Consider the following 56,740-nt stretch of genomic DNA (forward strand, 5'->3'; position numbering starts at 1 on the left):
TGTGGTGACGCACGCATATTCCAGAGTGGTCGGTCTTTCAGGTGACCGCTCCATTTCATCGAGAGCCGGTTCGAGTTCCGCCAGGGGCTGTTCAGCGAGATGCTCAAGGATAGCACGGGACTGGACGGCTTTGACCGATGACAACATTTTGCCATCGTGCTGCCTGCGGTTGAGTTCCTGATCCAGTGTCACGTCATCAATCTCACCCATGAGACGTTCGGCAATGGAAGATGACTCAGACAGCGGCCCAATGATTGAAATGGCCTGAGCATCGCCTGCGGCCTGAGCAATCACGCGGCGTGCACGCTGCCAGCTTTCCGCCATCAGAACGGTCAGGGAGCCCTGAAGGGAGGCTGTCAGTGCTTCAATGCGCTGGATGCTGAATTCCGGGCGAAGCGTCGTAATGCGACTTTTCAGGCATGCCCATAACTCAGGTGTCGCCGTCATTGTCACGGCAGTAGCAACACTGCGTGGTTTCTCGCGTAATGCCGGGCCTGCTGACGCTGGAGGAACAGAAGAAAGCGAGCGTGTGGGCAGGATCTGAAAAAATTTTGGGTCTAATGAAGAGTTCATGGTGAAGATTCTTCCAATGATGTATGCCAGCGCGCGCCTCCTGCGAGTTTCACGCTGCGCATGGCAAAACTTGCGCGGTCTATGAGTGACTCAACGCTCTCACCTGTTTCCCAATTTCGCGCGGCAAGACCGACCGAGAAGGTGAGAGTGATGGGTTCCGCAACAAAAATGGCTGCGCCGTGCTGACAGAAGGCTTCCGCCCGTTCAGCAGCGACAAAATGATCAGCGCCATCGAGCCAGAGCCCGAAAATGTCCCCTCCAAGTCGTCCGGCGAGATCTGTTGGACGAATGGCGTCCCGCAGATAGCTGGCAACCTGTTGAAGGGCGCTGTCCCCGGCTTCGAAACCGAAGCGGGCGTTGATGTCTGAAAAGCGGTCCAGACCGATAATCAGTAACGTGCCGGAAAGGCGTTCCCGATCAAGACGCGGCAGCCGCCTGGAGATTTCGGTCAGCAGACCGTTCCGGTTCAGCATGCCTGTAAGCGGGTCAAACCGTGCATTGCGAGCAAGGGCGCGGTTGAGAGCGCTCATCTCAAGGGCGGAGGCGAAGGTCGCCAGCGCCGCGTCGGCCAGATTGGCGTCATCCTGTGACCAGACGCCGACATTGTTTCTCCACAACGCCATGGCGGCAGGCGCATTGTAGCGCACGCGGCTACGGCAGAGGATGACGTCATGTCCCTCTATCTGCCTGATTTCCGGTTCAAAGGAGAGATTGCCATCCGCTGGATGTCGCAGCATCTCCTCAACCATCGTGTCAAATGACGGCGTGGATGTCTGAAGACGATGGACGATTTCGTCATCGGAATCGTCTTCATCACTTTCCGTTTTCCCTTCAGGAGATTCGGAAATCAGAATGCCCCCGACTGCGCCAAGCATGGCGGCCAGCTCATCGAAAGCAGGTGGAATGCCCAGACGGGACAGGGCACGTGAGCGCATCGTGGCTGTGATGCGCCGCACGATTTCACTGTGAAGGCGGGCGACCGCGAGATCGGCGTTGGACCCGACTTCATCGGATACATCGATCCCGAGGCCGCGCACGCCAGCGTGATGTCCATCAGGTGAGAGTAGAGGAGTTGCATAAACCAGCATGCAGCCAAAAGAGCTGTCGGCTCTCTTGATCCAGCAGCGGCGGCTGCGAATGACATTCCGTGTTTTGAAAGGGTTGGGGGCCGGGGTCGAATTCACACAGGGAAGGAGTCTGGTGCCCTCTTCCCCGATCAGTTCCTGATCGTTCCATCCGAGAGCGGGCCCCGCCTCGAAAAAGGTGAAACGGCCTTCGGTGTCCGTTTCAAAGATGAAATCGGCAACCAGTTGCGTCAGGCTTTTCCAGCGGCGACGACTGGCGAGAAGCGCGTCCATCAGTTTGCCATCCTGACCGGGTGGCGACGATTCTGACGCAGGAGAGGAAGGCATGGTGTTCATGCTTCCGCATTTCATCCGGGAATAGTTTCTGTCCCGTTAAGATGTGCTGCGTTGACAGAAGATGCCCTGAACAGCATGGTCCGGCCTTCAGGTAACCTGTGCTGGCCACTGGCAGGGGCGCCTTTCAGCTATTTTGACTGTGGAAGACGATGAGCGAAGAGAAACTCAGATCCCGGATCGAAGCGCTTTGGGAAGCGCGCACCACTGTGTCGCCTGCCACGACCGGCGATGACCGGTCTGCGATCGAGACGGTTCTTGAAGGACTGGACTCCGGTCGTCTCCGCGTCGCCGAGCCCGGTGATGCCGGGTGGACCGTGCACGAATGGCTGAAGAAAGCGGTTCTGCTGTCTTTCCGCCTGTTAGATAATGGGATCATGGAAGGTGGTGCGGCAGGCGCTCCGGCTTATGACAAGGTGCCGCTCAAGTTTGAAGGCTGGGATGCCGCCCGCTTTGCTGAAGCCGGTTTCCGTGCCGTTCCCGGTTGCGTCGTCCGTCGTTCGGCTTTCATCGCGCCGGGCGTGGTTCTGATGCCGAGCTTCCTGAATGTCGGTGCGCGGGTTGATTCCGGCACCATGATCGACACATGGGCTACTGTCGGCAGCTGTGCGCAGATCGGCAAGAACTGCCATATCAGCGGTGGCGCGGGAATCGGTGGCGTGCTGGAGCCCCTTCAGGCCGCTCCAGTCATCATTGAGGACAACTGCTTCATCGGCGCCCGTTCAGAAGTCGCCGAAGGTGTGATCGTCGAGCGTGGCTCCGTCCTGTCGATGGGCGTGTTCCTTGGCGCTTCCACCAAGATCATTGATCGTGCGACGGGCGAGGTTCATATCGGGCGCGTTCCGGCCTACTCCGTGGTCGTTCCGGGTTCGCTGCCTGCGAGCGTGCCTCTTAACGCCAACGGCCAGCCCAACCCGTCCCTGGCCTGCGCCGTGATCGTCAAGCGTGTGGATGAACGGACCCGTTCCAAGACATCCATCAACGACCTGCTGCGCGACTGAGAGTGCTCCATGACGCGTGCGCTTGATGTTACGGCTCTTGCTTCTGACCTGATTCGTCACCCATCCGTCAGTCCGGATCCCGGCGAATCCCAGATCGCTCTGGGTGAAACATTAAGCGTCATGGGGTTTGAGGTCTTTCATCTGCCTTTCGGTGAAGGTGAGGAGCGGACGCCAAATCTCTTCGCCCGACGAGGCAAGAGTGGTCCTCACCTGTGTTTTGCCGGGCATACCGATGTCGTACCGCCGGGCCAGGACGGCTGGCGACATGGACCGTTTGCGGGCTCAGTCGATAAAGGCGTCCTCTATGGTCGGGGTGCGTGTGACATGAAGGGGGGGATCGCCGCCTTTGTCGCCGCTGTCTCTTCCTTTCTTGCTGGCAGGTCTGACCCAAAGGGATCAATCAGTCTCCTGATTACCGGTGATGAGGAAGGTCCGGCCCGCTTCGGTACTGTAAAAGTGCTGGAATGGATGAAGGCCCACAACCAGATTCCGGATTTCTGCGTGGTCGGCGAACCGACCAATCCGACCGTCATGGGCGAAATCATCAAGATTGGCCGACGCGGCAGTATCAACGTCCGTATTACGGTGAAGGGGCGGCAGGGGCATGTCGCTTACCCGCATCGCGCGGATAACCCTGTCCATCGGCTGATTCATATCCTGAATGAACTGACTGAAAAACCGCTGGATCAGGGTTCCGAATGGTTTGAGCCGTCAAGCCTTCAGATGACGAGCATAGACGTGGGTAACGTGGCCACCAACGTGATTCCGGCGGAAGCAAAAGCAGCCCTGAATATCCGCTTTAACGATCTGCATACCGGCACGGCCCTAAAAGAGTGGATCGAAACCGTCTGCCATCGGCATGCGCCCGACTGTGATGTGGCAGCCAGCATCAGTGGTGAGTCATTCCTTACCAGCCCGGGACCGGAGCTGGACGCCCTGAAAGCTTCTGTTCACGATGTGACAGGCCGTGAACCTCGTCTGGATACGGGTGGCGGCACTTCGGATGCGCGCTTTATCGCCCTGTATTGCGCCGTGGCGGAATTTGGTCTCGTTGGCGCGAGCATGCATCAGATTGATGAGCACGTCGCCGTTTCAGATCTCGATACGCTGAAGCGTATTTATGAGCGGCTTTTGGAAAGGACTGTGGCGTGAGTGGCGTGTTCAAAGGCAATACGACGCCTAATCCGAAAGCGATTCTGGAGGGGATGACTCTCCTCGCCAGCGGACGGGCGGAAGGGCTTCAGCGTTTCGGGAACTCCATTGAACATTTCCTCGCCGCCCTGGCGCCCGGACTGGCGATGTGCCTTGTCGGCCTGCTGACAGTGCCCTTGCAGAAAGATCCGGCTCTCGGATTTATTCGCGTTGAACTGTCTTTCTGCACACTTCTGGCGCTTCCCGTCATTTCTCATTTCTTTGCGAAAAAATGGGGCAGGGAAGAGCTGTGGCTGCGTTATGCAACGGCAGGCAGCTGGTGTGAGTGGATAACCGTTCTGGTGTCGGCCATAGCCATGTCTCTCGGGACGATGCTCTTTTCATCAGTTGCCGGAACTCCCGGATTCGCCATGGCGATTGTCATGAGCAGCGATGTCTACGGAATCTGGCTCGGGATATTCGTCGCCAAGATCGGCCTTCGTCTCAGCTGGCCGCGTGCCGCCCTTCTGTACGGAACGACGTTCTGCTTCGCCCTGATATGCTACGGTCTGGCTTCGCTTCTGCCGCCCCACTATAATTTTATCAATGACCTTTTGCAGCCAGTCATTACAGCGCAGACTGCTTCCTCTTCAGCAACCTGAGGCGTGCGCCTTTTGTCAGAAGTGCTGCCGTTTTTGTCAGAACGGTCGATTCATTGAAAAGAGACAGGGCGCGTTGGCGTGAACCCGTGCCCATTTTCGCCCGCAAGGGCTGATCCTGAACAAGTCTGTTCAGGGCTTCAGCAAGAGGCATGACCTTGGCGGCGGCGACAAGCAGACCGGTTTCGCCTTGCACGATCTGCTCCCGTGGTCCCCGGATGTCGGTGGCCACGACGGGAAGACCAGTCATCATGGCTTCGATGATCGACATGGGCAGACCTTCGAAATGGCTGGGCAGCGTGAAGATGTCCGCTGCTGCGAGAACCGCCGGAATGTCCTCCCGATAGCCCAACATGCGCAGCCTGCCATTCAAAACGCCATGCGCGCGCTGAAAATAAGGCTCCAGCGCTTCCCCGTGATCGCTTGATAAGCGTTCCCCGACAATCCAGAGCTCCGCACCCGGAACGCTCTCCATCGCCGCCAGAAGCTCCGGGTAACCTTTGTGTCTGACCAGCCTTGATACAGCGACAATCACCACGCGATCGGGTGGGACACCGAGTGAAGCCCTTATCCGCTTCCGGGCCGATGGATCTGGATGATATATCTGGGGATCGCGGCCATTTCCAACCGGTGTGGCTTCTGAGTGAATGTGGAGCCGTCTGGCGTCCCGTGCTTCTGCCTGCGAAACGGTCAGATAAATATCGGTGATATGTCCGGCCAGCCATTCAAGTGTGAAAGACAGGGCGTGGCGCGCAAGGGAGCCGGGCTGATTGAAAAGATAACCGTGGCAGGTGTAGGCGATACAGGGAACGCCACAAAGTTTCGCCGCAAAACGCGCCAGAAGGCCGCTGATCGGCATATGAGCATGGACCAGATCCGGTTTTTCCTGACGGATCAGCCGGACCAGTGCTGCGAAAGCGCGAGTCTGGGCTTTTAATGAAAAAGACCGGGCCATTGGTACGGGGATAATACGAAAACCTTCGGCGCGCGCCTCTCCAAGGAGAGGCCCCTCGGCGCAACTCCCGATGACATCATGACCTTCGGCTCGCAGTTGCCGCATCAGTGGCAGCAGAAAATGATGCAGCGAAAAATCGACGTTGGTGACCTCAAGGATCTTCACGGTGCTTCCTTGCCTGTGACCGGTCTTCAGGCGTCCAGCCGTGTGAATGCCCACCGGATGGCGTTTGCCAGAACGGGAGGCTCAGGCGACGGAACGGGCAGATCCAAGCCCGAAACGTCATTGCCTCCGCCGTCGCTTGGGGCGGGTTCACTGTCGCCCATCTGTATGGTTTCGCTATCCTGAGCGGGTGGGACAGGATCTTTTTCCTGACCTGTAGCGACGCCTGTTTCAATAGCGTTGGTTAGGGCTGTCTGGTCTTGTCTGTCCTGATCAGTCACTGAACCGGCCATGGATGAAGACAGATCTGCCTGCTTACTTTCCGCCTGTGCGGGATGTGTGACCACCGCATCGTCCGGGGTGTCAGGAAACAGGGATGAATTGGGCGCCGGCTGACTGTCTGAGGCCACAGCAGGGGCTATGGGCATGACCTCTGCGGGTCGGACGACAATCTGCTGGGTTGGTGCAGGATCTTTGAACCCGAAATAAATACTGTCTTCTATTGTAGAGTAGCCATCGCTGCGGAATCTCCAGACCTCATCACCCGCATGCAGCAGAATGTCGGTTTCTTCCAGCTCAACACGCACAGAGGGATGGAGATGAAAACGCAGGGCGAACTCAGGCGGATTTCCGGCCGTATCGAGCCTGTCTTCTCCCCGGAGATCGGAGCCTTCCCCTGAGAGAAAAAGGCGACGCCGGTAAGAGCCGCAACCGACGGGACGATAACAGTCTGACGCCAGTTCGATCATGTGATCGGTCCCGGAAACGGAGTGCTCCCAGGTCACGTCCGGTCTCACATCCACGGAACCATCCCGTCGCCAGAGCACGGGGGGGCAGGCCGGGACCGACAACACGGAATGCGCGGGCGCATCTCTCAGGGCCTCATGCCAGCCGGGGCGTGGACTCGCGCCACAATTGACGACAATCTGTGAACGCCCTGAAGACATCTCCATCGACATGAGGCCGCCGTGCGCCAGCATGTCGAAACCTTTCGGGGGAGGGCCACCCGCATCCACGAACAGAACTGTATTGCCGGATGAGGCTCTGATAAAACGACCGTCCCGCATGGTCCGCGCCATGATGTTTCCTCTCGGCATGGCGCGGGTGATGACCAGATCAATCAGGGCGGGATCGTGAGACCATGTGCCATTGAACAGGGCAAGGCGACCATTGCCATGCCGAAAGGCACGCAGCACCGGAGCCATCCGGTCGAGTGCGGAGGAAAGCGTTGTCGGCATGGGAATACGCGCCGACTGAAGTATCAGCCGCATTTCAGCCAGTTCCCGCAGGACGAGAAGCTGCGCGCCGGGACTGCGGGAAGCATGGCACCCGTCCGGCAGGATCTGCATTTCAAGTTCGGGGTCGATCAGCCGCATGTAGCGGGCCAGAAAAGTCTTCTGTTCCGGAATGGCAACCGCAGTCGCCAGTAGGCCTTTCAGGCCACGCAGTGCGGTCCAGTCATGACGTTCAGTCGGCACGATTGCTGAAAGCGCCCGCGCTTCAAGCACGATCCTCTGAAGAAGCGCGCGACGATAGTCCTCATCAGCGGAGGCTGCGAAAAAATCATATTGCGACAGCCATGCCGCGATCCGGGCTCCGGTCGTCGAGGCATCTTCAAGCGGGGTCATGCCAATGGGCTGGCTCATCCAGTCCGCGACGAGGGATCTGGCCTGGGCACGCGCAGATTCGGAGCCGAGCTCTCTCAGATTCCGCAACCATTCGAAGCTCTGGAACCAGTCCCGAAACGCAGGAGACCAGTTCTCGTCAGCCCAGACGCCTTTCCGGATTGAGACGGTCTCGCCACCGTGAGAAGCCGTGCCCCGTACGATCATCTCACCATTGCCCGCATCACCTGGCCACAGGTCGCGAACGGTCTGCGCCGGAGTGGATGGGATGGACCTCAGGCCACCCAAAGGGCCGAGAAGCGCAAAAGAGAGTCGCGCATCACGCCACCAGCGGCCCAGACCCATACTCAAGCTCCTCCTTCAACCCAGATCACCAGAAACGCACGACGACTGCTTTTAGTTGCTGTTCCGTAGCGCCCTGATGGCGGCGGCATAATCCTCACGTCCGTATACCGCGCTGCCCGCAATCAGAACGTCCGCGCCGGCAGCAATCGCCAGAGGCGCGGTTTCCGGATCGATACCGCCATCGACCGCCAGCCTGATCGATCTGCCGGATGACTGTATCATATCGCGCAGGGTTTTGATTTTCCGGGTCTGGCTATGCAGGAATTTCTGCCCGCCAAACCCCGGATTGACGGACATCACCAGAATGAGGTCCGTCATATCGAGCACTTCCGACAGGGCCTCCGGTGGTGTGGCCGGACAAAGCGAAACACCTGCCTTGATCCCGAGCGCTCTGATGGCCTGTAGGGAGCGGTGCAGATGCGGCCCGGCTTCGGCATGAACCGTAATATGATCGGCTCCCGCGCTGGCGAATGCTTCCAGATAGGGATCGACGGGTTCAATCATGAGATGCACGTCGAACGGCAGCTTCGAATGGGGCCGGAGTGCCTTGATGATCGCCGGGCCGAAAGAAATGTTCGGCACGAAATGACCATCCATCACATCCAGATGAATCCAGTCGGCGCCTGCTTTTTCGATGGCGGCAACCTCTTCTCCCAGTCGGGCGAAGTCAGCGGCCAGAATGCTTGGGGCAATCAGAGGAGAAGAAATACTGGTCATGGTTTTGTTATCGGCAAACATTGTCAGGGGTGCAACAGGTGTTCTGGGGGCTTCTACATAAAAACGGATGAAGCCGGAATTGGGCGTCTTCTTTTTTGCTACGGATAGAGTCGTTTTCTGGTGATCGTTATGAACGGGCAATCAGTCATTAAAATGGCGCGGATGCGTGTGACGCAGCATCTGCCAGATTGATTGTCAGTTGATGAATAAAATTACCAATATTCACGAAGACTGCGTGCATTGGCGCGGCAGGAAATCAGCGGACAGACAGCGTCATTTTCATTTTTGCTCAGGGTTGAGCATTTTTTTGAGGATGCTTTGATAATAAAAAAATTTCACGGCATTATTTTTTGGATCCGAAAAATTTCCACATGGATTTCTGAAAAATGCTTCACCACAAAGATCATTGTCATTTCTCTGTGATTTTATGAATGGATAGCTGAATCAGTTTTTTAGTTATACTCGGCGTCTTGCAGAATAAATAAAATTTTCGAAGGAGATTTGCCTGTCTGTTCGTCACAATCCTGTGTGGCCAACGACGGATGCCCGACTGGTCTAAAGGTAGAAGGAGACATGCCCGGCCTGATTGGCCGGAGGCTGGCTGCCCTCGATTGTCGCTGGCCGATCTGGCTGAATAGGGGAAGGATCAAATGATTCTTCTCGAATGGCGAGGGCGACAGGTTGCCGCCAGCTTTTTAGTGTGGATGCTTCTTTCATGAGCCCGAGCGTCATCGGGTCCTCTGAAGGTGAGGCGTCTACGAGAGCGGTTGCAGACGATAATACAGGTATCCTGTGCCGGTCGGCGGGTGCAAAAGCCTGAAACATCTCGGGAACATCCTCAGTCAGCCCGGACAGGTTCCGGGTGCTGAAAGCCACTCCCGAGGCGGGGCTGCCAGAGGGCGATGTCAGAAGCAGTGCGCCCATGGGAAAACGATCGCTCCCACCATAGCTGGCAAGAATCATCTCCGGAGCATCCGGAAAACGGAAGAACGTCGTCTGATGACGGCCCGTCCATGAATCCGCGGAATGAATCATTCTGGCCGTGTGAGGGGACGGGATGCGGAAGAACCAGCGTTCGAACAGCTCCGTCTGATACCAGAAGAGCTTGCCGGACACCGAAGACGGCTGCCTGTTGGTTACAAAATTCAGGACGGCCTGAAGACCCGGAAGAATGTCGAGCATTTCACGCCACAGGGCGCGTCCTTCCGGCGTGTCGATGTGCTCTATCCGGGCTGCCGCCATTCCTGTGGCTCTCAGCCTTCCTTGATAAAGCGTGCGGCGAAGAAACCATCCATGCCGCCCAGATCCGGCCAGAGGCCGGGATGGGTGCGTACCCATCCTTCAGGAGTCAGCGCCTCGGGAATATCCTGCATTTCTTCGGGCTTGATCGGGTCCGCCTTGAGCCCGAACTGACCGGCGATCTTGCGGGCCTGCTCGGGGCCTTCTTCCTGTTGAAGAGAGCAGACGGCATAAACAAGACGGCCGCCCGGTTTCAGCATCCGTGCCGCTGCGGCGAGCAGGCCTGTCTGGGCTTCGACCAGCGCTGTAAGGTCACGTGGCCGCTTGATCCACAGGGCGTCAGGATGACGCCGTGCCGTGCCGGTTGCGGAACAGGGAGCATCCAGCAGAACGGCGTCGAGAGGCGCATCGGGCTGCCACGCGGCCGCGTCGGCGCACACCGTTTTTACGGTATCGAGTTTCAGGCGTGTGAGGTTTTCCTTCAACCGTTCCATACGGGAGGGGTCACGTTCCAGCGCCGTCACCTGAGCGCCGGTACAGGCCAGTTGTGCGGTTTTACCGCCGGGAGCCGCGCACAGATCAGCGACGCGCTCGCCAGGTTTTGCGGCGAGCAGCCGTGCGGGCAGCGTTGCTGCGGCGTCCTGCACCCAGAAGACGCCTTCTTCAAAACCCGGCAGTTCCGGAACCCGCGTTCCGGCCGGAAACCGGACAGATCCGGTCGGAAGGACAATCCCGTCTTCCATTGGAGGAGCATCGGGTTTCAGCGTCAGGTCAAGAGGCGCTTCCTGCTCCAGACCCCGTGCGATTCTGCGACCAACCCCTGGACCAAGATATTTCCACGAAGACCATAACCAGCCGGGAATGTTCAGCCGTTCCTGATCGAGGCCTGTCAGTAGCGCCTCTCCCTGCGTCGCGATCTTGCGCAAAACGGCGTTGGCCAGTCCCGCAAAAGGCGCGAGTTCGCGGCGGCGCAGCAGGTTGACCGTGGTGCCGACGGCGGCATGGGGAGGCGTCTCAAGGAACAGAAGCTGGCAGGTGCCGATGAGCAGCGCAATACGGACCGGCTCTGGCGGTTGCTTGCGGAGAAAAGGTTCCAGAACCGTGGAAAGTGTTCCCAGATGACGGAGCGTCGCAGCCCCGAGACGGTGGGCTGCCGCGCGATCGCGTGGCTCAGCCTCGCGCGCTTCCTGAGAACGACCAAGTGTCGTTTCCAGCATGCGGCGATTTTCGATCACGCCCCGTACGATGTCGTATGCAATTTCCCGTGTCGGATCCGGCACCACCGGCGATGCTGGAACGCGGGATCGGCCCGTTTTGGAGCGTCCGGTCTTTTTTGATCCGTTACGGGTGCGGGGCGGCGAAGTATTTGACGGAATGTTCATTGTTCCCGGTGTGAATATCGGCAGGCGAGGACATCGCACGTCAGGCTTGCCGGTGCCAGTGGGTTTTTAGCTGTCAGCAAGTTTTTAGCAGTACGTTTTCAGTGAGAACATTTCGTATTTCACATCACATTGGATGTTTGAATGGACATTGCCGGACGGCCCATGGAGACTCATATCGTCGATCCCTCTCCAGCCCGACATACATTATCTCTTTCCACAGGGATCACCATTTTTCTGCCAGCCACCAGTCCTCTGGCGGGCGGCATGGCTTTGAGGATTTATCCTGATGAGCAGCCCCAGTTGCTGGTCCCGAACCCTTTCGGAGCCGGAGTCATGGTGGCGGGAGTGGATGGACGGGATAATCTCGGCTTTGCAATGACGGTGTTTGACCGGGTGCTGCTCCGTCATCTGGTGTCCTTCGAAAAACTTACGCCACAGGATGTCAGGGGGTGTTTTCTTGACCTTGCAGCGAAAGGATTCGCGGGCAGGGAGACACAGAAGCTGGCGCGGATGGCGTTCACTGCGCTCGCAGCCAGACGCAGCGCCATTCAGCAGAAGGTATCTGAACTGCTGGCCGGTATCGCCGTGCATTCAGATCTGCCGGACTATCTGGGGAATATTTTTTCCTATCTCGGCTTTTCTGCTGACTGCATTCGCAGGGGAGGCGGTTATTCCGCCCTCAATGAACGAACACCGCCCCGTCTGGCGATTATCCGGAACGCCCTGAGAGGACTGGCTCCTTCACTTCACTCCCTGGAAGGAAACAACCTGACGACGGGACGTGTGATCACTGTGGCGACAGAGGCCCTGCGACGCATGGAGGCGCTCTATGCGGCGCATGCCGGACTTCTCGCCGAGCCGGACCGCCTCGCTCACATTGGCGTTTCATGTGAAGGAGCGGTCAGGGAAATCGCTACCCTTGATGGCTGGGTACGCTTTGCGCTGCTGCTCGAAGAAATTCCCCGTGCACCGTGCGCCACCCATATGCTCGCGGACCTGGCGTCGCTGGCGCAGATTCTGTCTCACAGCAACCATGCGGCGGCGGCCCGTTCTCCGCTGGCAAATGTGGGCAGACCTTCTCTCGCCTCATGGCCGCCTGAAGTCGATCATTCTCTCTATATTGAAGAACGCAACGAGAGGTTGATGCATATGAGCCTTCTCTACGATATCAAGGAGAACTGAGCATGGCTCTTCCCGTTCTGCCCGATGCCAGACGTGCGAAGCTTTCGCCTGAAGGTCCGGTCGCAACCTCCTTTACGCTGCTGTTTCGCCCACTCTGGTCGATTATCGTGCCGACGACGGAGTGGACCAAGTCAAGCGACCTTTCTGTTAGGTCCATTCCGGATTCATTGCTGGAACCACTGCGTATCTGGATTATGAACTGCTTCCCGCAGCAGAATCTGGTCGAAAAGCTCATTGCGCTGGGTGATGGACTCCATCTGCCAGAGAGAGATCCTCTGGATGAAAAGGAATGGGCCGATCCGTTGTGGCGGGCTTCGGAGATGCTCTGGGAGCGCGCTGCCGATGTTCTGATGCGTCCGATTCCGCCTTCCGTGCTGGATGAGATGTCGCAGGCTTCCGGCATCAGGACCACCAGTATTGAAACTCTCATCCCGGCAATCCAGCTTGTTTTCGATGGGGCCCGACATTTCTTTCAGCCCAGGAAAGCCGTTATACCGGTGATCCCGAGCCGGAAAGCTCTTGCCCAGCTTCTGACCGAGGCGGCAGGGAGGGGGATGACGGCCTGGTATTTCGCTTTGACACTTCTGGTGGCTTCCAGAAACGAAATCGACATCCTTCTGCCGACAGCGCGTGCGGTGGCGCATGTCCAGCCGAAAGCAAAAATGTTGCTGGAGCTTTGTGATCAGGCGATTACGGGCGTGTACGAACTGTTCAATGCCCGTTGTGATCGGATCAGCAGAGAAATCGCTCTGATCAGGCCCGTGGAAAGGTCCGAGAGGCGCGTTCTTCTCTGGCTGGAAGCGAATGAGCAGGCGACGATACATGCACTCATTCGCTTCGCCAGTCGCTGTTCGATTTATGGTATGGCCGCCGCCGAACTGGGAGCGGCCGCCGCAAGGGCTGCAAAAGCCCAGTTCACTCTGCTTGTGCAGGAAGACCTTCTGATTGCGTGGCCAATCACCGCGTGGCCGGACTCACTGATGATATCTTTTGAGCAGGGCAATCGCCGTTTTCGGCAACTGGTAGCTCTTGGGAGCAGTTTTTCCCGCTTTGCAGAGTATCGCAGCGGCATCGATCAGCTTGTGACCCATTATACCGATGATCGGATCACCGGCCTGAGTTTCGCTGAAAAACTGCATGCGGGTGAAACACTTGAGTTATCGTCGGTGCCGTCGCCTTTGCTGACGAATTACCTACAGCTTCTGCCTCCACCTGTGCATGGCGGGGCTTCCATGCGGAAGCTTATGTCTCAAAATGCGCAGTGAAGCTCTCCCTGAGCGCATAGCCGTTTCATCTGGGACATATCGGGTGCCCCGATAAAAGCCGGTTCGCGCGATATGCGGATTATGCAGCAGAGTCCGCCGGGTGCGTCATCGCTCTGAATACGCTACGAGAGGGTCGCCTTTGGCGGCCTGAAGATTTTTCTGTGAGCGACAGACCTGATGCTATTTTCCGGAAATCGATTGCCTGCCCGCTGTCTCCATGCGGTGATGGGGAGCATCGCTGCATTATGGCTCAGTGGATTTTTCCAATGTCAGGTCGCCAGAGCAGATGAAACTCCCGGTGAAAAACCACCTGGGCGGGTAATCTCCCTCAATCTTTGCACAGATCAGCTTCTTCTGCTGCTGGCAGATCCTGCAACCATTATCGGACTGTCTCAACTGGCGTCTGATTGCGCGAATGCTCCTCTATGTGAGCTGGCCCGGCATTATCCGGCATTCCGCATAAACGTGGAGACGATCCTGTCAGTGAAGCCGGATCTGGTTGTAACAGGCACATCGACGATGCCTGTCACGCTGCTGGCGGCACAATCAGTCGGCACACGCCTTGAAATGTTCGCTCCTGCTCATTCGCTTGCAGATATTTCCACCTCCATACGCAGAATGGCGCGACTGCTGGGCGTCCCTGAACGTGGAGAAGCTCTGATAAAGGATTTCAATGACAGGCTGGCCCGTCTGTCATTGCCATTATCGCCGGATGCACCCGAAGCGGTGATTTACGCTGCCAATGGTTTTGTGACGGGAGCCCATTCATTGCCAGACGACGTGCTGCATCATGCTGGCCTGAAAAATTTTTCGACAAGTACAGGAAAAAAACGGACGCATGCGCTGTCACTTGAAAAACTTATTGCTGCAAGGCCCGATCTTTTGATTCTTGATCGTTCGGGGCAAGGGACGTCACAGGCGCAGGCCTTGCTGGATAATCAGGCGCTTGAAAGTGCTTTCCGTGGCACGCATCGCATCAATATTCCTGCCTCTCTATGGCTTTGTGGTTTGCCTCAAACACTCGACGCACTGGAAATACTTTCAAAGGCGCGCCAAATGATGGAAGGGAGCGGGAAATGACGCGACATCCTGATCGTATCCTGCTGATTGCCCTGACTTCAGTTCTGGTCCTGCTGTTTGCTCTGGCGCTTGTGCGTGGTGAAACAGCGTTGCCATTTCTGTCTGCCTTTGAAGATATTCTTGCTGGAAGAGACACGGTGGGCGCTGTGATTCTTGGACAGCTCAGACTGCCGCGCGCACTCCTCGCCGTCATGATAGGCGGTTCGCTGGGACTTTCGGGGGCGGTATTGCAGGGGTATCTGCGTAATCCTCTTGCCGACCCTGGACTGCTCGGTGTTTCCAGTGGAGCGGCTCTGGGGGCGGTTCTTGTATTTTATACTGGTCTGGCGGGAGTTTTCAGTTTTGCGTTGCCGTTTGGAGGGCTGGCCGGAGCCCTGCTGGCGGTTGTGCTGCTGCTCGGGCTGGCGGGGCAGGGAGGTGTTGTCAGCCTGTTACTGGCGGGCACGGCCCTGACGAGTTTTTTCGCCGCCATGACGGCCCTGACGTTGAATTTGGTGCCAAGTCCGTACGCTTCTTTTGAAATCATGCATTGGCTGATGGGATCTCTTGCCGATCGGACCATGCTTCAGGTCTGGCTTTGTCTGCCTGGTGTTTTTCTGGGGTCAGTGCTTATGGCCATGAGTGGGCGGGTGCTGGATGCCCTGACGCTTGGTGATGAAGTGGCCGAGAGTCTTGGTTTTACTTTGCGTGGTGTCTGGGGCGCCCAGAACCGCATTGTGCTTGGTGCGGCGCTTGCGATCGGGTCTGGTGTCGCCGTTGCGGGAGCAATTGGCTTTATCGGTCTTGTCGTACCGCATCTTCTTCGGCCCTTGACGGGACATCGTCCCGGTCGTCTCTTGCTCCCGTCGTTTCTGGGAGGAGCAATCCTTCTTCTGCTGGCAGATCTGTGCGCGCGCTTCATTCCTACTCACACGGAACTGCATGTCGGGGTGTTGACAGCATTGACCGGAGCACCACTGTTTTTCTGGCGTGTCAGTGTTCTGAGGAAGAACGGTTCATGAATACCGTGTCTGAAATACTGCGGGTTGATCATGTGACATTGCGTTACGGGGACGTGATCGTTCTTCGGGATGTTTCACTCTCAATCCGGACTGGGGAAGTATTTGGCCTGATTGGTCCTAATGGAGCCGGCAAGAGTTCATTGCTGCGTGTCATCGCCGGTTTGCAGAGGCCCGAGGAAGGACGTGTACGACTGGAGGGGGATAATCTTGCTGAAAAGGCAGCGTTGTGGAGAGCGCATAGAATAGCTTTTCTGCCGCAAGAGGCGGAGACACTTCCTCTCATGGCCGTGCGGGACCTTGTCTCTCTGGGTCGCCTTCCTTTTGGAAAAGGTCGGTCCGATGAAGATCGTATGGCGGTAGAAGAAGCATTGAAGCAGACCCGGACACTGGAATTTGCGGATCGGCCTGTTACTGCCTTGTCGGGAGGGGAGCGTGCGCGCGTTCTTCTCTCGCGTGCATTGGCTGTGCGGGCGCCTGTTTTACTTGCGGATGAGCCGATTGCAGCCCTGGATCCTGCTCACGCATTATCAGTCATGAATCTGTTCCTCGATCTGTCGCGCAGAGGCGTCGCTGTTGTCGTGGTGCTCCACGATCTCGCTCTTGCTTCCCGGTTCTGCGATCGCGTGGCTCTGGTGAAAAATGGGGAGCTTGTTGCCATCGGGACACCCGGGGAGGTGCTGACAGATAATATGGTGTCTGAAGCATATGGGGTGACTGTCAAACGTATCGAAAGCGCAATAATCCCATGGGAGTTAACTTAAGGTCAGGCTTAGTGTTATCAATTTTTTAACGGTGTCATTTTTGTATATTCTGTATTCTGCATACACGTTAAGAGTTTATTGACTTTTGTTACTTTTTGATGCTTTTGTCCCCTTCGAGCGCTCAAGACGTCTTACATGCTTGGAGAAAAAAATTCGTGAACTGAATGTGGCCGAAACGGCTGAAGTATCTGGTGGTTGCTGTCTTCTGTTAGGTGGCCTCATATTGGGTGCTTTGTCCGGTTTTGGCAGCTCATGCGGCGGCGGCAGCTTTAGTTGGGGCAGCAACTGTGGTGGCTTTAGCTGGGGTGGTAACTGGGGCGGCAACTGTGGTGGCGGCAGTTATGTGCCTGCTCCCCCTAAAGGCTGCGGTGGTCCCGGCTATGTACCTGCTCCTTCCAACAACTGCGGTTACTCAACAGCTGGCTGGGGCGGTAATGGCGGTTGGATCGGTGGATCCTTCAGCAGCGTTCTGAACAACATCATTCATAGCTGCTAAAATCTGTCGTCTGGCTGATAGTCAGAAAACATGCCTGTTTTCTGAGGAATGTGTTGGTTGATAGAGAAGTCGCCCGGTGTTAACCGGGCGATTTTTTTGTGCCAACAAGAATAAAAGTTATTCGGTTGGAATACGTAAATAATCAGGCAAAGGTGTCGAGACCGCCATCACTGGACGCCGTTGAACTGCGAGGCGAACCTTCGGTCGTTTGGGAAACAACATTGCCACTTGAATCAGTCAGTGTAACAGTGATGGTTCCATCACTGTTGACGGTCTCTGACGTGGTGTCCGTAGAAGATGTGGATGAAGTTGAAGAACTCGAACTGGCGCCAGATGTATCGGACGAAGAGGAGGTATTAAACAGGCTTGCAATTGAGGAGCCGCCAATGGAAGAAATTGAAGACGACATGGATTGAACTCCCTGTGTGGAAACAATTTCATCTTCGGACAGAATTAATTAACTGAAGGTGAAGTTGTATGTAACGAAGAGAAACACAATGAGGGAGTTAGGTATAATTGTTTTTATTATGAATATATATAATTTTATATTAATAATGAATTTTATATACCTTGAGGGGTTTTGTATTTAAAATTCGGTGTATTGGGATTTTATATTGGAATGAACAGACTCTGATCTGCCTGTTCATATAAATGAAAAATAACTGTGAATCGAAAAACAGGCTGCTCTTGCGGTGCTGGACGTAAATCAAAAACATACCGAGACAGTTGATGCCGGCAGCAGGGCAGCGCAAATGATTGCGACCGGTATCTGTCTGTTCATTGTTCAGTATCCACCAGGAAGTTTCCAGTATTTTCTGGAAATTTCCTGATTGATGGCCTGTCAGAAAAACGCGTAACGCTTTCTTTTATGCAGTCTGAAGCTGTTTCTGAACAAGCGTGATCAGAGTGGGCACAATGGATGTGTCAGCAAGTGAGGACAGATCACCAAGATTGTCAGTCTCATTGGAGGCAATCTTGCGCAGCAGGCGACGAACGATTTTGCCCGAACGTGTCTTGGGAAGTTCAGAAACAAGGTAAACGCGCTCGGGAGTGGCGTAGCGGCCCACGCGCTCGCTGATCACCTTGCTCAAATGCGCTTCAGAAGGCAGCGTTCTGGTGCTGCGCGCCACGACAAACACGACAATGCCCTGACCCTTCAGATCGTGATTGATGCCGACTGCCGCAGCCTCCGCAACAGAATGATCAGTCGCTACAGCATCTTCAATCTCCGCCGTGCCAATCCGGTGCCCTGACACGTTGATCACATCATCCATGCGACCTGTGATCATGAGATTGCCGTCAGCATCCCGCCGCGCGCCATCACCTGAAAAATACCGACCTTTGCTGAAAGTGAAATAGGTTTCCCGAAACCGCTTGTGGTCTCCCCATATGGATCGGGTCTGACCCGGCCAGGATTCATCGAAGCACAGGCATCCTTCCGCCTCCCTGTTCTCGATGATTTCGCCTTTATCGTTGGTCAGAGAGGGAAAAATCCCCGGGATACCGGTTGTCGCCCAGCCGGGTTTCAGTTGCTGCGCGCCGGCGATGGCGCTCAGCATCGGACCGGCCGTTTCCGTCTGCCACCACATGTCGATGACCGGGCATTTCTTTTGCCCGATCACCTCATAATACCACAGCCACGCATCGGGGCTGATCGGTTCACCCGCCGAACCCAGTCGACGCAGTGACGCGAGGGAATACTGGCGGGGGAGGTCGTCACCGTCACGCATCAGCGCCCGGATGGCGGTGGGAGCGGTGAAGAAACTCGACACATTGAAACGGTCGATGATGTCCCACCAGCGGCCCGCCTGCGGCCATCCCATCAGCCCTTCAAAGAGCAGCGTCGTGGTGCCATTGGCCAATGGTCCATACACCACAAAAGTATGGCCCGTGATCCACGCAACATCAGCCGTACACCAGTGCGTTGTGCCCCGTTCTGCCGGGAAAGTGACGTCTACAGTATAGGCCGCCCAGAGGAGGTAACCGCCCGTCGTATGCACGATCGCCTTGGGCTTGCCCGTGCTGCCAGAAGTATAAAGCAGGAAGAACACATCTTCCGCGTTCATGATTTCAGGCTCGCAGGCGTCAGACTGTCCGGATACGAGTTCTGCGTAACTATGGTCGCGTCCAGGCGTCATGGGGGCGCTGGTGTCGCTGACATTCACGACGATAACGTTTTTTACGCTGCCAATCGAGCCGCTATGCTTGAGTGCGGCGTCAATGACCGACTTGTGCGCAATGGTTTTCGCGCCACGTTTTGCGGCATCGCAGGTAATGACCGCTACAGCCCCACTGTCGATCAGACGTTCACCAATCCCTTCAGGTGAGAACCCACCGAACAGCACGACATGCACCGCACCAATCCTGGCGCAGGCAAGCATGCACGCGACCACCTCGACAGTCATGGGCAGGTGAATCGCCACGCGGTCGCCGCGTTTCACACCCAGACTTTTCAGGGCATTGGCGACACGACAGACTTCGGCATGCAGTTCCCGGAATGTAAGCTGGCGCGACACTCCCGGATCATTGCCCTGCCAGATCAGGGCGGTCTGGTCTCCGCGTTCCTTCAGATGGCGATCCAGACAGTTGACCGAGACGTTGAGTTTGCCGTCCTCATACCACCGGATGGAAACATCATCCTCGAACGTCGAACGATTGCCGACGGTCGGAAATTTTGCCCAGTCGAGGCGTTTTGCCTGTTCCAGCCAGAAGGTTTCAGGATCGGTCTGCACCTGTTCACGCATCGCCCTGATCTGCAAGGCCTTGTCCGGATCAACGCTTTCGATATTCCAAATGGCGAGATCGGTCTGGGGTGTGGACACCTGTCTTCTCCTGAATGGAAACGGGCGATGCAAGATCATCGCCCGGATAGTATGACCTTGAATGTGAAGCGTTCAGATAAAGAAAGTTCAGGCCGCTATGGTTGGTAGAACAGTTTCCACAATGCTGCGGTCCAGCGCTTCATAGTCGTGATAGCGCAGTGTCCTGTAAAGCTCTTCCCGCGTCTGCATGCGGGGAAGCATGGCTTCCGTGCTGCCATCACGGGCAATGGTGGCATACAGGTCAGCCTGCGCCTTGTTGGCGGCACGCAGCGAACTGACCGGCCAGATGATCATGCTGTAGCCCATCTCCTCGAATTCTTTCGCCGTGTAGAACGGTGTGCGCCCGAATTCTGTCATGTTGGCCAGCAGTTTCACGCCCGGCATACGCTTCGCAAATTCGCGGAACATCTCGGCGTTTGTCAGCGCCTCCGGAAAAATCGCGTCTGCGCCAGCCTCGATATACTTCTTCGCGCGGGCGACAGCGCCATCGATGCCTTCACTGGCGGCGGCGTCCGTCCGGGCCACAATGACCAGATCACGACGCGCCCGATGGGCGGCGCTGACTTTCATGGCCATCTCGTCCGCGCTGGCGAGTTTCTTGTCATTCAGATGACCGCACTTTTTGGGGAGAAGCTGATCCTCCAGATGCAGCGCCCCTGCACCGGACTCCTCGAATGCGCGAACCATGTTCATCACGTTGAGGGTTTCGCCATATCCGGTGTCGCCATCAACAAGAAGCGGAAGAGCCGAGGATCGGACGATCTGCCGGATGAAGAACTCCACCTGATCTATGGTGATGATCCCCAGATCCGGGAGCCCCATGCTGGCCGTCATGGCCGCACCGGAAAGATAGAGCGCCTGAAATCCCGCATCCTTCGCCTGAAGTGCGGCCTGACCGTTATGAGCGCCCGGCAGTTGCAGGATGCCGGGCGCATCAAGGAGTTTGCGAAACCGTTTTCCGGCTGATTCCGAAGGGGCTTCCCCGCCGACCAGATAGGTCATGCTGCTTTCTCCTGCACGCTACGATTATGGATATGAACGAAAGCCCTGTCTTCCGGTCCGACATACTCGGCGGACGGGCGAATGATCTTGCCGTTTTCGCGCTGCTCGATCACATGAGCGCTCCATCCGGCAGAGCGGGCGATGACGAAGATGGGCGTGAACATTGCGGTCGGAATACGCATCATGTTGTAGGAAACGGCGCTGAACCAGTCGAGGTTGGGGAACATCTTCTTGGTGTGCGCCATAACGGATTCAAGCCGTTCCGCCACGTTGTAGAGACGCATCGAACCGTTCTTGCGGGATAGCGCATAGGCTGTGCGCTTGATAATCTCGTTGCGTGGATCGGCAATTGTGTAAACCGGATGGCCGAAACCAATCACCACCTCACGATTATCGACACGCCTGCGGATGTCAGCTTCCGCTTCGTCCGGCGTCTGGTAACGCTGCTGGATTTCGAGCGCCACTTCGTTCGCGCCGCCATGTTTCGGACCACGCAGGGCGCCGATGCCGCCACACAGGGCGGAATACATGTCCGAACCCGTGCCCGCGATCACGCGGCAGGTGAAAGTTGACGCATTGAACTCATGTTCCGCGTAGAGAATGAGCGAGACATGCATGGCCTTCACCCACTCTTCCGGCGGCGTCCTGCCGTGCAGGAGGTGGAGGAAATGGCCGCCCACGGTATCGTCGTCCGTCTCGACCTCGACCCGGCGTCCGTTGGTGGCATAGTGATACCAGTAGAGCAGGATCGAGCCGAGAGAAGCAACGCAGCGATCCGCAATTTCCCGTGCTCCGACGGGGTTCTGGTCGCGGCGCTCGGGCAGCACGCAGCCGAGCGCGGACAGACCTGTCCGCATCACATCCATCGGATGCGTGGCGGCGGGAACCTGCTCCAGAACGCGCTTCACCTGTTCGGGAAGACCACGCATGGAGCGCAGGCTTTCCTTGTATTCGGCCAGTTCCGAAGGATCGGGGAGGTGGCCGTGAATGAGCAGGTGCGCGACTTCCTCATATTCGCAGTTCTCAGCCAGATCCTTGATGTCGTAGCCGCGATAGTGCAGGTCGTTGCCGCTATGGCCGACCGTGCACAGAGCGGTTGTCCCCGCAGTGACGCCTGACAGCGCAACCGACTTTTTCGGGCGTTTTTCATGAGAGGTTTGCGTCATGTCCTGCGTCTCCTCTTTCCTGTTCTGTCGTCTGCTACGGACGGCTTTCTGAAACAGAAGCCGTCCACCTGTGCGTTACTGACCAAACCCGAAAATGCCGACTTTCGGATTTTTCCTGATTTCACCAGAAGGAAGCGTAATTTCCAGTTCGTAAAGCTCCTTGGCCGACAGATCAGGAAGCCGCTGGGCGACTTCAAGGAAGCGATCTGCCTCCTGTGACGTGATGATACCGTCTGTCAGAGTACGGAATTTTCTGATGTAGTCCGGACGTGTCCATGGTGTGGCGCCAAGCGGATGCGCGTTGGCGACCGCCAGTTCATCTGAGATGACCGAACCATCATTCATCGTGATGGTGATCCGACCACCGAAAGCCTTTACGTTCGGATCGATGGAGTGGTAGCGCTCCGTCCATTCCGGACGCTCGATCGTGTGAATCTTCTGCCACAACCGCACAGTATCGGCACGGTTGGCGCGTTCCGGTGCGTAGGAACGGACGTGGTGCCATGAACCATCCTGAAGCGCGACCGCGACGATATACATGATCGAATGATCGAGTGTTTCGCGCGAGGCTTTCGGATCGAACTTCTGCGGATCGTTTGAGCCCGTGCCGATCACATAATGCGTGTGATGACTGGTCTCGATCAGAACATCCTTTACATCGTCCCAGTTCTTCACCTGTTTGCCCAGCTTGAAAGCGAGGTCGATCAGAGCCTGACTCTGATACTCGGCTGAATGTTCTTTCGTGTAGCTGTCGAGGATCGCCCGCTTGGCTTCACCCTGTTCCGGAAGACGCACGACGTAGTGCGCATCTTTTCCATCCAGCATCCAGGCGATCACGCCGTCCTCACCTTCATAGATCGGGCTTGGCGAAGTCTCACCCAGCATGGCGCGATCGACAGCCTCAACGGCCATTTTCCCCGCATGGGACGGCGCATAGGCTTTCCATGAGGAAATCTCACCCTTGCGGCTCTGGCGTGTGGCGGTCGTCACATGCAGCGCGTGCTGGACGGACTGATAGATCGTCTCGGTCGGCAGGCCGAGCAGGGTGCCGATACCGGATGCCACTGATGGGCCGACATGCGCCACATGGTCGATCTTGTGCTTGTGCAGGCAGATGCCACGCACGAGGTCGATCTGGATCTCGTAACCCGTGGCGATGCCGCGGATCAGGTCTTTGCCCGAGCGCTGGCACTGCTGCGCCACGGCGAGGATGCCGGGGATATTGTCGCCCGGATGCGAGTATTCAGCGGCCAGAAATGTATCGTGGAAGTCGAGTTCGCGCACGGCGGTTCCGTTGGCCCATGCCGCCCATTCCGCATGAACCCGGACATCTGGTCCACAGCCGAACACGGTCGCGCCGCCCGGGCGCTGATGCGCCAGAGCCTCGGCCCGTGCGCTCATGACAGAGTGACGGTTGACCGACGCGATGGCGACCGACGCGTTATCAATCACGCGGTTGATGATCATCTCGGTGACAGGGGCTTCAATCTCTACCGGGTCGGCCGCCACTTCGGCGATATGCCAGGCGAGCTGCTGCTCGCGGGGCAGGCGGTCTTTCTCGGGATGAACCGTGATGTCGTAGGTTTGCATGTCAGCCTCATTCACCAAAACTGACGTGAGTATGGCTTAAGCGTGAATTTCAGCTATGGTGAACGAAGCGAATTGAAGCGATAAAAAGAAGCTGTTTTTGCAAAGGATGCGAAGATGACGAAACGTGTCAGTAAAGTCTTCGCGGGACCACGCATACGGGAATTGCGTGGCAGAATCAGGAAAACACAGCAGGATCTGGCTAAGGATCTTGGCCTCTCTCCCAGCTATCTCAATCAGATCGAAAATGACCAGCGGCCGATTCCGTCTCCCTTGATGTTAAAGCTTTGCAATCTGTTCGATGTATCACCCGGCTATTTTGGCGACAGCGATGAAATCCGCCAGATCCAGGCTTTGAGAGAAATCCTCGGAGACCCGCTTTTCAAATCAGCTTCCCTGCGACCGGCGGAACTTCAGGCTGCCGTGAGGGCGGCGTCCGGGCTGGCGGACCGGTTCGTTACGCTTTATCGGGCTTACCGGACTGTTGTTCGGGAACGTAATGGTGCTGAAATTCCGCAGCAGGCCATGCCTCTTTCAGGAACGGGTCTTTCCGCCCCGCATGTCGATACGTCCGGCGTGCCTGTCGTGTCAGAGCCGGTTACAACGGTTTCCCCCTATGAAGCCGTGGGTGACTGGGTGCAGCGTGAGCGGAACTATTTCGATGAAATAGATCGCGCAGCGGAAGAGCTTTACGAAACACTTGATTTTTCGGAGGGTCTTCTGGCAGCCAATCTTGAGCGCTATCTGCGCGATCACCACGGTGTCAAAACCCTGACCGACAGCACTCTGGACAGTCGCTCGGTCATCTGGCGCTTCGACAAGCGGGGGCGGCGTCTTCTCATGGCGGACGGCGTGCCTTCGGAAAGCAGCGTGTTCTGTATGGCGCAGGTCGTTGGGCGTCTGGGATACGGGCGTCTGCTTGATCGCGCGGTAAAACGATCGGGTCTGGCCTCTGCCGATGCCCGTGATCTGGCGCATGTGGGGATGAGCAATTATTTCGCGGGAGCCCTGTTGCTGCCCTACACACGCTTCCGGCAGTCCGCCCGCATGAAATCACATGATCTCGACCAGCTTCAGCGGCAGTTCGGAGTGAGTTTCGAACAGGTCTGTCATCGTCTTTCGACCCTCCAGCGCCCGGCTCATGAAGGGCTGCCGTTTTATTTTATCAAAACCGATATCGCCGGTAATATTCTCAAGAGTTACAGTGCGACGCGCTTCAGTCTTCCACGCTTTGGTGGTTTGTGTTCGCTGTGGAATGTCTTTCGCGCCTTTGCGACGCCGGGGGAGTTGCAGGTGCAGGTCTCGCGCACCACGGATGACGCGGTCTTCCTGAATGTCGCCCGCACGGTCGGTCATGCGGGCACTTCCTATTTTGATCGTCCCAGACGGGTGGCAATCGTACTGGGATGCTCGATTTCCCATGCTTCCGAACTGGTATATGCCGCCGGACTTGATCTTTCGGATGAGCGCACGATCATTCCCATCGGGCCGGGATGTCGGGCCTGTATTCGTACGGATTGCCGGCATCGCGCCATTCCTGCGGCAGGTTTTCAGATCGACGCGGGCGGAGAGGAGCGGGGGGTGGTACCCTATCACATGCTGCCGCACAGCACCGAGTGAAGTGGAGGAATGGTCAGGGCTTTTGTGCGCTGAATCCGGGAAAGTGTTGATTGCCGGAAAAGACCAATGTGTTCGTCAGAAAATCTCCGGTCAGCGTCCGGTCCGGTGGGCAGAGCGCCGCTTTTTTATCAGGATACGCACAGCGCCCCGATTGGCCTCGTGCGTATGGGTGACAGCCAGAACCATCCGCCCAAGATCATCCCGACCGAGCCAGAACGGCAGTTCGCGTCGCAGCACTCCTCCCTCAGGGCCGGAGCCAAGTCCGGTTACGATTTCAACGCATCTGACGCCCTCGCTGTAGGCGGAACGCAGGAATTCGTGCAGCCGCATGAAAGCAGCCTGCGCTGTCATGCCATGCAGATCGAGTTTTCGTTCGACCGGAGTATGGCCTTTCGAGAGACGTTTCCAGCTTCCGGTATCAAGCCCCGCCTGCCGGGCGCCGATCTGCGCCGGAGGATTGGCCGGTTTCTTCCTGGCCGCCTTACCGCGCAGATGGTTTGCGACAGCGATTTCTCCTGCTGTCATGAAGGCGGCCGAACGAATGTGACTCTGAATGAAGGGGCTGGAAGCAGGTGATGCGACAGATTCCGGAACGGCGTTGTCAATCACCGTGGGGCCTTCTGCGTTGCGGCGTGCCGGGAGGGCCTTGTCCGGTGCGGTGGGACGAGAGGTGGCGGGAAGTCCGGATGAGCGTTCATTGAGGGCAAGCGGCTGCACGCTACGGACGAAGGACGTCCATAGTGCGTGCTCTTCTTCGCTTATACTCCGTTTCCGGCGCACCGGTTGCTCCTGACATTGCGGATCACTGTCTGCCCAAGCATCACCTGTGCGAACAGCAACTGCAAGCCGGAAGCGAGGCAAAGAGCATTATATTGATTATATTAAATCTTTTCATGATTTTAGACAGCGCCGTAAAAATATCATCACACTGAAGCAAACTGCCCCTTATACTGATCCACGCAATGTGCGATGCCTCGGGTATCGAACGGAGCAACGAAAGGGCTGCCCCATGAGTGAAGACGATATCAACCTTGATGATGAAGTCGTTGTCGGCTTTCTGATCCAGCGTGAAGCCGAGAACGGAGATCTCTCCTTCTGGAATCCCGAGACAAAATGGACCGACGATCCCAACGAAGCCATGCTTTATGAAGATGAAGATCTGGCTGAAGACACGGCTGACAAGCTTCAGGCTGAAGACGAGAGTGTGGAAATCACCGTTGCCGTTGTCATCGAAGATGACGAGGAAGACGACGAGGACGAAGACGAAGCCTGAGTTTTCGATCTTCCACGGGACGGGGCTGGCTTTGCTGCCCCCTCATCCGGTTTGAGTGCTGCCTGTTATTCTCTGGTCATATGACTTTTGCCGGTATCCGATTGATGTTTCGTAATGGATTTCCTGAAACATACTTCGACGAACTGCCCAGCTTCCCGGCAAGCCGCATATAAACGGCAATCCGGCTCTCCAGTCTGTGGCATGCCCTCTCTGAGGCCCGCTTCGCGGAACCATAATGCTATCTGTTCGGCTGGGAATCTCAGGCCATGAAGTTCGCGAAGGTCTGTGAGCCATATATTCCCTTATGGTTGCAGGATCTGTTCGAGAGCATGGAGATCACTCGAAGACACGATCGCTCGTCATAACGGCCCTGGCGTCGGCCACGGCAAGGTGATGAAGAAGAACAATGTAAAGCGTTTCCCCTTTTACACGCTCAATCGATCTGTAAACCCTTCTGCCTTCTGCCGAGGTGCCGGTTCCACCGGCACAAAAATGCCTTCAGAAAGCAAAACTCTCTGAAGGCATTCATCAGGCTGTTACTGTCAGTGGATGTCAGTAGCCGCGTGGCCCGCTACCCATTCCACCGCCACCCGGTCCACCCCGGTTGCCGCCACCGCCGTTGGAACGATGGCTTCCGGATGGTGGGCTGAAGCAAGCCGAGAGTGAGACGATCACGGTGAGCGCGAGACAGAGAAGAACAATCCGTCACATAGGAAGGCTCCTGAGCAATGGAAACGTCACGGACCAGCGGGAAATGGTCGCAGGCCCTTCGGTCTGGTTTGTTCAAGAGCATCACAAGAGGGCGAGGCAGTCTGTCATCCTGTGTCAGCCCGAATGGATTACTAAAGCACAATATCGCCCTGAAAATGGACGATATTGCGACAGCCACTATTTCCTATGAAAAAGCCGGCCAGATTTTACATTAACATCAGGGTGAGGCTTTGACCTGCTCCAGTGGCACGCCTTTGTATTTTCCGGTCAGGGTTTTCAGGAAGGCTGTGATGTCCGCCACATCCTGCTCGGAAATTTTCGCGTCAGGAGTCTGGTAGTAAGCCATCTTGCGGACAGCATCTTCCAGCGTCTTCACGCTCCCATCATGGAACCACGGTCCGGTCAGAGCAACGTTACGCAGGGTCGGCACCAGAAATCGTGATTTGTCCAGTCCATCGTGAGTGACATCTTCCCGACCGCTATCGGCAGCGGTGAAGGCGCCGCCTCTGTCGGCAAAGTAGTTGTGCTCAAGCCCCATGACTTCCATAGCGCCGCCACCCATGTCGGCCCCACTATGGCATCCAGAGCAGCCGATGCTCTTGAAGAGGGCATAACCATGCTTTTCCTGATCCGTCAGTGCGGTTTCATCGCCCTTCAGATACAGATCGAACTTGCTGTCTGGTGTGATGAGGGTTTTCTCATACTCCGCAATCGCATCGGTGATGGTGTCCTTGTCGATCGGCTTGTCCGGATAGATTGCCGCGAACTGCGCGCCGTATTCCGGATCACTGGCCAGTTTGGCAGCCACTTCTTTCCAGTCATGAGAACCCATCTCAACAGGATTCATGACCGGGCCTGCAGCCTGTTCAGCCAGTGTCGCGGCGCGTCCGTTCCAGAACTGCACGATATTATAGACAGAGTTGTAGACAGTCGGAACGTTGATCGGACCTTTCTGCCCACCGATACCCGTCGCGGTTACCAGATTGTCCACACCCCCCTTGTCCAGACCATGGCAGCTTGCGCAGTTCAGCGTGTTGTCGCCTGACAGACGTTTGTCGAAAAACAGCTTCTCGCCCAGAGCGACTTTCTCGGCGTTCACCGGCCAGCTTTCCGGAATGGGCTGGACTGGCTCGGACGCGAACTTTGCCGCCACACCGCTTCCCGCGTAATGCGTCCGGCGTTCCGCATCGATCCACGTGAGAACGGCCTTGCGCTGGTCTTCGTTCAGATGCGCGTGCCAGTGAAGCAGCAGATACAGTGACGGCGGCATGCGGTTCTGCGTGATGACTTCTTCTATGGGGGACAGTTGTTCCTCGGTGGGAGCGTCACCCTTCTGGAAGGCGCTGATCACCGGTTCCAGACGGAAATGGCGAAGGCCCTGCTCCAGATCATGCTGCATCAGCATGCTGGCGACGGGAAGCTTGGAATAGAAGGGAAGATCAGCCCCTTCTGTGTGACAGTAATCACAGCGGGCTTCACGCAGCACGTCAAAGGCGGCTTTTGCTACCGGATCTTTCAGCGTCGGCGAATCCGCCGAGAGGGTTGGCCCTCCCTGATGATCGAAATGCTGGATGTAGGCGACTGTCCCTCCGTAGGCCGCCAGCCCGGCACCGATCAATCCTGCGACGATACGTTTCACAACTCTCTCCAAAATTAAATGTCTGTAACGAGTATGTGCAGGATACGATTGCACACTGTCAAAACGATTATATTCGTTTAAATCATCGTGAAAATCGATCAATGATCGAGATCAATCTTCTAACTGATCTTTCAGTCTCTGGCGGGCGATGGCCACATAGGCAGGATCAACCTCGATTCCGATGCCGTGCGCCTGAAGGCGGGCTGCGGCCAGAAGCGTCGTTCCCGTACCCATGAATGGGTCGAGGACGACGGGAGCAGGCTGGCCGTGCAGCCGGATGCACAACTCAGGCAGTGCGACTGGAAAAGTGCCCGGATGGTTGAATTTCTGCTGTCTGTCACGCACCGTTTCATAAGGCACGAACCAGGTATCGCCACGGCAGCGTCGATCCTGTGCGTGACCACGGCGAGCAATATTGCTCTTGTCCTTGAACGGCACGCCGGCATCCAGACGCTTCAGGGGTACATCGCCCTTCAGTGTCAGATGAAACAGATGTTCATGGTTGCGATTGAGGTAGCGCCCGCTGTTGACCGGCTTGAAATGGCCAAACGATGTTTCGCCCACAGCAATCGATTTTACCCATGAAATATGATTCTGGAGCACGAACAGGTCACGCAGGCGCACGGCCAGCTCGAAGGGCAGCCATGGTTCAGAGGAAGTGCCCGCGATATTCAGGAAAAACGATCCTTCAGGATTCATGACCCGGCGCACGGCGCTCGCCACGTCCATCATCCAGTCCAGATAATCGGCCTCGCTACGGCGGTCCTTATAAGAAAGGTATCCAAGGCCGATGTTATACGGCGGAGACGTGATGACGACGTCAACCGTCCCGGCCTTCATGCGCTTCAGAACGCGAAGGCAGTCTCCCTGAACAATCTGTTGCTGACCAATGCGGTACCGGCGGGTACGGGGAGGTGGAGACGGCTTTTCAGGCTCTGTCCTTCCGTCAGCCGCGCCTTCAGTTTTGCGGTTCACGCACTCCGGGCCGCCGCCAGCCGCCAGCTCGATCCTGCGACACCGAGCAGTTTTTCGAATGTCCAGAGATCAGAAAATTCGGTGACGGCATCCGTTCCGGTCACAGGCTTTGCATCCCGGTCCACAGCAAAGCTGACCTGATCGGAAACAACTCTCACATCTATGGATGCGGCTGTTCCGGCGGGGCCATCATTCAGCCGGACGTCTTCAATCGCCAGGCTGTCGATTCCACGGATTTCACTTTTCTGGGTTTCCCCCGCCTGCTCGCGCGCGGTGATGGCAGCCTCAAAGGCGACATAGGCGTCGGGCGTCAGACGCTCTTTGAGCACATTACGGTTTCCTGCCGCGTAAGCCTCGACCACCTGACGAAAAGCGCCTTCGACCCCTGCCATGAACTGCTGGGGAACAAAACCTGCTTCTTTCTGGGCGACCTGACCAAGCAAGGCGCCGACGCGGGTGGAGGGGCCTGGAATGTCAAGCCGCGTTTCGGGAGCGGGCTCCGCCTTTCCGTCAATCACCGGACCTGCGGGAGGCTGCTGGGCGGGAAGGGGCGCCTGAGTGACCTGAAAGCCGGCTTTCTTGCCGAGAACACTGCGCAGGCGCAGGGCAAGAAAAGCAGCAATCAGCGCGAAAATCACAATATCGACCGGAAAATGGCCGAGAGAGCCGTCCATCAGCAATGTCACCCAACATGGATGCCGGGACGGTTGTCGTCCGGCAAAAGGAAATCAGTTTCATAGAATAAGACCCGCTCCTTCGCCATGCAATGACCCGGCTCATATTTGCTTGGCTAACAGGACATTTACATCCTGATGAAAGATTGCCTTTTCCACCCTGTCTGGCATTGCGGACAGGCCCGCGTTGACCCTATCTGAGAGCTATGATTGTTCTTCGCCATTGTCAGTCCGAGTTCAACCGGCTCTTCACCGCAACGCGAAAAGACCCCGGTATTGCAGACCCGCCTCTCTCCGAACTGGGGCGGAAACAGGCGGATGACCTTGTTCAGGCTCTGGTGGGCGAAGGAATCAGACACATCATTGTCTCTCCTTATACAAGAGCCCTTCAGACCGCCGCGCCGATTGCCCGCGCGTTGAACATAACCCCGACCATCAATCCCCTGATCCGGGAGCGGGCTGCTTTTTCCTGTGACATCGGCAGCCCTCCGGCGGCGCTGGCGCTACGCTGGGCGGAGCTTGATTTCTCGGGACTTGATGAGATGTGGTGGAGCCCCGCCATCGAGTCTCCTGAGGCCGTGGAGGAAAGAGCCGAAGTGTTCCGGGCCGAGATGGCCGCTTCGCCAGTCTGGCGTGACACGCTGGTTGTGTCGCACTGGGCTTTTTTGTTGGCCTTTACTCGTAGCAGCGTAGAAAACGGTTCCTGGTTCAGGCTTGATCCCACAGTGCCCCCCGCCACTCTTTGAGGGGAGATGGTTGGCGAACAAGGTTCGCCATGCTACCGCCGAGCACTACACAAGGGCGAATTTCGTCCGACTATGAAGGAAAAAGGACTCTCATGTCTGATACCGTTAATCAGGGCGTTCCGCCGGCTCTCCCTCTCGCCGTCAACCTTCAGTACACGAAGGATCTTTCCTTCGAAGTGCCGCATGGCCCTGAAATCTTCACGGCGCTGACAGCGGCTCCCCAGATTGCCGTCAATATCGATGTACAGGCGAACCGCCTGCAGAACGATCAGCCACATTTTGAAGTCGCCCTGACGATCAAGGCTGAAGCTGACGAGGCTCCGGCTTCCGAGGGCGGTCCTGTCGGACGCAAGGTGTTCATTGCCGAGCTGACCTATGCGGCTGTCGTGACGCTGAACAACCCGCCGGCTGAACTCGTCGAGCCTCTGCTTCTGGTTGAAGTGCCTCGTCTGATCTTCCCGTTCGCACGTAACATCCTTGGTGATATCACGCGTGACGGCGGATTCCCGCCGGTCATCCTGCAGCCGATGGATTTCGTGGCTCTGTGGCAGGCCCGTCGCGCCGAAGCATCCCAGACAGTCGGCCACGCCTGATTTGCCTGTCCGCAGGGAACGGAAAGTCCTTCCAATCGTTCCCTGCGGCAGATGTTTGACATGACAGAGTAAAGAAAGCAGATCGCCATGGCCGTCCTTTCATCCCGCAATCGTTTTCGGACTGTCCGTGTGGGTCTGACGGCGACGGTGCTGATGGTTTCTGTCTTCAGCCTGTCGGGCTGCACTGACCATCCTTCTGGAACGGCAGGCGTGCATGCAGGCCGTATCCCTCCCCAGACCTTTCCACCGGGCACTGTCACGGAGACGCCTCCGCCTGAAGGACAGATACTGGTGAATGATCCTTCCGCAGCAGCGAATACGCCGCTGTGTGGAACGTCGGCACGGGAAGCGAACGCCATGGGGCAGGCGGTTTATCCGCAGCCGCTGACCAACGGCGGTGTCTGCACACAGAATGCCTGTTTTGACCCCATGACCCAGACCTATATCGCATCGGACGGCAGCAGACGGGTTTGCCGCTGAGAAGTCTGTTTTTTGCAGGGACAGGCTGGTTTCTCCGCTGTTCCTGATATCTGAGAGTTGGTGAGGCCACACAGTTCTCGGCGCGGAAAATACCTGTACAGCGCCATCCCCTCTTCTGAAATTGATGGTTAGTTCAGAAGAGTGCCTGATGATGCCTCGTTTCTTTTCGAAATTTGTCCGGTGAGTGGGCGGCATATCTGAATCCGGGGTATGACCGCATCAGCGGGCTTTGACCGGAACTTCATAAAAAAGACTCAGTTCTTTTGGCCTCTGCTGATTTCAATCAGAGACAGGGAAGGACAGAAGCGTGATCCGTCCGCTGACCCCATGATATAAAGCGGCCTTTTCAATGGCGGATAAGGATGTAGTTCACTGTTACATCCAGATCGAAATGATCACCTGTAATGCCGGGCGGTATGGGTGGAAGCTGGGCGCTTCGGAACATGCCTGTTGTCGCTGCATCAAGGAGATAGGAGCCAGACTGGTTCGTCAGACGCACGAAACGCACTCTGCCTGACCGGTCAAGCACAACGTGGACGGAGGACGGACCTTCCTCGCCGTTCTGGGCGGCTTCTTCGGGATAATACATATGACGCCTGATCCAGCGATCGACTTCTTCACTGTAATCATCGCTCACGCCGCGCACGGTGCTGCGGGTGGCAAATGGCGTGTTCAGATTGCCGTTCTGCACAAGCGGTCCGAGAGAGAGGTCGATCGGGCCACCTGATCCGCCTGTCCGGCCATGATGGCGGGGGCGGGGCGGCGCTGATGACTGGTCCAGAGACAGATCGGTCAGGGAGTCGAAAGGTGAAGGCGCGCGCTGATGGGTCGGCGTCTGTCGAGCGGTCTGCTTGCGGGGGGGGGACTGTTTCGTTGTCTGGCGACTGGCCTTTCCGGCCTTGTTGGAGGCCGGATTGATCGGGGCGGCTGCATTGGTCGGCCTGGGATAGTTTTCATCCGAAGGTGCTTCAGGAATAGGCGGAGCCGCAGGAGTTTCCGGCGTGGGGTGATCCGTGCCTTCCGCTGCTTCAGCCTGCTCTGGCTGTGCATCACTGCTTTGCGAGGATTTCGTTGCGGAACTGCCGCCAGCCTGCTGATCCGAGTGTTCGCCTTTCATTCCGCTTTCTGCGGGGGGCGTGACGAACATCATGTCCACAGCGCCTGTTTCAGACGCCTGAGGATTGCCGCGCGGAGAGTGGTGCAGCGACATATAGATGGCGAAAGCCAGCAGAAGTGCGTGCAGGAGAACGGAAAAAACAAGAATGAACAGCAGGCCGGGGTCAGCAAAGACCTGTCTGGGCGCCAGCGGGGTCCGCACCGATTTAAGGTTACGATAGGCTCCTGTTTTTGCGATGAATGCAGGACGCAGCCCGATGCGACCAGTCGCAGCAGCTTCATCGTCAACAGCGGGGCGTTTTGTAGTGGATGTACCCCGCTGTTTCCCGGTGCCGACGAGCAAGGGCTCTTTCTTCGTTCCGGGCGTAGCTGAAGGCCGTGGCGACGCCGTCATGGAGGGGAATATGTCTCCGGAAGAAGAAAACAGAAACGCTTGTATTCAGGACTGTTACCTCACATTGCCATCAGGAGGGAAGCCTGACTACCCCTCTCCGGCTTATCAAAATGTCACGTCTTTTGTCGGCTGAATCTGCGTTCTTTACACTCCGTGACAATATGCGTCCCCTGGCGTCCGGATGAAACCGGAATGACTGTGCGGCGTTTGAAGGACAGGCTCTTTTCAAAGGAAAAGGGTAAACGCGGAAAAGGAGCACATCATGGGTGAGTTCAAAGACAAGCTGCAGGGTGTCGCCGATAAAGTGGCAGGCAGCATCAAGGAAAGCATAGGCAAGGCGACAGACAATGCCGATCTGGAAGCCGAAGGGAAGGTGCAGCAGCTCAAAGGCAAAGGTGAAGAGATCAAGGGCAAAGTCAAAGGCGCCCTCAACGATCTCTGATTGATCTGTCAGGCCATGGCCCGTCTTCAGTGCGCCTTCGTGTGAAGGTGGGTCATGAAGCTCTTTTTCAGGAAAGGCGGCTGCGGTGTCTGAAGCTGACAGCTTCGGCAATATGATGCTTGCCAATGAGCCTTGAAGTATCAAAATCAGCGATTGTACGCGAGACACGCAGAAGCCGGGTAAAGCCCCGGGCTGACAGACGCAGTTTTCTGGCCGCATCCGTCAGCAGCGTTCTGGCGTCATTTTCAAGCTCGAACTGATCTGGGTTGGCTTCAGCATTGCGGACGCTCTGTCCCCGTTCATGCTGGAAGCTTCGGGCGGCAGCTACCCGGGCCTTTACTGCCGCCGTATTTTCACCGTCTGGCGCCGTCATCATGTCAACGGGCGAAAGCGGCTGCATGCTGACCCATAGGTCCACGCGGTCGAGCAACGGGCCGGAAAGACGGTTGAGGTAGTCCTCACCGCACAGGGGCGCTTTGCGACATTCCCGGCTGGCATCGCCGAGATAACCGCACTTGCAGGGATTCATGGCGGCGACAAGCTGGAAGCGGGCCGGATAGGTGATGTGGGCAGCCGCACGGGCAATCGTTGTCTGGCCGGTTTCAAGAGGCTGACGCAGGGACTCAAGAGCCTGCCTTGAAAACTCCGGAAGCTCGTCCAGAAAAAGAACTCCGCGATGGGCAAGGCTGATTTCACCCGGTTTCGCCTTGGCGCCTCCTCCAATCAAGGCCGGTTGACTGGCGGAGTGGTGAGGGTCACGGAAAGGCGGTCGGCGAACCGGTCCTCCATCATCGCTGACAATACCGGCGGCACTGTAAATACGGGTCACGTCCAGAGACTCTGAGGGCGTGAGATCCGGTAGCAGGCCGGGCAGGCGGGCTGCCAGCATGGACTTCCCGGAACCCGGTGCTCCCGACATAAGAATTGAATGTCCACCAGCCGCCGCGATTTCCAGCGCCCGTCTTGCGACCTCCATTCCCTTTACATCCGCCATATCGGGAAACGTGCGAGTGGTTTCATGCCCTGCGGCGAAGACCGGAGGAGACAGGATCTGCTCGCCGCGAAAATGATTGACCAGTCCGACAAGATCGGGTGCGGCGAGGATTTCGGGGTTTCCCCCAAAGAGAGCTTCGTTTCCCTGAACCGCCGGACAGATCAGGCCCAGTTCCATTTCTGTCGCACCGAGCGAGGCTGAGATGACATTCGGGACGCGGTTGATGCGGCCATCGAGTGAAAGTTCTCCCAGCGCCGCATAACGCCCGAGTTCCTCTATCGGGATGATTTCCATCGCCGCCAGTACCGCCAGGGCGATGGGCAGATCAAAATGCGAGCCTTCCTTGAGAAGGTCGGCAGGCACGAGATTGACGAGGATACGTTTGGGAGGAAGAGCCAGCCCCATGGAAGTCATGGCGGCGCGGACACGTTCTCGCGCTTCGCCGACGGCCTTGTCAGGCAATCCTACAATCAGAAAGGCGGGAAGGCCGTTCGCGATCTGGACTTCCACCCAGACCGGAATGGCCGTTATCCCTGAAAAAGCAAAAGCACGGACTCGCGTGTTGATCATCTGCTTTTTCGTGACATTTCCTGTCGCAGGGCGTCAGGAGCCCTGATAGAGCAGGCGGGCGCGCACGGTGCCTTTCAGGTCACGCAACAGGGACAGCAGATGCATGTCCTTTTCGTCGCTTCCTCCGGTCTCCGCATCGACCACGACGTATCCGATCTCGCCGTCTGTCTGCAGATACTGGGCCGTGACATTGCAGCCTTCGTTGGAGAAGATGTCGTTGATCTTCGACATCACACCGGGAAGGTTGTGGTGCACATGCATGAAACGCGTGCCGCGCGGGCTCTGCGGCAGTTGTACGCTCGGGAAGTTCACAGCGCCAAGGGTGGAGCCGATATCCGAGTATTCGACCAGCTTACGGGCGACTTCCACGCCGATACGCTCCTGCGCCTCCACTGTCGAACCGCCGATATGTGGGGAGAGAATGACATTCTCAAGCCCACGCAGCGGAGAGACGAACTCATCACCGGCCACTTTCGGCTCGACCGGGAACACGTCGATGGCGGCGCCCAGGAGATGGCCGGATTTCAGGGCTTCGGCCGCCGCATCAAGATCGACCACGTTGCCGCGTGCGTTGTTGATGAGGAAGGAGCCGGCCTTCATCTGACGGATCTGCTCGGGGCCGATCATGTTCTTCGTGCCGGGCAACTGAGGAACGTGAAGGCTGACGACATCACTTTCGGACAGAAGCGTCTCAAGCGTGTCGCAGGCCGTGGCGTTGCCGTGCGGCAGCTTGTCGACGACGTCGAAATAGAGGACGCGCATGCCGAAGGCTTCGGCCAGAACCGAAAGCTGGGAGCCGATCGAACCATAGCCGACAATACCGAGCGTCTTGCCGCGGACTTCCCAGCTATTGGTGGCCGACTTGTCCCATTTACCGTCGTGGCAGCCAATGGAACGCGGGAAAATGCGGCGCATCAGCATCACGATCTCACCCATCACCAGTTCGGCAACGGAGCGCGTATTGCTGTAGGGCGCGTTGAAAACGGGAATTGCGAGTTCACGGGCAGCGTCGAGATCTACCTGATTCGTCCCGATGCAGAAACAGCCGATGGCGAAAAGACGGTCGGCAGATTCGAGAACTTCGCGGGTCAGTTGCGTGCGGGAGCGGATACCCACCACATGCACACCCTCAAGGGCTTCTTTCAGGGCGTGGCCTTCAAGGGCGCCCTTGTGCCGGGTGACGCTCTCATAGCCACTGGCTTTCAGGAGTGCGACAGCACTGTCGTGCACGCCCTCAAGAAGCAGGATGCGGATTTTGTCCTTCGGGAGGGACAGATGAGGAGTCATTCAGTTCGCTCGTGCTGTTAAAGCGGCCCCGGCCAGATTGGCATTGCCCGGAGCAGCTTGATTTGTGCCTGCGGGATCATGGGAAATCCTCACGGACAAAGCATCCAGACGAAGTTGCCGGGGAAGGCAACCTAACGGGTGCGCCCTCATAGCACGTTTCCCACGAAGCGGAAATTAACCTGCACGGGGCGTCCCGAAGGTGTGTGAAAACGAGTGTTGTTCAGGAACGAAGGCAGGCAACTGCGGCTTCGTGAAGCGCCCTGTTGCCGGTGGCGAGGACGGTGCGGTCCCCGTCGTGACGCAATGTCTGGCCATTCCAGTCGGTCATGACGCCACCGGCGCCTTCCACGACGGGAACCAGAGCGCTCCAGTCCCATGGCTTCATGTCGCACTCCGCGATGACATCGATATGCCCGCCAGCCAGCAGACCATAAGCGTAGCAGTCGCCTCCCCAGCTGACCCGCTTGGCGGCGGCTTTCAGCCTGCTCCATACCGGACGGGGCGCGTCTTCCAGCATTTCAGGCGAGGTGCAGGAGAGATCGGCGTCGCCCAGACTGCTGCATGGACGGGTCGTGGCAGGCGTAAAAACGGACTGTTCACCGAATCCGGAGCGAAACAGTGTCGGGCGACCTTCTACACCGATCCAGCGCTCGCCGGTGACGGGCTGGTCGATGATGCCGATGATCGGCTTGTCCTCGAAGGAAAGGGAAATCAGCGTGCCGAACGTCGGGCGTCCCGTGATGAAGGCGCGGGTGCCATCGATGGGATCGAGCGTCCACTGATAGGCGCTGGTACCCTCTTGCAGACCAAACTCCTCTCCCAGAATCGCGTGGTCAGGATGCAACTCCGCAAGCTGGGCGCGCATGACCCGTTCCGCCATCCTGTCGGCGATGGTGACCGGGCTTTCATCGCTTTTGTCGGAGGCGGCGAGACGGGAGCGGAAGAAGGGGCGGATGACGGTCCCGGCCACGTCTGCGAGCGCGTGAGCCGTCCGGAGAAACTGGTCGAGATCGTGGGGCATGGGTGGATTCCGTTCTGGTTGAGGGATGTTTTTCTGTCAGTGCAGGGTTTTGAGCCACGCGATGATATTGGCGCGTTCGGCGACGTCAGGCAGGCCGCGAAATGACATGCGGGTGCCGGGACTGAAGGCGGCCGGATTTCGCAGCCAGGCGTTCAGTCGGGCGTCGTCCCACTGACCATCAAGAGAGGTGAGACCGGTGGAGTAGGCGTAGCCCGGCTGTCTGCCGATGGGGCGGCCATACACGCCGAACAGGGAAGGCCCGGCGGAGTCCTGCGCGGACGGCGTGAAGCTGTGACAGCGGGAGCAGGTGGCATTGGCCAGAGTGGCGCCGTTTTCGACATTACCTGTGGGAAGCGGTGCGGCAGGGTCGTTTTCCGCTGTAACAATAAGGGGTCGAGCGGGGAGACGGTCCGGGATCACCATTGACCCTGTGAGCCACGACGCCCCCATCATCACCGCGACGACAAGGATGACAAAAGCCCCACGATTGGCTGCCGCGAAGTTCATTGGTGGCGGAGCGTCCCTGTATGCCGCTCCGAAGCTGCCGGAAAAAACACTGCCGGACAGGCGTTTCGGGGCGCAGTTGCGTCAATCGACTGTCTTTCCTAGAGTGCGCTCCGCTTCATGTGAAGCCATCGGCTGAATACACGCCGTTTTCTCCCACTCTTCAGGTTTCCATACGCTGCAATGATCAGCCCGATCGTCATCATTCCCGCCCGCATGGCGTCCTCACGTCTGCCGGGTAAACCGATGGCCGACATTGCGGGACGCCCCATGATTCTTCATGTGCTCGAACGCGCTCGGATGGCAGCGGTCGGGCGTGTGGTCGTAGCGGCTGCCGAGCAGGAAATCGTCGATGTGGTGAGGCAGGCTGGCGCTGAGGCGGTTCTGACCGATCCTGATCTGGCGTCCGGTTCTGACCGTGTTCACGCAGCCCTGCGTGAGGTCGATCCGACCGGCGAGCATGATGTCATCGTCAATCTTCAGGGAGATCTGCCGGGACTGGACCCGATGACGCTTCAGGCGGCTCTGCTTCCGTTGCAGGATACGGCGACGGACATCGGCACGCTGGTCGCGCCGATAACAGAAGAGCGTGAAGCGCAGGCTGAGTCGGTGGTCAAGGTGGCCTGCGCGTTTGTCTCTGACGACGTGCAGAGCACACGGGCGCTGTATTTTTCCCGGTCCTGCATTCCGTGGGGCGCAGGGGCGTTGTGGCATCATATCGGGGTCTATGCGTGGCGTCGTCAGGCGCTTGAGCGTTTTGTCGCTCTGCCGGAGTCTCCGCTGGAAAAGAGAGAGCGTCTGGAGCAGTTGCGGGCCTTGGAAAACGGCATGATTATCGGGTGTTCGCGCGTGGAGAAAGCGCCGTTCGGTGTCGATACGCCGGATGATCTGGAAAGAGCGCGTCGGATTTTGGGAGAACAGTTGTGACGGTCGGACACTCGCACGGGCGGATCGCCTTTCAGGGACGCCCCGGAGCCTATTCCGACCTCGCCTGCCGCACGGCCTATCCCGGCTGGACGACTGTTCCCTGCGAGACCTTTGCCGGTGCGATTTCCACCGTTCATGAGGGCGGGGCGGAACTGGCGATGCTGGCCTGTGAAAATAATCTCGCCGGTCGTGTGCCTGATATTCATGCGCTGCTCCCGGAAGCCGGTCTCCACATTGTCGGCGAGCATTTCCAGAGAGTTGAGCATTGTCTGATGGGTGTGCCGGGCGCGACACTGGAGCAGGCACGCAAGGTCCACACGCACCCGATGGCGCTGGGGCAGGTCAGGGGGGTCATCAAGGATCTGCATCTTACGCCGGTCGCAGAGTTCGATACAGCCGGTGCAGCCGAGATGGTTGCGAAATGGGGACGTTCCGAAGATGTGGCTGTGGCCTCGGAACTGGCTGCCGAACTGCATGGTCTGACGATCTTGCGGCGCAATGTGGAAGACGCCAGGCACAACACGACCCGTTTCTATATTGCCGCCCGCGAGCCGTTGCCCTTGCCCGAAGACAGGCCGGTCATGACCACGGTCCTGTTCAATGTCCGCAATGAACCGGGCGCTCTCTACAAGGTGTTGGGCGGATTTGCGACCAACGGCGTCAACATGACCCGTCTTGAGAGCTACATGCTTGACGGATCGTTCGCGGCGACCCAATTCCTGCTGGATGTGGAAGGACGACCTGACAGGCCGAACCTGAAGCAGGCGCTGGCGGAACTGGAATTCTTTTCCGCGAGTTTCCGTATTCTCGGGGTCTATCCCCAGTCGCCTTTCCGGCAGTTGAAGAAAACGGGGATGGCCTGACAGTTTCCATCATTCGTGGCATACCGACCGTCACACCTGAGTTTTGCAGCGTCGGACGACAAGAAGAAAAGCCAATGACCGAAGCCATGTTCACGGGGGCGATTACGGCCCTCATCACACCGATGAATCGCGATGGCTCGCTCGACCTTCCGGCCTTTGACCGGCTTGTCGAATGGCAGATTGCTGAGGGAATTTCCGGTCTTGTGCCTGTCGGCACGACCGGTGAGAGTCCCACCCTGTCCCATGAGGAGCATCACACGATCGTCGAGCGGACGGTGCATGCGTCAGCAGGACGTGTGCCTGTCATTGCAGGTGCTGGTTCAAACAGCACGGCGGAAGCGGTTGATCTCGCAAAGCATGCGGAATCCGCCGGTGCGTCTGCGGTTCTGGTGGTTTCGCCTTATTACAACAAGCCGACGCAGGAAGGACTTTACCGGCATTTCACGGCTGTTGCCGATTCGATCAGCATTCCGGTTGTGCTCTACAATATCCCCGGCCGCTCCGTGGTTGATATTTCCGTCGAGACGACGGCACGTCTCGCCGCACATGGCAACATTGTCGGCGTGAAGGACGCGACGGCCAATCTGCTGCGCCCGCTTCAGGTGCGTCGCGCCGTGACGAACAAATATTTCAACCAGCTGTCCGGTGAAGACGGCACGGCTGTGTCTTTCCTCGCGGCCGGGGGGGATGGCTGCATCAGTGTATCGTCCAATATCGCACCTGCGTTCTGCTCGAAGGTTCAGAGGCTATGGCGGGAAGGGCAGGTGAAGGAGGCCATGTCACTTCAGGATCGTCTGCTGCCGGTTCATGATGCGATGTTCTGTGAAACGAGTCCCGGTCCGGTGAAATATGCTGCTTCGCTGCTTGGGCTGGCGGGCGAGACCTGTCGTTTGCCGATTGTTCCGGTTTCGGATGAGACACGCGCCACAGTTCGGGCGGCTCTGACGGAAGCAGGGCTGCTGGGCTGATTATGGCAAAGGCAGCGAAGAAGTCTGGTCTGATTTCGCACGGTATTGCCGCGCAGAATAAAAAAGGCCGCTTCAATTATACCATTATTGATACGATTGAAGCCGGGATTGTTCTGAAAGGACCGGAGGTCAAGAGCCTGCGGTTCGGTCGGGCGACGATCACGGAAGCCTATGCGGGTGAACGCAACGGAGAGATCTGGCTCTTCAACAGTTACATCCCGGAATATCAGGGCGGCGTGCTATCACGCTTCGACTCGCGTGCGCCGCGCAAACTGCTTCTGCATGCCAAGCAGGTTGATCGTCTGCTGGGTGAAGTTGCTCGGGACGGAATCAGTCTCGTGCCGCTGGATATCCACTTCAATGCTCGTGGACTGGCCAAGATCACACTGGGGATCGGGCAGGGGCGGAAGAAGGAAGATAAGCGTCACGCCATTGCGGAACGCGACTGGCAGCGCGACAAGGCGCGGCTCATGAGGAACAAGGGACGCGATTACTGAGTTTGCCCTTATTTGTTCGCACATAAAAACACCGCCGTCTCAATGAGATCGGCGGTGTTTTTATGGAGAGACGTCTGTTTTCACAGACGCCTTTTCCGTTCGGGATCAGTCAAAAGAGACTTCAGCAGCCTCTGGACCCTTCTGGCCCTGAACGACCTTCACGTTGGTGCTCTGACCTTCGTTCAGCGTCTGAACGCCTGAGCGCTCCAGAGCAGAAGCATGAACGAAGATGTCCTTGCCGCCGCTTTCCGGCGTGATGAAGCCGAAGCCTTTGGTGGCGTTATACCACTTCACGATGCCGCGGATGTCTTCAGCACCAGACAGATCGGGAGCCGGACGAGGCGAGCGACCACCACCAAACCCACCGGCCTGACGCGGAGCGCCGAAACCACCGGACTGACGCGGACGCTCTGGCTGAGCGGTGCTTTCGTCAACGGAAACCACTTCAGCAACCTGACGGCCTTTCGGACCCTGTCCGATACGGACCTGGAGCGTGGCGCCGGGGCTGACACTGTCGTGACCAGCCTGCGAAAGTGCGTTGGCATGAAGGAATACGTCACCTGAGCCATCGGCGAGTTCGACAAAGCCGAAGCCTTTCTCGCCATTGAACCACTTAACGGTGGCTTCAATTTCCGGTCCGGATGCGATCACCTGCGGCCCTGCTGCCCGACGGGGCGCTCCATAGCCACCACTGTTGCCACCGCGGTCACCGCCACCACCATAAGGGGATGAGTTTCCACGATCATATGGCGACGGAGCGCTCATGAAATCATCGTCAAATCCGCCGCGGCGGGGGGAGCGGGAGCTGCGGTCGGTCCTGTTACTTCTCAACGGTCTTGATCCCGAGGTCTGACTGGCGAAATTTTTGAATCGCCCTGTGAATAAAACCGGGTCGGGAGAAACAGCGCCCCAGATACGGTGCTCTGTTTTGATGTACGATGTCTCATCCTGGGTCCGGCGCCCATGCCGCCGAGAGGCGGTCTGGACAGGAAGAAGAAAAGCATAAGGACAGAGGCGAACGCTACTGCCTTTTTGCGAATTTACCCTTCCTTGGGATGAATTTCTTGCAACGATAGCCTTTCCGTGGCTCCGAAACCGAAAAAACAGCCTTATCAGGTCTCAGGTAAACACGAAAACGTGAGATTTCAGAGGCGAAATAGGAGAGGGGGGTTTTGTATTGACATTTTTCGAGGCACACACGGAGAAGAACTGACAAATCATACCGTTTGCGATGAGCGGTCATGCGGAGAATCGGAAATATGCTCTCTTGTCCAGCGCGTCCTCTTTCTTCCCGGAAGCTTCTGACGCTTCTGATAGGAGCCTCTTTAGGTGTATCCGGTTTCTCCCGGGCGTACGCGACACCGCTTCAGGACAATCAGGGTACCTGGACACTGCAGGGCGAAAATGATGCGGTCTCCACCCTGAAAGGGACGTCTGACCAGTATTACACCAGTGGTCTGAGGATTAACTGGACATCGGGCACTGACAATCTGCCCGGTCCTTTCGCGATGATAAACAGAACAATCCTCGGTGAGGGAATGCAGCGCATGAGTCTGGGTGTGCAGCAGCTTATCTTCACGCCGAGCAATACGCAGACCCCGAATCCCTCTCCTCGTGACCGACCCTATGCCGGCCTGCTGCTAGGCACCATCAACATGATCAACGACACGGATCTGTCGCGTAGTGTCTTTGGAATTCAGGTAGGCATCATGGGGCCGGGCGCTCTGGGTAGACAGCTCCAGAACGGCTTCCATAGCGCAATTGGCGACACCTCAAATCTTGGGTGGCGTCATCAGCTTGCCAACCAGCCGATCTTTCAGGTCCAGATGGGACGGATCTGGCGACTGCCTTTGGGAACGATTGGTGGTCGCAACGGGTTGTCTTTTGACATGCTGCCGTCTGCGGCCGCCCGTATCGGTGATTATCGTATCGCTGGCACAATCGGTGATATGTTGCGCTTTGGTCAGGGACTCGACAGCGATTTTGGTGTTCCAACCATTGGCGATGGGACGGATGGCACAGACGCCTACAAGCAGACGCGTCCTGTCGCATGGTATTTCTTTGGTGGTGTGACAGGCAGTGCTGTTGCCTATGATGCGACGCTGGAGGGTAATACTCTCCGCAAGGATTCACCTCACGTGAACAAGAAGTGGGATGTGGGTGAAATTCATGCCGGTGTCGCGGTCATGTTTTATGGGCTGAGAGTGTCCTACAGTCAGGTCTGGCAGACACAGGAATTCACGACTGCACGTTCTGGTCTGTTCAACTATGGTTCGCTCAACGTCTCTGCCAAATTCTGATCGGAGCAGGGACGGGTATACGTCCTGTCGATGTTCTCGCTTTATGGTGCATGGGCATGAGAGGTTTGACGTGATTGTCGCGATAGTCCGACCAGCAAAGGGCTCTCTTTCCCGGTATTAAGGGGTTGGGCTCAGACAAAAAATGAGATGCTGATCAGGTTGTTGCGTTTGACGGGTTTTTGTCGCATAAGCCCGTCATCGTGTGACGTTACTTCTTTGGATGGGTGGCCGAGCGGTTGAAGGCACCGGTCTTGAAAACCGGCGAACGTGTGAGCGTTCCGTGGGTTCGAATCCCACCCCATCCGCCATTTCGGAATAAAGCCGGGAACGTCGACTCCCGCCGATTTCCTTCCTTTTGCGGCCACAAGCGTCCTCAACAGGGTGCCTTGCTCCCTTTGATGTAGATTGCGTCGTCGGCGACCTCGACACGCTGGGCGAACGCCCGAACGTGATCCCGCCGATAGCCGCCCTCTCCGTGCCGGAGCCGACTGCGCGCCTCGGTCGCCAATTCCCACACCGCCGCGCCCGTGAGGGCGTTGTGCGTCGAGCTTTGGAGCATGGCTTCGATCCGGGCGGCCGTCGGCCCGCGCCTGATTCCGAATCGCCGTAAGGCCGGCAATGCGCTCGCTTAGGGCGGATTTGGCCGGATCGAGGGAGCCAGCCTCGATGGCGTCGTAGAGGCGATTGAGGCGGTGATCGGCCTCTGTCGCACGCTGGCGCAATTCCCCGATATGCTGGCTGCGCCGCTCGACACCTTCCTGCCGACGATCCAGAAGCGAGGCGAGCACGATTTCGATCAGCTCCGGGTCGAGCACTCGTTCCTCAAGGGACGCTGATGGCCTTGCGCTGGCCTGTGCTGGCTTTCAGCACCTTGCCCGCATCTGCCCAACGGTCTTTCGGGATGATGAAGCGGACATAATAGCTTCCGTGCCTCATCGTCAGATTGCTCATGTCGTCCATGCCCATCTTCTAATCCTCGGGACAGAAGCAGGGCAAGCCGGTCAGGGCATCACTGAAAATAGTGACGCTGGACCAGTGACGCACGGTCACAAACACTGTGACGCTCACTAGGTCTAACTAGCTGATTTCATTGGAAAATTGAGTGTCTGGCGGAGAAGGTGGGATTCGAACCCACGGTACCCATAAGGCACAACGGTTTTCGAGACCGCCCCAATCGACCACTCTGGCACCTCTCCGTAACGCCTTGCAGCGTTCGCAGCGCGCTTTTAGGCAAAGTTTTTATCCGGCACAAGAGGGGAATTTCTTCCCTGTCTGATTTCGGTTGACGAAAAACCCGTCTCCCGCGTAAAAGCCCCTCTCCACCGCCATAAGGTGGGGCAGACTGCGCAAGAGTGGTCAACGAAAAAAAGCGACTGGACTGATCGCCTGCGTGAAAAGCGCCGCGGGATGTCGATTGATCGGAAAGAGACGAGTTTTATTATGTTCGCAGTTATCCGCACCGGCGGTAAGCAGTATCGCGTTACGCCAAACAGTGTGCTCAAGATCGAGAAGCTTGAGGCTGAAGCAGGTTCGACCATCACATTCTCCGACGTTCTCGCTGTCGGTGGTGAAGCGGGCACGACGATCGGCGCTCCGCTGGTTGCCGGCGCTACCGTGACAGCCACGGTCATCGCTCAGGATCGCCTCGCGAAGATCATCATCTTCAAGAAGCGCCGCCGTCAGAATAGCCGCCGCAAGAATGGTCACCGTCAGCCGGTCACCGTTGTTCGTATTGGCGAGATCAAGGCTGCCTGATCTCTCTTCGTGAGGTTGATCACAGGCAGGCATTAAGCAGGAGTAAGGTTCATGGCACAAAAGAAAGCAGGCGGCTCGTCCCGTAACGGACGCGACAGTGCAGGCCGTCGTCTCGGTGTGAAGAAGTTCGGCGGCGAATCTGTTGTTGCAGGTAACATCATTGTCCGTCAGCGCGGCACGAAAATGCGCGCTGGTGCGAATGTTGGCGTTGGTCGCGACCACACGCTCTTCGCGCTGTCAGACGGCAACGTGCGCTTCCAGCGTCGTGGTGATGACCGCGTTCATGTTTCGGTCGAAGCTCTGCCGCTCGCGGCTGAGTAAAAGGCCCTGCGCGGGACTCCCCGCGTCTAGACGCAAGACAGGGGCCGATCCGGTTTGGATCGGCCCTTTTTGTATCGCTGCCGGGGCTTCTGCCTCCTGCAGGATACCAGGTGACAGTGATGAAGTTTCTCGATCAGGCCAAAATCTATGTACGCTCCGGTGACGGAGGTGACGGCGTCACCGCGTTCCGGCGCGAAAAATATATCGAGTTTGGCGGTCCCGACGGCGGCAAGGGTGGTCGGGGAGGAGACATCATCTTCGAGGCTGTCGATAACCTCAACACGCTGATCGACTTTCGCTACACCCAGCATTTCCGTGCCCGTAAAGGCGGCAATGGTGCTGGCTCCGATCGGACCGGTGCTGCTGCACAGGACGTTGTCATTCAGGTGCCGGTTGGCACCCAGATTATGGACGATGATCGGGAGACATTGCTCGCGGATCTCGACACGGCGGGCAAACGCATCCTGTTGTGCAAGGGCGGGGATGGCGGCTTCGGCAATGCCCATTACAAGACCAGCACCAACCGTGCGCCACGTCGTTCCGACAAAGGCTGGCCGGGTGAAGAGCGGTGGGTGTGGCTGCGTCTGAAACTGATTGCCGATGTGGGGCTGGTAGGTCTGCCCAACGCCGGAAAATCGACTTTCCTCTCCGTCGTCTCGGCCGCGCGTCCCAAGATTGCGGATTATCCGTTCACAACCCTGCATCCGCAACTCGGCGTCGTCCGCCTGTCGATGACGGAAGAGTTCGTGCTGGCGGATATTCCCGGCCTGATTGAAGGCGCTCATGAAGGTCATGGTCTGGGCGACCGCTTCCTTGGTCACGTGGAACGCTGTGCCGTTCTGCTTCACCTGATCGACGGCGCGGCGGGGGATGTGGTTGACGCATGGCGTACGATCCGGACCGAGCTTGATGAGTATGGCGGCGGGCTTGCCGACAAGCCGGAAATCATCGTTCTCAACAAGGCCGATGCGATGACGCCGCAGCAGCTTTCAGGCCGCAAGCGTACGCTTGAAAAAGCATCCGGCGCAAAGGTCATGGTCATGTCTGGTGTGGCCCGTCAGGGTGTCGATGAGGTGCTGCGGGCGCTGTATGACGTGGTCGCACAAGCCCGCGCCGAGCGTCTTGAGAATCCTGAATCGGATGACTCTTCGCTATGACGGACGCAGCCACACCTTCTCTGGCGCAGGCTCGGCGTGTGGTCATCAAGATCGGCAGCGCCCTTCTTGTCGATCCGGAACTGGCGGCTCCCCGTGAGGCGTGGCTGGCCAGTGTTGCCGATGATATCGCGGCCCTGCGCGCTTCCGGCACCGAGGTCGTGCTGGTTTCCTCCGGGGCCATTGCTCTGGCGCGTCATGCGCTGGGAATGCCGCAACGCGCGCTGCGTCTGGAAGAAAAGCAGGCAGCGGCGGCTGTTGGTCAGATCAGACTGGCGCAGGCATGGAGCAGTGTGCTGTCCGAGCGTGGGGTGACCGCTGCCCAGCTACTGCTGACACCGGATGATACGGAAGATCGTCGTCGCTATCTGAATGCGAGGGCGACGCTCGACACGCTTCTCGGTCTTGGCTGCGTGCCAGTGATCAATGAAAATGACACTGTGGCGACAGCGGAAATCCGTTTTGGCGATAACGATCGTCTGGCGGCGCGTGTCGCGCAGATGATTGATGCGGACCAGTTGATCCTGCTGTCCGACATTGACGGGCTCTATACCGCCGACCCGAGAAATGATCCTGACGCGCAGCATATCCCGGTTGTCGGCGCGATGACCGCCGAGATCGACGCGATGGGAGGAGCGCCTCCGCCGGGTTATTCTTCAGGTGGTATGCGGACAAAGCTCGTCGCGGCTCATATTGCTACGGATTCCGGTTGTGCGATGGCCATTGCTCTCGGCAAGCGGCCTCATCCGCTGGCGGCTCTGCGTGATGGCGCGCGCTGCACATGGTTCCTGCCGGGAACGGACAGTCGCTCGGCCCGCAAGCGATGGATTGCTGGCGGTCTGACGCCGATGGGTGACATCACCATTGATGACGGCGCGATACGGGCGCTGGTGCAGGGAGGTTCCCTGCTGCCGGCTGGTGTGATCTCCGTGGCCGGGGATTTCAGCCGGGGTGATCTGGTGCGTGTTGTCAGCAAGGCTGGCGATGAACTCGGGCGTGGTCTGTGCGCCTATAGTGGTGAGGAGGCGCGGCGGATTGCCGGGCGGCGCTCAGAGGAATTTGAGAGTGTGCTGGGCTGGCAGGGACATGACGAGTTAATCCATCGGGATAATCTGGTCCTGCTTTGAGAAGGGGATGCGTAGGGTTTTAGACTTCCTACCTCCTATTTCGTTCGTAAACGAAACTGTTCACACTTCTGGACACCAGCCTGCCTATAATTTCATGAGAATATGGTAAGAGGAGAAAAAATAAGTGCGGTAGTTGGTAGAATGCAAAAATTGAAATGAAATTTCAGGATTAACAGATGGCTAATATTTTTTCTGATCCCGATGATTTTTCTGATAGTATAAAGTCTCTTTCTCTATACTCCATTTTTATAGACTATCTCTTTAAGATGCTGGAACGGACCGCTGTTCTGGTTCCTGTATTTGCTATTGGACAAAAAGGACATAATTTTTTCTTTCTTCTGATCGGAATTGTTTTTGCATCTCTTCTGGTTTTAGATCTCTGGATTAAATTTTATTGTAATACGATCAACTATCCACATACTCACATGAATGGCTTCTTCTTCTCTAGATTTGGAAGAATTTCTCAGTTTTTCATTTTGAGCGTTTCAGCTAGTGCGATCATGTTCTTTGGTTCCCGTTTTGTTGCGCTATTTATTCAGGTGCAAATAAGAAACTGAATGTCGGATTTCGTCTATATTCGAGGCATAACTATACTATTAAATAACCTCAGAAAGCAGGGATGTGTAATATTTTTATTAAACATTTATTTTTTATTAAACATTTATCCTGTTAATTTTAATTAATAGATAAAGCGCTCGCCATCGTGCCAACATGCAATAGTGTACCCCTTTTTTTTAAAACGAGAACTGAATCATATTGACACTCCACAGCCACTTCACGCCGAGTTGTCATAGCTAAGATTAGAAATATTTTGAGGGAGAGAGTCGCGTGAATGATAATTTTCTAGTCGGCGATTTGATAAGGGCGAAGCAGTCTGCTGTTGATGCAGCAACCTCAAAAATTGCCAAAGACGCAGTTGGGACATATTTTCTTCAACGAGGACCCGCTCTGGTATTAGGCTTTTATAGTCATGGTCTTGGCTCTCGAAAAACTGCATGGATTGCATATAAACGGAAGAATGGGAAATGGCACGAGTATGGATGGCCGGTAGATCTTAGTAAATACGAGTTAATTTCTAGGCCGGAGAAGTCATCGGTTCTTAACCCATTCAAAACTTGGGAGGTCATTGCAGAAAAAAAACGTATTACGCTCGTTAAATCAAAGAAATGTGTCTATAGTTTCCAATGGGCTGAGGGGACATCAACAACTGATCCTGATACGCCTTTGATGTATCAGTCTTTGCCGATGTCAGCTTCGGATCTGGGTGCATATATTCGTCTTGCACTCTCTAAAGCCAGTGATCACACATCTCAGAAAACAGGCGGGAAATTACCAGAAGAGTATGCTCAAAAAATTGCCCGCCAATCAGCTGAAAATGGAAAATCCATAAAGGAGGAGCTTTGCACAAAATATAAACTTGAGTCTGCCAAGCTGCTTTCTTCACGGTCAAAGATCTATATAAATCAGTTATTGGATTGTTATCAGTTGCACCCCTGTGTTCAATATGGGGGAAGTGATGCCTTCGTTTCTATAAACGAAAGCGATGAAACAGTAGGAATGGCGGTATTGCAAATCCTCAATAGACCCCGTATGGCGGAAACGAAATATTGTGAAAAATACTCATATCTTTCAAATATAATGCCCAATCTTGAGCGCTCCATTATTGACGCAGAATTTTAGGTATATTCAAATATTTTTACAGAAAATTGTGCTTTGAAATTAAAATAACGAGTTTTATATTTTTGTTTGGGATAAATTTATTATAAGAAAATTCGGCTTACGCGCACTTTCTACCGCTAGCCGACTTTCCGCTCCCCCCAACCAGCCTTACTCCCCCGCAACCTGCAAATAAGACGCCATAACCCGTTTGGTCCCGGCTTTTTCAAACGCCACTTCAGCTGAACCGCGATCCGCGCCGATTACCATACCATAGCCGAACTTCTGGTGAAAGACCCTTGTACCAACTTCGATTTTCGGTACATTGGCCGCGAGTTCTTCGTTTACTGGATGGCGTTTCTTTGCGACCAGCGGCGACATTGAGCCTGTCACGGCGTCCGAGAACACGCTGGGGCGGAAAAAGCCGGAATAGTCCTGACGCGCCTGTCGGGTGGCGGTCTCGCCTGCGCGGTCCACGTATTCGTCGGGCAGTTCGTCGAGAAAGCGGCTGGGCATGGACTCCTGCCAGTTGGCGTAAATCCGTCGATTGGCTGCATGCAGGATCGTGGCGCGGTAGCGGGCGCGGGTGATGCCGACGTAGGCCAGACGCCGCTCTTCCTCGACGGCCTTGTCTCCGCCTTCATCCACCGTGCGCTGGGAGGGGAACACGCCTTCTTCCCAGCCCGGAAGATAAACCGTATCGAACTCCAGCCCTTTCGCGCCGTGAAGGGTCATGACGGAGACCCGTTCGTCCTCGTTTGTGCCTTCCGCATCCATCACAAGCGCGATGTGCTCGAGAAATTCTCCGAGCGTGCCGAAGTCGGCAAGAGCGCGGATCAGTTCTTTCAGGTTGTCCAGCCGTCCCGGAGCGTCGGGAGATTTATCCTCGCGCCACATTTCCAGATAACCGCTTTCTTCAAGCAGGGCGCCGACAGCGACCACATGGCCTTCCTTTTCAAGAAGAGCACGTTGCTGCACGAAACAATCCTGAAAATCCGCCAGTTTTTCGGCTGATTTGCCCTTGAAGCCTTTTGTTTCGAGCAGCGCTTCAAGAGCCATGTAAAGCGAGGCTTTCTGTCCGCGTGCCTGTGCGTGCAGTTTCTGGAGGGCGGCAGGACCGACACCGCGTTTGGGGAGGTTGACGATACGCTCGAAAGCCAGATCGTCAGCCGGGTTGATCAGCAGCCGCATATACGCGATGGCGTCGCGGATTTCGGCGCGTTCATAGAAGCGGAGACCGCCGACGATACGATAGGGGATGCCAGTCTGCACCAGTCGCTCTTCAAACGAGCGGGTCTGAAAACCGGCTCTTACAAGAATGGCGAACTCGCCGAGTGGGTGCCCGTTGCGCCACAGGTTTTCGATGCGACTGCACACTTCCCTCGCCTCGGCGTCGGAATCCCACACACCGACGACATGCACCAGTTCGCCCTGTGCGTCGTCCCGTCCGGGGCGGAGTGTCTTGCCCAATCGGCCTTCATTATGGGCGATCAGGCCCGCGGCGGCTCCCAGAATCTGTGCTGTTGAACGGTAGTTCCGTTCCAGACGGACGATCTTCGCGCCGGGGAAATCCTTCTCGAAGCGGAGGATGTTTTCCACTTCCGCACCGCGCCATGAATAGATCGACTGGTCGTCGTCGCCGACACAGCAGATGTTGGCGGGTTCACCCTCACGGCGTGCGAGCAGACGCAGCCAGAGATACTGGATCGTATTGGTGTCTTGATACTCGTCGACCAGAATGTAGCGGAACAGGCGTTGATACTGTTCCAGCACATCCGGGCGGGTGCGCAGGATTTCCACCACATGCAGCATCAGGTCGCCGAAGTCACAGGCGTCCAGTTCGCGCAGCCGGCTCTGATAGGCGGCGTAGATGGCGCGGGCATGACCATCGGCGTAGTCTGTGCTTTCGGCCGGGGTGATGCCGTCCGGGGTCAGGCCACGATCCTTCCAGCGCTGGATGATCCCGAGCAGTCCGTTCAGCGGCCAGCGCTTGACGTCGATCCGCCATGGCTCGACCACCTGTTTGAGCAGGCGCATCTGGTCATCGGTGTCGAGGATCAGGAAGCCGCTGGTCAGGCCGACATATTCGGCGTGACGACGCAGCATCCTGGCGCAGAGGGCATGGAACGTTCCCAGCCACAGCCCTTCCGCCGGTTCGCCGAGGATGCGTGCGATACGCTCCCGCATCTCCCTGGCGGCCTTGTTGGTGAAGGTGACGGTGAGAACCTGCCACGGCTTCGCCCGGTAGGAGAGCAGGATATGGGCGAAGCGGGTGGTGAGAACCCGTGTCTTGCCTGTGCCAGCGCCTGCGAGGACGAGCAGAGGCCCCTCGGTCGTCTCGATGGCGGCGAGCTGTTCGGGGTTGAGGCGATCAAGGTGGGAGGATGTCGTCACGGAATAAGGTCTTTATCGTCTCTGTTTCATCAGACTGGGACAGGCGATGAGAGAGGGATCGTTCCCCGTCCGTGCCTGCGGCAAAGCGTGAGGAAAGGGTTACACCTCTTCCTCTGTTTTGTCTTGCTCGCGAAACCTTGCCCGTGATCTGCTGACAGAACGCTTGACGTGCGCGCCATGTCGTCTCACTTCTGAGGCTCGACGAGACCGGGACAGGAACCAATGAGCGTTCGCGTTTTGATTGATCATCGCAAGACGGCACAGGGCAAGACAACCCAGGCGGCGCGTCACCCGGAAAAGGCGCATCGTCCGGATAATCCCATTGCACGGAAGCCGGACTGGATCCGCGTGAAAGCGCCGAATCATCCCGTGTATCATGAGACGCGCAAGCTCATGCGCGACAACAAGCTGGTCACGGTGTGCGAGGAAGCGGCCTGCCCCAATATCGGCGAGTGCTGGTCACAGCGCCACGCCACCATGATGATCATGGGTGAGATCTGCACGCGCGCCTGCTCGTTCTGTAACGTGACGACCGGCCTGCCGCATGCGCTGGACGCGGATGAGCCGAATCGCGTGGCGGATGCGGTGGGCCGTCTTGGCCTTAGGCATGTGGTGATCACGTCTGTGGATCGTGACGATCTGGCCGATGGCGGCGCGCGGCATTTTGCCGAAGTCATCGGCGCTGTCCGCAATGCGTCTCCGGAGACGACCATTGAGGTGTTGACCCCCGACTTCCTGCGCAAGCCGGGCGCTCTGGAAGTCGTGGTGGAAGCCCGTCCGGATGTGTTCAACCACAATATCGAAACGGTGCCGCGTCTCTACACCACAATTCGTCCTGGAGCCCGCTACTATCAGTCGGTACGTCTGCTGGACCGTGTAAAGCAGCTTGATCCGTCGATCTTCACAAAATCCGGTCTGATGCTGGGGCTGGGAGAAGAGAAGGCGGAACTGGCGCAGGTGATGGATGATTTCCGCATTGCGGACATCGATTTCATCACGATGGGCCAGTATCTTCAGCCGACCGTGAAGCATGCTGCGGTCGCACGGTTCGTGACGCCGGACGAATTTGCGGATTATGCCGCCATGGCTCGCGTGAAGGGCTTTCTGCAGGTCAGCGCCACGCCTCTGACGCGTTCGTCCTATCACGCGGATGCGGATTTTGCTGCCTTGCGGGAGGCGAGGGAAGCGCAGCTTCGCAATCGCGAGGCAGCGACGCATGGACAGAGTGAGAAGGTGAAGACTTTCTGATGCCTACCCATTCAGAACGCCGTGTACTGAACTATACGCCCGAGCAGATTTTCGACCTTGTCGCTGATGTGGGAAGTTATCCAAAGTTTCTGCCCTGGTGCGCGAATGTCCGGGTTGTGTCATCGACGGCCAGTGAGTTGCTTGCTGATCTGACTGTCGGGTTTGGTCCCTTTCGGGAAACTTTCCGATCACGGGTGACGCTGGATCGACCCAGGACCATCCGTGTCACGTACGAAAAAGGTCCGTTCAAGTATCTGAACAATGTCTGGACCTTCACGCCGGACGCCAATGGTTGTCTGGTCGATTTCTTTGTGGATTTCGAGTTCCGTTCGCGGCTTCTTCAGGCGGCGATCGGTGTGGTGTTCAACGAGGCCGTTCGTCTGATGGTCTCGGCCTTTATCCGGCGTGCCCGCGAGATTTACGGACCGCCGGTTCTGGGTGGTCAGGCTGGTGCTGGCGCGACTGCAGCGGAACGGTCGGCCTGACGTTACTGGGTGGCTGATAGCCAGCCTGACCATGGATACGGGTTGATGTTCAGGCAGCAAGCAGGGCTGCGATCGATACGGTTTTCACGTTCTTTATGAAAATACCTGCGTTTATTCAGGTTCCGCCGCCGTCAGTTCGGGTTCGTGAAAGCCGGAATTGAGTTTTGCCTCGACTGTTTTCAGTCCACTCATCAGCCGGTCGCGTATTTTTTTCAGGCGGTTTTCATCCGTCACTTTCATGCCGGACAGATCCTTGACGTAGAACACGTCGACCGCTCTCACGCCATACGTGGTGATGTGAGCGGAGTAAATCTGCAGACGCATTTCGTTCAGCGCGCTGGCGACGTCGTGAAGCAGGCCGGAACGGTCACGCCCGTTGATTTCGATGACGGTATGCGAGTTGGAAGCGCGATTGTCGATGACGACACGGGGTGGCACGTGAATGGCCCGTGTGCGTGACAGCAGTTGTCCGGACGCATTGGTTTTCGCAATCTCGGTAGTGATATCCAGTCGTCCGCTCAGAGCCCGTTCGGTGATGGAGAAGAGTTTGGTCAGACGATGCGGTTCGTCAAAGGCTTCACCAGTCGCATCCTGAATCCAGAGCGTATCCAGAGCCATGCCATTGCTCAGCGTGTGAATACGGGCATCGACAATGGAAGCGCCCGCCAGCGCCATGGCGCCAGCGATCTGGGCGAACAGGCCCGGATGATCCTGTGTGTGGATGGTGACTTCCGTGACGCCACGGGCGGGCAGAGGCTGGGTCTCGATCACGAACGGAGCCGAACGGGACTGCGCTTCCCGGATCAGGCGGGCATGGCGAAGCAGCGTGTCCTGATCGAAACAGAGCCAGTAACCGGCATATCCCAGATCAAGGAAGTGGGCGATGTCGGTCTGGTTGAAACCTTCTTCTTCCAGATTTTCCGCAATGATCGCCTTGCTGTGGGCCACACGCATGTCGCGTTCGGGAGTGGCAAGACCGCCCTCCAGAACTTCGGCGACACGAGTGTAAAGTTCGCGAAGCAAAGTCGCTTTCCAGGCGTTCCAGACACGGGGGCTGACGGCCCGCATATCCACGATGGTCAGCAGCAGCAGCAGACGGAGACGCTCTGGAGACTGCACGACATCAGCCACGTCCAGAATGGTCTTCGGGTCGTCAATATCACGCTGGAAGGCTGTGTGACTGAGCAGAAGATGCTGAAGCACCAGCCATGAGACCGTTTCGGTTTCCTCACCGGACAGTCCGAGCTTCGGGCAGAGTTCCAGCGCCAGTTCCGAGCCAAGCTCCGAGTGGTCGCCGCCGCGCCCCTTGGCGATGTCATGCATCATGACCGCCATATAGAGCGCACGACGCGACTGGATATCCCGTGCGAGGTCGTAGGCCACGGGGATCTCATCCGCCATCGTGCCTGTTTCGACGCAGCGGAGGATGCGTAGCGCCTCGATCGTATGCTCGTCGACAGTGAAGATATGATACGTGTCGAACTGCATCTGCCCGACGATACGCGACCAGTCCGGGATCAGCGCGCCCCAGAGACCGCTTTCATTGAGAATGCGGAGCCAGTGTACATAATCCAGACGGCGACCGGTATCGATTTCGACCGGTAGAGAGGTTTCCGCGCTTCTGGTGTCGGGACGGCTGGCGACCGGTCGACGTGATCGTGCCGGAGGGCGTTCGTCACACAGGAGTTCGAGAAAAATTTCGGCGGCGCGGGGATCGGAGCGCAGGGTAGCGGCGCGACGTTCCCAGCGGATCAGTTGCTGACGGGCAAGGGGATGAATCTGGACATGCCGGCTGCGGGAGAGTTCGAGAAGCTCGAACATCTTGATCGGTTCGGCGTCGAAAGACACGCCTTTGGCCGGAAGAATCTGGCCGTCCAGCAGAGTGAATCCTGCCTCACGCATGGCGTCATCAGCCTTGAGGACGTGCGCAGCAGCCCCCAGCGCAATGCGCATGATGGTCGGTTCAAGAATATGCGTCAGTCGCATGACTTCCCGGACGGTCAGGAAGTAGTGGCGCATGAAGCGCTCCACGCCGTTCTGCTGCCCGTGGCGGGTGTATCCCATACGGCCGCCGAGGACGGGCTGCATGTCGAAGGTCAAGCGGTCTTCGCCGCGGCCGGCGACGTAGTGCAGATGGAACCGGACAGTCCACAGAAAGTCCCAGGACCGGCGGGCGCGGGCCGCTTCCTGCTCGGTGATGAAGCCGAGGCGGGTGAATTCCGGAGCCAGAAGATCCGAGACGTGGCGGGTGCCGAATGTGTAGCGGCACATCCAGTAGAGGGTCTGCATGTCGCGCAGACCGCCGCGACCTTCCTTGATGTTGGGTTCGACAAGATACGGGCTTTCGCCAAAGCGGCGATGTCGCTCGGCGCGTTCAGCGCGCTTGTCGGTAATGAAGCGGGCTGATCCGGCTTCCACGCAGGCGACGATAAAGCGC

Annotated in this window: 55 protein-coding genes and 2 tRNA genes (2 of these 57 only partly in view); 32 read left to right on the top strand and 25 right to left on the bottom strand. The window is 57.2% G+C overall.

The annotated features are described in order from the left end of the window. Both A0U92_RS06730 and A0U92_RS06735 read right to left on the bottom strand, forming a co-directional pair. On the bottom strand, positions 1–447 hold the 5' portion of the coding sequence (locus tag A0U92_RS06730; protein WP_236748299.1) for a hypothetical protein. Its footprint begins 468 nt before the window's first position; the window shows 447 of its 915 coding nt (coding positions 1–447); its start codon is at positions 445–447; the stop codon falls past the left edge of the window. 122 nt (positions 448–569) lie between these two features. Continuing rightward, a complete protein-coding gene (locus A0U92_RS06735) occupies positions 570–1,994 on the bottom strand; it encodes a sensor domain-containing diguanylate cyclase (RefSeq protein ID WP_187668880.1) in 1,425 nt (474 codons plus the stop codon). Between the two features lie 149 nt (positions 1,995–2,143). On the opposite strand from A0U92_RS06735, the gene dapD reads away from it, so the two are divergent. The 3 genes from dapD to A0U92_RS06750 are packed head-to-tail and all read left to right on the top strand — an operon-like array spanning position 2,144 to position 4,785. Next, the gene (gene dapD, locus A0U92_RS06740) at positions 2,144–2,992 is read left to right on the top strand and encodes a 2,3,4,5-tetrahydropyridine-2,6-dicarboxylate N-succinyltransferase (RefSeq protein WP_077812560.1); all 849 of its coding nucleotides are present in this window, start codon (positions 2,144–2,146) and stop codon (positions 2,990–2,992) included. Positions 2,993–3,001: 9 nt separating this feature from the next. Beyond that, positions 3,002–4,144 carry a succinyl-diaminopimelate desuccinylase gene (gene dapE / locus A0U92_RS06745; RefSeq protein ID WP_077812561.1) on the top strand — a complete coding sequence of 381 codons (1,143 nt, stop codon included), beginning with the start codon at positions 3,002–3,004 and terminating at the stop codon, positions 4,142–4,144. Beyond that, positions 4,141–4,785 carry a hypothetical protein gene (locus tag A0U92_RS06750; RefSeq protein WP_077812562.1) on the top strand — a complete coding sequence of 215 codons (645 nt, stop codon included), beginning with the start codon at positions 4,141–4,143 and terminating at the stop codon, positions 4,783–4,785. The genes dapE and A0U92_RS06750 overlap by 4 nt, the downstream gene beginning before the upstream one ends. Here the strand turns inward: A0U92_RS06750 and A0U92_RS06755 are convergent. The 5 genes from A0U92_RS06755 to A0U92_RS06780 all read right to left on the bottom strand — a co-directional run bounded on the left by A0U92_RS06755 (position 4,751) and on the right by A0U92_RS06780 (position 11,207). Continuing rightward, on the bottom strand, positions 4,751–5,902 hold the full coding sequence (locus A0U92_RS06755; RefSeq protein WP_077814291.1) for a glycosyltransferase family 4 protein: 1,152 nt from the start codon (positions 5,900–5,902) through the stop codon (positions 4,751–4,753). The genes A0U92_RS06750 and A0U92_RS06755 overlap by 35 nt on opposite strands. Positions 5,903–5,928: 26 nt before the next feature. After that, a complete protein-coding gene (locus A0U92_RS06760) occupies positions 5,929–7,869 on the bottom strand; it encodes a heparinase II/III family protein (protein ID WP_077812563.1) in 1,941 nt (646 codons plus the stop codon). 51 nt (positions 7,870–7,920) lie between these two features. Further along, positions 7,921–8,586, bottom strand: a complete 666-nt coding sequence (rpe, locus tag A0U92_RS06765) for a ribulose-phosphate 3-epimerase (protein WP_077814292.1) — start codon at positions 8,584–8,586, stop codon at positions 7,921–7,923. 555 nt (positions 8,587–9,141) lie between these two features. Next, positions 9,142–9,828 (bottom strand): hypothetical protein, encoded by a 687-nt coding sequence (locus tag A0U92_RS06775; protein WP_077812565.1) that lies wholly within the window; start codon positions 9,826–9,828, stop codon positions 9,142–9,144. Positions 9,829–9,839: 11 nt separating this feature from the next. Continuing rightward, entirely contained in the window at positions 9,840–11,207 is a 1,368-nt protein-coding gene (locus tag A0U92_RS06780) for an RsmB/NOP family class I SAM-dependent RNA methyltransferase (RefSeq protein ID WP_077812566.1), read from the bottom strand. Between the two features lie 162 nt (positions 11,208–11,369). On the opposite strand from A0U92_RS06780, the gene A0U92_RS06785 reads away from it, so the two are divergent. From A0U92_RS06785 to A0U92_RS17990, 7 genes are all read left to right on the top strand, one after another. Beyond that, complete coding sequence (locus tag A0U92_RS06785; protein WP_236748300.1) at positions 11,370–12,389, top strand: hypothetical protein; 1,020 nt, start codon at positions 11,370–11,372, stop codon at positions 12,387–12,389. Between the two features lie 2 nt (positions 12,390–12,391). Then, positions 12,392–13,654: a hypothetical protein gene (locus tag A0U92_RS06790; protein ID WP_077812567.1), complete on the top strand. Its 1,263-nt coding sequence runs from the start codon at positions 12,392–12,394 to the stop codon at positions 13,652–13,654. 225 nt (positions 13,655–13,879) lie between these two features. Further along, positions 13,880–14,734: an ABC transporter substrate-binding protein gene (locus A0U92_RS06795; RefSeq protein ID WP_077812568.1), complete on the top strand. Its 855-nt coding sequence runs from the start codon at positions 13,880–13,882 to the stop codon at positions 14,732–14,734. Further along, a complete protein-coding gene (locus A0U92_RS06800) occupies positions 14,731–15,735 on the top strand; it encodes a FecCD family ABC transporter permease (protein WP_077812569.1) in 1,005 nt (334 codons plus the stop codon). The genes A0U92_RS06795 and A0U92_RS06800 overlap by 4 nt, the downstream gene beginning before the upstream one ends. Next, positions 15,732–16,496 carry an ABC transporter ATP-binding protein gene (locus tag A0U92_RS06805; protein WP_077812570.1) on the top strand — a complete coding sequence of 255 codons (765 nt, stop codon included), beginning with the start codon at positions 15,732–15,734 and terminating at the stop codon, positions 16,494–16,496. Before A0U92_RS06800 ends, A0U92_RS06805 begins: the two co-directional genes overlap by 4 nt. Before the next feature lie 139 nt (positions 16,497–16,635). Next, entirely contained in the window at positions 16,636–16,992 is a 357-nt protein-coding gene (locus A0U92_RS17235; RefSeq protein WP_149026401.1) for a hypothetical protein, read from the top strand. A gap of 98 nt (positions 16,993–17,090) precedes the next feature. Next, complete coding sequence (locus A0U92_RS17990; RefSeq protein WP_222927856.1) at positions 17,091–17,408, top strand: hypothetical protein; 318 nt, start codon at positions 17,091–17,093, stop codon at positions 17,406–17,408. Between the two features lie 450 nt (positions 17,409–17,858). Here the strand turns inward: A0U92_RS17990 and acs are convergent, their stop codons facing one another. From acs to A0U92_RS06830, 4 genes are all read right to left on the bottom strand, one after another. Beyond that, positions 17,859–19,814, bottom strand: a complete 1,956-nt coding sequence (acs, locus tag A0U92_RS06815; RefSeq protein ID WP_077812572.1) for an acetate--CoA ligase — start codon at positions 19,812–19,814, stop codon at positions 17,859–17,861. A gap of 87 nt (positions 19,815–19,901) precedes the next feature. Continuing rightward, positions 19,902–20,816, bottom strand: a complete 915-nt coding sequence (prpB, locus tag A0U92_RS06820; protein WP_077812573.1) for a methylisocitrate lyase — start codon at positions 20,814–20,816, stop codon at positions 19,902–19,904. Next, entirely contained in the window at positions 20,813–21,982 is a 1,170-nt protein-coding gene (gene prpC / locus A0U92_RS06825) for a bifunctional 2-methylcitrate synthase/citrate synthase (protein WP_077812574.1), read from the bottom strand. The genes prpB and prpC overlap by 4 nt, the downstream gene beginning before the upstream one ends. Positions 21,983–22,057: 75 nt before the next feature. Continuing rightward, on the bottom strand, positions 22,058–23,572 hold the full coding sequence (locus tag A0U92_RS06830; protein WP_077812575.1) for an MmgE/PrpD family protein: 1,515 nt from the start codon (positions 23,570–23,572) through the stop codon (positions 22,058–22,060). 114 nt (positions 23,573–23,686) lie between these two features. Between A0U92_RS06830 and A0U92_RS06835 the strand changes: the two genes are divergently transcribed. Further along, positions 23,687–25,189 carry a helix-turn-helix domain-containing protein gene (locus A0U92_RS06835; RefSeq protein ID WP_077812576.1) on the top strand — a complete coding sequence of 501 codons (1,503 nt, stop codon included), beginning with the start codon at positions 23,687–23,689 and terminating at the stop codon, positions 25,187–25,189. A 90-nt stretch (positions 25,190–25,279) separates the two neighbouring features. On the opposite strand, the gene A0U92_RS06840 is transcribed toward A0U92_RS06835, so the two are convergent. Then, on the bottom strand, positions 25,280–25,969 hold the full coding sequence (locus A0U92_RS06840; RefSeq protein ID WP_236748301.1) for a Smr/MutS family protein: 690 nt from the start codon (positions 25,967–25,969) through the stop codon (positions 25,280–25,282). Positions 25,970–26,198: 229 nt separating this feature from the next. Between A0U92_RS06840 and A0U92_RS06845 the strand changes: the two genes are divergently transcribed. Next, a complete protein-coding gene (locus tag A0U92_RS06845) occupies positions 26,199–26,462 on the top strand; it encodes a hypothetical protein (protein ID WP_077812577.1) in 264 nt (87 codons plus the stop codon). A 928-nt stretch (positions 26,463–27,390) separates the two neighbouring features. On the opposite strand, the gene A0U92_RS06855 is transcribed toward A0U92_RS06845, so the two are convergent. The 3 genes from A0U92_RS06855 to A0U92_RS06865 form a co-directional block, all read right to left on the bottom strand. Further along, complete coding sequence (locus A0U92_RS06855) at positions 27,391–28,812, bottom strand: cytochrome-c peroxidase (RefSeq protein WP_077812579.1); 1,422 nt, start codon at positions 28,810–28,812, stop codon at positions 27,391–27,393. Between the two features lie 111 nt (positions 28,813–28,923). Further along, positions 28,924–29,652 carry a DNA-methyltransferase gene (locus tag A0U92_RS06860; protein WP_187668923.1) on the bottom strand — a complete coding sequence of 243 codons (729 nt, stop codon included), beginning with the start codon at positions 29,650–29,652 and terminating at the stop codon, positions 28,924–28,926. A gap of 131 nt (positions 29,653–29,783) precedes the next feature. Continuing rightward, positions 29,784–30,461 (bottom strand): Tim44/TimA family putative adaptor protein, encoded by a 678-nt coding sequence (locus tag A0U92_RS06865; protein WP_077814296.1) that lies wholly within the window; start codon positions 30,459–30,461, stop codon positions 29,784–29,786. Between the two features lie 206 nt (positions 30,462–30,667). Here A0U92_RS06865 and A0U92_RS06870 point away from each other — a divergent pair, with 206 nt between their 5' ends. From A0U92_RS06870 to A0U92_RS06880, 3 genes are all read left to right on the top strand, one after another. After that, complete coding sequence (locus A0U92_RS06870) at positions 30,668–31,207, top strand: histidine phosphatase family protein (protein ID WP_077812580.1); 540 nt, start codon at positions 30,668–30,670, stop codon at positions 31,205–31,207. A 92-nt stretch (positions 31,208–31,299) separates the two neighbouring features. Then, positions 31,300–31,800, top strand: coding sequence for a protein-export chaperone SecB (gene secB / locus A0U92_RS06875; protein ID WP_077812581.1), 501 nt, complete (start codon positions 31,300–31,302; stop codon positions 31,798–31,800). 153 nt (positions 31,801–31,953) lie between these two features. Next, positions 31,954–32,280: a hypothetical protein gene (locus A0U92_RS06880; protein ID WP_408736114.1), complete on the top strand. Its 327-nt coding sequence runs from the start codon at positions 31,954–31,956 to the stop codon at positions 32,278–32,280. Positions 32,281–32,626: 346 nt separating this feature from the next. On the opposite strand, the gene A0U92_RS06885 is transcribed toward A0U92_RS06880, so the two are convergent. Beyond that, complete coding sequence (locus A0U92_RS06885; RefSeq protein ID WP_077812583.1) at positions 32,627–33,790, bottom strand: energy transducer TonB; 1,164 nt, start codon at positions 33,788–33,790, stop codon at positions 32,627–32,629. A gap of 262 nt (positions 33,791–34,052) precedes the next feature. Here A0U92_RS06885 and A0U92_RS06890 point away from each other — a divergent pair, with 262 nt between their 5' ends. Continuing rightward, complete coding sequence (locus A0U92_RS06890) at positions 34,053–34,232, top strand: CsbD family protein (protein WP_077812584.1); 180 nt, start codon at positions 34,053–34,055, stop codon at positions 34,230–34,232. Positions 34,233–34,299: 67 nt separating this feature from the next. Here the strand turns inward: A0U92_RS06890 and A0U92_RS06895 are convergent, their stop codons facing one another. From A0U92_RS06895 to A0U92_RS06910, 4 genes are all read right to left on the bottom strand, one after another. Then, positions 34,300–35,796, bottom strand: a complete 1,497-nt coding sequence (locus A0U92_RS06895) for a YifB family Mg chelatase-like AAA ATPase (protein WP_077812585.1) — start codon at positions 35,794–35,796, stop codon at positions 34,300–34,302. A gap of 33 nt (positions 35,797–35,829) precedes the next feature. After that, positions 35,830–37,083: a phosphoglycerate dehydrogenase gene (gene serA / locus A0U92_RS06900; RefSeq protein WP_077812586.1), complete on the bottom strand. Its 1,254-nt coding sequence runs from the start codon at positions 37,081–37,083 to the stop codon at positions 35,830–35,832. A 220-nt stretch (positions 37,084–37,303) separates the two neighbouring features. After that, on the bottom strand, positions 37,304–38,104 hold the full coding sequence (gene hisN / locus A0U92_RS06905; RefSeq protein ID WP_077812587.1) for a histidinol-phosphatase: 801 nt from the start codon (positions 38,102–38,104) through the stop codon (positions 37,304–37,306). 36 nt (positions 38,105–38,140) lie between these two features. Then, positions 38,141–38,611, bottom strand: coding sequence for a c-type cytochrome (locus A0U92_RS06910; protein ID WP_077812588.1), 471 nt, complete (start codon positions 38,609–38,611; stop codon positions 38,141–38,143). A 180-nt stretch (positions 38,612–38,791) separates the two neighbouring features. Between A0U92_RS06910 and A0U92_RS06915 the strand changes: the two genes are divergently transcribed. The 4 genes from A0U92_RS06915 (at position 38,792) to smpB (ending at position 41,863) form a co-directional block, all read left to right on the top strand. After that, complete coding sequence (locus A0U92_RS06915) at positions 38,792–39,535, top strand: 3-deoxy-manno-octulosonate cytidylyltransferase (RefSeq protein WP_077812589.1); 744 nt, start codon at positions 38,792–38,794, stop codon at positions 39,533–39,535. Continuing rightward, positions 39,532–40,398: a prephenate dehydratase gene (locus A0U92_RS06920; RefSeq protein WP_077812590.1), complete on the top strand. Its 867-nt coding sequence runs from the start codon at positions 39,532–39,534 to the stop codon at positions 40,396–40,398. Before A0U92_RS06915 ends, A0U92_RS06920 begins: the two co-directional genes overlap by 4 nt. A gap of 74 nt (positions 40,399–40,472) precedes the next feature. Then, on the top strand, positions 40,473–41,366 hold the full coding sequence (gene dapA / locus A0U92_RS06925) for a 4-hydroxy-tetrahydrodipicolinate synthase (RefSeq protein ID WP_077812591.1): 894 nt from the start codon (positions 40,473–40,475) through the stop codon (positions 41,364–41,366). 2 nt (positions 41,367–41,368) lie between these two features. Continuing rightward, on the top strand, positions 41,369–41,863 hold the full coding sequence (gene smpB, locus A0U92_RS06930) for an SsrA-binding protein SmpB (RefSeq protein ID WP_077812592.1): 495 nt from the start codon (positions 41,369–41,371) through the stop codon (positions 41,861–41,863). A 105-nt stretch (positions 41,864–41,968) separates the two neighbouring features. Here smpB and A0U92_RS18485 read toward each other — a convergent pair whose 3' ends face one another. Continuing rightward, positions 41,969–42,694, bottom strand: a complete 726-nt coding sequence (locus A0U92_RS18485; protein WP_077812593.1) for a cold-shock protein — start codon at positions 42,692–42,694, stop codon at positions 41,969–41,971. A gap of 428 nt (positions 42,695–43,122) precedes the next feature. Here A0U92_RS18485 and A0U92_RS06940 point away from each other — a divergent pair, with 428 nt between their 5' ends. The 4 genes from A0U92_RS06940 to A0U92_RS17715 all read left to right on the top strand — a co-directional run bounded on the left by A0U92_RS06940 (position 43,123) and on the right by A0U92_RS17715 (position 44,999). Continuing rightward, the gene (locus A0U92_RS06940; RefSeq protein ID WP_077812594.1) at positions 43,123–44,163 is read left to right on the top strand and encodes a lipid A deacylase LpxR family protein; all 1,041 of its coding nucleotides are present in this window, start codon (positions 43,123–43,125) and stop codon (positions 44,161–44,163) included. A gap of 218 nt (positions 44,164–44,381) precedes the next feature. Beyond that, a tRNA-Ser gene (locus A0U92_RS06945) sits at positions 44,382–44,471 on the top strand. 47 nt (positions 44,472–44,518) lie between these two features. Then, entirely contained in the window at positions 44,519–44,773 is a 255-nt protein-coding gene (locus A0U92_RS17240; RefSeq protein WP_149026402.1) for a hypothetical protein, read from the top strand. Positions 44,774–44,855: 82 nt separating this feature from the next. Beyond that, positions 44,856–44,999 (top strand): hypothetical protein, encoded by a 144-nt coding sequence (locus A0U92_RS17715; RefSeq protein ID WP_187668882.1) that lies wholly within the window; start codon positions 44,856–44,858, stop codon positions 44,997–44,999. Here the strand turns inward: A0U92_RS17715 and A0U92_RS17720 are convergent. Further along, positions 44,986–45,129, bottom strand: coding sequence for a hypothetical protein (locus tag A0U92_RS17720; protein ID WP_187668987.1), 144 nt, complete (start codon positions 45,127–45,129; stop codon positions 44,986–44,988). The two genes, A0U92_RS17715 and A0U92_RS17720, sit on opposite strands and share 14 nt — an antisense overlap. Positions 45,130–45,270: 141 nt before the next feature. Continuing rightward, positions 45,271–45,359, bottom strand: a tRNA-Ser gene (locus A0U92_RS06955). Between the two features lie 244 nt (positions 45,360–45,603). Here A0U92_RS06955 and rplU point away from each other — a divergent pair. The 6 genes from rplU (at position 45,604) to A0U92_RS17245 (ending at position 50,200) form a co-directional block, all read left to right on the top strand. Beyond that, on the top strand, positions 45,604–45,918 hold the full coding sequence (rplU, locus tag A0U92_RS06960; protein WP_077814297.1) for a 50S ribosomal protein L21: 315 nt from the start codon (positions 45,604–45,606) through the stop codon (positions 45,916–45,918). A gap of 51 nt (positions 45,919–45,969) precedes the next feature. After that, the gene (gene rpmA, locus A0U92_RS06965) at positions 45,970–46,239 is read left to right on the top strand and encodes a 50S ribosomal protein L27 (protein ID WP_077812596.1); all 270 of its coding nucleotides are present in this window, start codon (positions 45,970–45,972) and stop codon (positions 46,237–46,239) included. 119 nt (positions 46,240–46,358) lie between these two features. Next, complete coding sequence (gene obgE, locus A0U92_RS06970; protein ID WP_077812597.1) at positions 46,359–47,396, top strand: GTPase ObgE; 1,038 nt, start codon at positions 46,359–46,361, stop codon at positions 47,394–47,396. Continuing rightward, positions 47,393–48,520, top strand: coding sequence for a glutamate 5-kinase (gene proB / locus A0U92_RS06975; protein WP_077812598.1), 1,128 nt, complete (start codon positions 47,393–47,395; stop codon positions 48,518–48,520). The genes obgE and proB overlap by 4 nt, the downstream gene beginning before the upstream one ends. A gap of 176 nt (positions 48,521–48,696) precedes the next feature. Next, positions 48,697–49,077, top strand: a complete 381-nt coding sequence (locus tag A0U92_RS06980; protein WP_077812599.1) for a hypothetical protein — start codon at positions 48,697–48,699, stop codon at positions 49,075–49,077. Between the two features lie 271 nt (positions 49,078–49,348). Beyond that, positions 49,349–50,200, top strand: a complete 852-nt coding sequence (locus tag A0U92_RS17245; RefSeq protein WP_149026403.1) for a hypothetical protein — start codon at positions 49,349–49,351, stop codon at positions 50,198–50,200. A 147-nt stretch (positions 50,201–50,347) separates the two neighbouring features. On the opposite strand, the gene A0U92_RS06985 is transcribed toward A0U92_RS17245, so the two are convergent. Beyond that, complete coding sequence (locus A0U92_RS06985; RefSeq protein WP_077812600.1) at positions 50,348–52,570, bottom strand: ATP-dependent helicase; 2,223 nt, start codon at positions 52,568–52,570, stop codon at positions 50,348–50,350. 222 nt (positions 52,571–52,792) lie between these two features. Here A0U92_RS06985 and lipA point away from each other — a divergent pair, with 222 nt between their 5' ends. Together lipA and A0U92_RS06995 are read left to right on the top strand one after the other, a co-directional pair. Further along, the gene (gene lipA, locus A0U92_RS06990; protein WP_077812601.1) at positions 52,793–53,818 is read left to right on the top strand and encodes a lipoyl synthase; all 1,026 of its coding nucleotides are present in this window, start codon (positions 52,793–52,795) and stop codon (positions 53,816–53,818) included. Continuing rightward, complete coding sequence (locus tag A0U92_RS06995) at positions 53,818–54,303, top strand: type II toxin-antitoxin system RatA family toxin (protein WP_077812602.1); 486 nt, start codon at positions 53,818–53,820, stop codon at positions 54,301–54,303. The genes lipA and A0U92_RS06995 overlap by 1 nt, the downstream gene beginning before the upstream one ends. 111 nt (positions 54,304–54,414) lie before the next feature. On the opposite strand, the gene A0U92_RS07000 is transcribed toward A0U92_RS06995, so the two are convergent. Next, a protein-coding gene (locus A0U92_RS07000) for a [protein-PII] uridylyltransferase (protein WP_077812603.1) crosses the window boundary here: on the bottom strand, positions 54,415–56,740 show its 3' portion. It continues 641 nt past the right edge of the window; the window shows 2,326 of its 2,967 coding nt (coding positions 642–2,967); its start codon lies off the right edge, out of view — the gene reads right to left on this strand; it ends in the stop codon at positions 54,415–54,417.

The sequence above is a fragment of the Acetobacter aceti genome (assembly GCF_002005445.1).
GTDB lineage: Bacteria > Pseudomonadota > Alphaproteobacteria > Acetobacterales > Acetobacteraceae > Acetobacter > Acetobacter aceti_B.

Coding starts and splice junctions, on each gene's coding strand:
- A0U92_RS06735 (WP_187668880.1), bottom strand. CDS start 1,994: ATGAACACCATGCCTTCCTCTCCTGCGTCAGAATCGTCGCCACCCGGT.
- dapD (WP_077812560.1), top strand. CDS start 2,144: ATGAGCGAAGAGAAACTCAGATCCCGGATCGAAGCGCTTTGGGAAGCG.
- dapE (WP_077812561.1), top strand. CDS start 3,002: ATGACGCGTGCGCTTGATGTTACGGCTCTTGCTTCTGACCTGATTCGT.
- A0U92_RS06760 (WP_077812563.1), bottom strand. CDS start 7,869: ATGGGTCTGGGCCGCTGGTGGCGTGATGCGCGACTCTCTTTTGCGCTT.
- rpe (WP_077814292.1), bottom strand. CDS start 8,586: ATGACCAGTATTTCTTCTCCTCTGATTGCCCCAAGCATTCTGGCCGCT.
- A0U92_RS06775 (WP_077812565.1), bottom strand. CDS start 9,828: ATGGCGGCAGCCCGGATAGAGCACATCGACACGCCGGAAGGACGCGCC.
- A0U92_RS06780 (WP_077812566.1), bottom strand. CDS start 11,207: ATGAACATTCCGTCAAATACTTCGCCGCCCCGCACCCGTAACGGATCA.
- A0U92_RS06785 (WP_236748300.1), top strand. CDS start 11,370: ATGGAGACTCATATCGTCGATCCCTCTCCAGCCCGACATACATTATCT.
- A0U92_RS06790 (WP_077812567.1), top strand. CDS start 12,392: ATGGCTCTTCCCGTTCTGCCCGATGCCAGACGTGCGAAGCTTTCGCCT.
- A0U92_RS06795 (WP_077812568.1), top strand. CDS start 13,880: ATGGGGAGCATCGCTGCATTATGGCTCAGTGGATTTTTCCAATGTCAG.
- A0U92_RS06800 (WP_077812569.1), top strand. CDS start 14,731: ATGACGCGACATCCTGATCGTATCCTGCTGATTGCCCTGACTTCAGTT.
- A0U92_RS06805 (WP_077812570.1), top strand. CDS start 15,732: ATGAATACCGTGTCTGAAATACTGCGGGTTGATCATGTGACATTGCGT.
- prpB (WP_077812573.1), bottom strand. CDS start 20,816: ATGACCTATCTGGTCGGCGGGGAAGCCCCTTCGGAATCAGCCGGAAAA.
- prpC (WP_077812574.1), bottom strand. CDS start 21,982: ATGACGCAAACCTCTCATGAAAAACGCCCGAAAAAGTCGGTTGCGCTG.
- A0U92_RS06830 (WP_077812575.1), bottom strand. CDS start 23,572: ATGCAAACCTACGACATCACGGTTCATCCCGAGAAAGACCGCCTGCCC.
- A0U92_RS06835 (WP_077812576.1), top strand. CDS start 23,687: ATGACGAAACGTGTCAGTAAAGTCTTCGCGGGACCACGCATACGGGAA.
- A0U92_RS06845 (WP_077812577.1), top strand. CDS start 26,199: ATGAGTGAAGACGATATCAACCTTGATGATGAAGTCGTTGTCGGCTTT.
- A0U92_RS06860 (WP_187668923.1), bottom strand. CDS start 29,652: ATGAAGGCCGGGACGGTTGACGTCGTCATCACGTCTCCGCCGTATAAC.
- A0U92_RS06865 (WP_077814296.1), bottom strand. CDS start 30,461: ATGGACGGCTCTCTCGGCCATTTTCCGGTCGATATTGTGATTTTCGCG.
- A0U92_RS06870 (WP_077812580.1), top strand. CDS start 30,668: ATGATTGTTCTTCGCCATTGTCAGTCCGAGTTCAACCGGCTCTTCACC.
- secB (WP_077812581.1), top strand. CDS start 31,300: ATGTCTGATACCGTTAATCAGGGCGTTCCGCCGGCTCTCCCTCTCGCC.
- A0U92_RS06880 (WP_408736114.1), top strand. CDS start 31,954: ATGGTTTCTGTCTTCAGCCTGTCGGGCTGCACTGACCATCCTTCTGGA.
- A0U92_RS06885 (WP_077812583.1), bottom strand. CDS start 33,790: ATGACGGCGTCGCCACGGCCTTCAGCTACGCCCGGAACGAAGAAAGAG.
- A0U92_RS06890 (WP_077812584.1), top strand. CDS start 34,053: ATGGGTGAGTTCAAAGACAAGCTGCAGGGTGTCGCCGATAAAGTGGCA.
- A0U92_RS06895 (WP_077812585.1), bottom strand. CDS start 35,796: ATGATCAACACGCGAGTCCGTGCTTTTGCTTTTTCAGGGATAACGGCC.
- serA (WP_077812586.1), bottom strand. CDS start 37,083: ATGACTCCTCATCTGTCCCTCCCGAAGGACAAAATCCGCATCCTGCTT.
- hisN (WP_077812587.1), bottom strand. CDS start 38,104: ATGCCCCACGATCTCGACCAGTTTCTCCGGACGGCTCACGCGCTCGCA.
- A0U92_RS06910 (WP_077812588.1), bottom strand. CDS start 38,611: ATGAACTTCGCGGCAGCCAATCGTGGGGCTTTTGTCATCCTTGTCGTC.
- A0U92_RS06915 (WP_077812589.1), top strand. CDS start 38,792: ATGATCAGCCCGATCGTCATCATTCCCGCCCGCATGGCGTCCTCACGT.
- dapA (WP_077812591.1), top strand. CDS start 40,473: ATGACCGAAGCCATGTTCACGGGGGCGATTACGGCCCTCATCACACCG.
- smpB (WP_077812592.1), top strand. CDS start 41,369: ATGGCAAAGGCAGCGAAGAAGTCTGGTCTGATTTCGCACGGTATTGCC.
- A0U92_RS06940 (WP_077812594.1), top strand. CDS start 43,123: ATGCTCTCTTGTCCAGCGCGTCCTCTTTCTTCCCGGAAGCTTCTGACG.
- A0U92_RS17720 (WP_187668987.1), bottom strand. CDS start 45,129: ATGGGCATGGACGACATGAGCAATCTGACGATGAGGCACGGAAGCTAT.
- rplU (WP_077814297.1), top strand. CDS start 45,604: ATGTTCGCAGTTATCCGCACCGGCGGTAAGCAGTATCGCGTTACGCCA.
- rpmA (WP_077812596.1), top strand. CDS start 45,970: ATGGCACAAAAGAAAGCAGGCGGCTCGTCCCGTAACGGACGCGACAGT.
- obgE (WP_077812597.1), top strand. CDS start 46,359: ATGAAGTTTCTCGATCAGGCCAAAATCTATGTACGCTCCGGTGACGGA.
- proB (WP_077812598.1), top strand. CDS start 47,393: ATGACGGACGCAGCCACACCTTCTCTGGCGCAGGCTCGGCGTGTGGTC.
- A0U92_RS06980 (WP_077812599.1), top strand. CDS start 48,697: ATGGCTAATATTTTTTCTGATCCCGATGATTTTTCTGATAGTATAAAG.
- lipA (WP_077812601.1), top strand. CDS start 52,793: ATGAGCGTTCGCGTTTTGATTGATCATCGCAAGACGGCACAGGGCAAG.
- A0U92_RS06995 (WP_077812602.1), top strand. CDS start 53,818: ATGCCTACCCATTCAGAACGCCGTGTACTGAACTATACGCCCGAGCAG.